This window comes from Exiguobacterium sp. s122 (assembly GCF_018618475.1).
GTDB classification, from domain to species: Bacteria; Bacillota; Bacilli; order Exiguobacteriales; family Exiguobacteriaceae; genus Exiguobacterium; species Exiguobacterium himgiriensis.
On record NZ_JACSMD010000001.1, the window covers coordinates 1,145,691 to 1,202,055 of the forward strand.

The 56,365-nt window shown below is 47.6% G+C and carries 62 protein-coding genes, 1 tRNA gene and 3 pseudogenes (2 of these 66 only partly in view); 34 read left to right on the plus strand and 32 right to left on the minus strand.

Annotated elements, in window-relative coordinates:
* The 9 genes from KNP92_RS05860 to KNP92_RS05900 all read left to right on the plus strand — a co-directional run.
* Positions 1-1,141, plus strand: the 3' portion of a protein-coding gene (locus KNP92_RS05860; RefSeq protein ID WP_214838510.1) for a BCCT family transporter. It extends 425 nt beyond the left edge of the window; the window shows 1,141 of its 1,566 coding nt (coding positions 426-1,566); its start codon lies off the left edge, out of view; it ends in the stop codon at positions 1,139-1,141.
* Positions 1,142-1,244: 103 nt separating this feature from the next.
* Entirely contained in the window at positions 1,245-1,928 is a 684-nt protein-coding gene (locus tag KNP92_RS05865) for a hypothetical protein (RefSeq protein ID WP_214838512.1), read from the plus strand.
* A 57-nt stretch (positions 1,929-1,985) separates the two neighbouring features.
* Positions 1,986-4,247 (plus strand): AAA family ATPase, encoded by a 2,262-nt coding sequence (locus KNP92_RS05870; RefSeq protein WP_214838514.1) that lies wholly within the window; start codon positions 1,986-1,988, stop codon positions 4,245-4,247.
* Positions 4,248-4,278: 31 nt separating this feature from the next.
* A complete protein-coding gene (locus KNP92_RS05875; protein WP_214838516.1) occupies positions 4,279-4,698 on the plus strand; it encodes an acyl-CoA thioesterase in 420 nt (139 codons plus the stop codon).
* Positions 4,699-4,774: 76 nt separating this feature from the next.
* Positions 4,775-5,665 (plus strand): M15 family metallopeptidase, encoded by an 891-nt coding sequence (locus KNP92_RS05880; protein ID WP_214838518.1) that lies wholly within the window; start codon positions 4,775-4,777, stop codon positions 5,663-5,665.
* 11 nt (positions 5,666-5,676) lie between these two features.
* Positions 5,677-6,291, plus strand: coding sequence for a glycerol-3-phosphate 1-O-acyltransferase PlsY (plsY, locus tag KNP92_RS05885; RefSeq protein WP_214838520.1), 615 nt, complete (start codon positions 5,677-5,679; stop codon positions 6,289-6,291).
* A 223-nt stretch (positions 6,292-6,514) separates the two neighbouring features.
* Complete coding sequence (locus KNP92_RS05890; RefSeq protein ID WP_214838522.1) at positions 6,515-7,285, plus strand: DeoR/GlpR family DNA-binding transcription regulator; 771 nt, start codon at positions 6,515-6,517, stop codon at positions 7,283-7,285.
* Between the two features lie 17 nt (positions 7,286-7,302).
* Positions 7,303-7,965 carry a copper homeostasis protein CutC gene (locus KNP92_RS05895; protein ID WP_214838524.1) on the plus strand — a complete coding sequence of 221 codons (663 nt, stop codon included), beginning with the start codon at positions 7,303-7,305 and terminating at the stop codon, positions 7,963-7,965.
* 60 nt (positions 7,966-8,025) lie between these two features.
* On the plus strand, positions 8,026-8,679 hold the full coding sequence (locus KNP92_RS05900) for a DUF975 family protein (RefSeq protein ID WP_214838525.1): 654 nt from the start codon (positions 8,026-8,028) through the stop codon (positions 8,677-8,679).
* A 21-nt stretch (positions 8,680-8,700) separates the two neighbouring features.
* On the opposite strand, the gene KNP92_RS05905 is transcribed toward KNP92_RS05900, so the two are convergent.
* Genes KNP92_RS05905 through KNP92_RS05915 form a run of 3 tightly spaced genes read right to left on the minus strand, consistent with a single transcriptional unit; the run spans position 8,701 to position 11,582 of the window.
* On the minus strand, positions 8,701-8,934 hold the full coding sequence (locus tag KNP92_RS05905; protein ID WP_211779379.1) for a DUF2188 domain-containing protein: 234 nt from the start codon (positions 8,932-8,934) through the stop codon (positions 8,701-8,703).
* A 45-nt stretch (positions 8,935-8,979) separates the two neighbouring features.
* Positions 8,980-9,852 (minus strand): NAD(P)-dependent oxidoreductase, encoded by an 873-nt coding sequence (locus KNP92_RS05910; RefSeq protein ID WP_214838527.1) that lies wholly within the window; start codon positions 9,850-9,852, stop codon positions 8,980-8,982.
* A complete protein-coding gene (locus KNP92_RS05915; RefSeq protein ID WP_214838529.1) occupies positions 9,849-11,582 on the minus strand; it encodes an ABC transporter ATP-binding protein in 1,734 nt (577 codons plus the stop codon). The genes KNP92_RS05910 and KNP92_RS05915 overlap by 4 nt, the downstream gene beginning before the upstream one ends.
* A 104-nt stretch (positions 11,583-11,686) precedes the next feature.
* Between KNP92_RS05915 and KNP92_RS05920 the strand changes: the two genes are divergently transcribed.
* The 6 genes from KNP92_RS05920 to KNP92_RS05945 all read left to right on the plus strand — a co-directional run bounded on the left by KNP92_RS05920 (position 11,687) and on the right by KNP92_RS05945 (position 18,889).
* Positions 11,687-12,793 carry an exonuclease SbcCD subunit D gene (locus tag KNP92_RS05920; protein ID WP_214838531.1) on the plus strand — a complete coding sequence of 369 codons (1,107 nt, stop codon included), beginning with the start codon at positions 11,687-11,689 and terminating at the stop codon, positions 12,791-12,793.
* Positions 12,790-15,801: an AAA family ATPase gene (locus tag KNP92_RS05925; RefSeq protein WP_214838533.1), complete on the plus strand. Its 3,012-nt coding sequence runs from the start codon at positions 12,790-12,792 to the stop codon at positions 15,799-15,801. The genes KNP92_RS05920 and KNP92_RS05925 overlap by 4 nt, the downstream gene beginning before the upstream one ends.
* A gap of 6 nt (positions 15,802-15,807) precedes the next feature.
* Positions 15,808-16,593, plus strand: coding sequence for an AAC(3) family N-acetyltransferase (locus KNP92_RS05930; RefSeq protein ID WP_214838535.1), 786 nt, complete (start codon positions 15,808-15,810; stop codon positions 16,591-16,593).
* Positions 16,594-16,613: 20 nt separating this feature from the next.
* Entirely contained in the window at positions 16,614-17,501 is an 888-nt protein-coding gene (locus tag KNP92_RS05935) for an alpha/beta hydrolase (protein ID WP_214838538.1), read from the plus strand.
* Positions 17,502-17,605: 104 nt separating this feature from the next.
* Positions 17,606-17,962 (plus strand): transposase, encoded by a 357-nt coding sequence (locus KNP92_RS05940; RefSeq protein WP_214838540.1) that lies wholly within the window; start codon positions 17,606-17,608, stop codon positions 17,960-17,962.
* 84 nt (positions 17,963-18,046) lie between these two features.
* Positions 18,047-18,889: a sulfite exporter TauE/SafE family protein gene (locus KNP92_RS05945; RefSeq protein ID WP_214838541.1), complete on the plus strand. Its 843-nt coding sequence runs from the start codon at positions 18,047-18,049 to the stop codon at positions 18,887-18,889.
* Between the two features lie 32 nt (positions 18,890-18,921).
* On the opposite strand, the gene KNP92_RS05950 is transcribed toward KNP92_RS05945, so the two are convergent.
* The 7 genes from KNP92_RS05950 to KNP92_RS05980 form a co-directional block, all read right to left on the minus strand.
* Positions 18,922-19,116, minus strand: a complete 195-nt coding sequence (locus KNP92_RS05950) for a hypothetical protein (protein WP_214838543.1) — start codon at positions 19,114-19,116, stop codon at positions 18,922-18,924.
* 64 nt (positions 19,117-19,180) lie between these two features.
* Positions 19,181-19,711, minus strand: coding sequence for a biotin transporter BioY (locus KNP92_RS05955; protein WP_214838545.1), 531 nt, complete (start codon positions 19,709-19,711; stop codon positions 19,181-19,183).
* A 110-nt stretch (positions 19,712-19,821) separates the two neighbouring features.
* Complete coding sequence (argH, locus tag KNP92_RS05960; protein WP_214838547.1) at positions 19,822-21,204, minus strand: argininosuccinate lyase; 1,383 nt, start codon at positions 21,202-21,204, stop codon at positions 19,822-19,824.
* On the minus strand, positions 21,197-22,411 hold the full coding sequence (locus KNP92_RS05965) for an argininosuccinate synthase (RefSeq protein WP_214838549.1): 1,215 nt from the start codon (positions 22,409-22,411) through the stop codon (positions 21,197-21,199). Before KNP92_RS05965 ends, argH begins: the two co-directional genes overlap by 8 nt.
* 129 nt (positions 22,412-22,540) lie before the next feature.
* Positions 22,541-23,656 (minus strand): CapA family protein, encoded by a 1,116-nt coding sequence (locus KNP92_RS05970; protein WP_260564123.1) that lies wholly within the window; start codon positions 23,654-23,656, stop codon positions 22,541-22,543.
* 166 nt (positions 23,657-23,822) lie between these two features.
* Positions 23,823-25,310 (minus strand): sodium/proline symporter PutP, encoded by a 1,488-nt coding sequence (putP, locus tag KNP92_RS05975; RefSeq protein WP_214838550.1) that lies wholly within the window; start codon positions 25,308-25,310, stop codon positions 23,823-23,825.
* 130 nt (positions 25,311-25,440) lie between these two features.
* Complete coding sequence (locus KNP92_RS05980; protein ID WP_214838552.1) at positions 25,441-25,998, minus strand: DNA-3-methyladenine glycosylase I; 558 nt, start codon at positions 25,996-25,998, stop codon at positions 25,441-25,443.
* Positions 25,999-26,091: 93 nt separating this feature from the next.
* Between KNP92_RS05980 and KNP92_RS05985 the strand changes: the two genes are divergently transcribed.
* Positions 26,092-26,721, plus strand: a complete 630-nt coding sequence (locus tag KNP92_RS05985) for a DedA family protein (protein WP_214838554.1) — start codon at positions 26,092-26,094, stop codon at positions 26,719-26,721.
* Positions 26,722-26,756: 35 nt separating this feature from the next.
* Here the strand turns inward: KNP92_RS05985 and KNP92_RS05990 are convergent, their stop codons facing one another.
* Genes KNP92_RS05990 through KNP92_RS05995 form a run of 3 tightly spaced genes read right to left on the minus strand, consistent with a single transcriptional unit; the run spans position 26,757 to position 28,386 of the window.
* Complete coding sequence (locus KNP92_RS05990) at positions 26,757-27,776, minus strand: cation:proton antiporter (RefSeq protein ID WP_353047936.1); 1,020 nt, start codon at positions 27,774-27,776, stop codon at positions 26,757-26,759.
* The gene (locus KNP92_RS15870; protein ID WP_353047937.1) at positions 27,757-27,936 is read right to left on the minus strand and encodes a hypothetical protein; all 180 of its coding nucleotides are present in this window, start codon (positions 27,934-27,936) and stop codon (positions 27,757-27,759) included. The genes KNP92_RS05990 and KNP92_RS15870 overlap by 20 nt, the downstream gene beginning before the upstream one ends.
* Before the next feature lie 30 nt (positions 27,937-27,966).
* Positions 27,967-28,386, minus strand: a complete 420-nt coding sequence (locus tag KNP92_RS05995; RefSeq protein ID WP_214838556.1) for a GNAT family N-acetyltransferase — start codon at positions 28,384-28,386, stop codon at positions 27,967-27,969.
* Between the two features lie 120 nt (positions 28,387-28,506).
* On the opposite strand from KNP92_RS05995, the gene KNP92_RS06000 reads away from it, so the two are divergent.
* The 5 genes from KNP92_RS06000 (at position 28,507) to KNP92_RS06020 (ending at position 33,055) form a co-directional block, all read left to right on the plus strand.
* Positions 28,507-29,067 (plus strand): glycerol-3-phosphate responsive antiterminator, encoded by a 561-nt coding sequence (locus tag KNP92_RS06000; protein WP_214838558.1) that lies wholly within the window; start codon positions 28,507-28,509, stop codon positions 29,065-29,067.
* Between the two features lie 37 nt (positions 29,068-29,104).
* Positions 29,105-29,809 carry an SDR family NAD(P)-dependent oxidoreductase gene (locus KNP92_RS06005; protein WP_214838560.1) on the plus strand — a complete coding sequence of 235 codons (705 nt, stop codon included), beginning with the start codon at positions 29,105-29,107 and terminating at the stop codon, positions 29,807-29,809.
* A 105-nt stretch (positions 29,810-29,914) separates the two neighbouring features.
* Positions 29,915-30,703 (plus strand): HD domain-containing protein, encoded by a 789-nt coding sequence (locus KNP92_RS06010; protein ID WP_214838562.1) that lies wholly within the window; start codon positions 29,915-29,917, stop codon positions 30,701-30,703.
* Positions 30,704-30,914: 211 nt separating this feature from the next.
* The gene (locus KNP92_RS06015) at positions 30,915-31,907 is read left to right on the plus strand and encodes a sodium:calcium antiporter (RefSeq protein ID WP_214838564.1); all 993 of its coding nucleotides are present in this window, start codon (positions 30,915-30,917) and stop codon (positions 31,905-31,907) included.
* Between the two features lie 86 nt (positions 31,908-31,993).
* Positions 31,994-33,055: a bifunctional glycosyltransferase family 2/GtrA family protein gene (locus KNP92_RS06020; protein ID WP_214838566.1), complete on the plus strand. Its 1,062-nt coding sequence runs from the start codon at positions 31,994-31,996 to the stop codon at positions 33,053-33,055.
* 25 nt (positions 33,056-33,080) lie between these two features.
* On the opposite strand, the gene KNP92_RS06025 is transcribed toward KNP92_RS06020, so the two are convergent.
* The 3 genes from KNP92_RS06025 to KNP92_RS06035 all read right to left on the minus strand — a co-directional run bounded on the left by KNP92_RS06025 (position 33,081) and on the right by KNP92_RS06035 (position 34,237).
* Entirely contained in the window at positions 33,081-33,647 is a 567-nt protein-coding gene (locus KNP92_RS06025; RefSeq protein ID WP_214838568.1) for a 3'-5' exonuclease, read from the minus strand.
* Positions 33,648-33,716: 69 nt separating this feature from the next.
* Positions 33,717-34,049 (minus strand): four-helix bundle copper-binding protein, encoded by a 333-nt coding sequence (locus KNP92_RS06030; RefSeq protein WP_214838570.1) that lies wholly within the window; start codon positions 34,047-34,049, stop codon positions 33,717-33,719.
* Positions 34,050-34,164: 115 nt separating this feature from the next.
* Positions 34,165-34,237 (minus strand) — tRNA-Ala (locus tag KNP92_RS06035).
* Between the two features lie 132 nt (positions 34,238-34,369).
* On the opposite strand from KNP92_RS06035, the gene KNP92_RS06040 reads away from it, so the two are divergent.
* On the plus strand, positions 34,370-35,233 hold the full coding sequence (locus KNP92_RS06040; protein WP_214838571.1) for a GRP family sugar transporter: 864 nt from the start codon (positions 34,370-34,372) through the stop codon (positions 35,231-35,233).
* A 276-nt stretch (positions 35,234-35,509) separates the two neighbouring features.
* Here KNP92_RS06040 and KNP92_RS06045 read toward each other — a convergent pair whose 3' ends face one another.
* From KNP92_RS06045 to KNP92_RS06055, 3 genes are all read right to left on the minus strand, one after another.
* Positions 35,510-35,734: a hypothetical protein gene (locus KNP92_RS06045; protein WP_214838573.1), complete on the minus strand. Its 225-nt coding sequence runs from the start codon at positions 35,732-35,734 to the stop codon at positions 35,510-35,512.
* 12 nt (positions 35,735-35,746) lie between these two features.
* Positions 35,747-35,926 (minus strand): hypothetical protein, encoded by a 180-nt coding sequence (locus KNP92_RS06050; protein WP_214838575.1) that lies wholly within the window; start codon positions 35,924-35,926, stop codon positions 35,747-35,749.
* 298 nt (positions 35,927-36,224) lie between these two features.
* The gene (locus KNP92_RS06055) at positions 36,225-36,713 is read right to left on the minus strand and encodes a helix-turn-helix domain-containing protein (protein ID WP_214838595.1); all 489 of its coding nucleotides are present in this window, start codon (positions 36,711-36,713) and stop codon (positions 36,225-36,227) included.
* 347 nt (positions 36,714-37,060) lie between these two features.
* Between KNP92_RS06055 and KNP92_RS06060 the strand changes: the two genes are divergently transcribed.
* Positions 37,061-37,273, plus strand: a complete 213-nt coding sequence (locus tag KNP92_RS06060) for a hypothetical protein (protein ID WP_214838597.1) — start codon at positions 37,061-37,063, stop codon at positions 37,271-37,273.
* Between the two features lie 91 nt (positions 37,274-37,364).
* Positions 37,365-38,583, plus strand: a pseudogene (locus KNP92_RS06065) (IS3 family transposase).
* A gap of 181 nt (positions 38,584-38,764) precedes the next feature.
* Here KNP92_RS06065 and KNP92_RS06070 read toward each other — a convergent pair.
* Both KNP92_RS06070 and KNP92_RS06075 read right to left on the minus strand, forming a co-directional pair.
* Positions 38,765-39,181 carry a hypothetical protein gene (locus tag KNP92_RS06070; RefSeq protein WP_214840338.1) on the minus strand — a complete coding sequence of 139 codons (417 nt, stop codon included), beginning with the start codon at positions 39,179-39,181 and terminating at the stop codon, positions 38,765-38,767.
* A pseudogene (locus KNP92_RS06075) lies at positions 39,153-39,410 on the minus strand (ATP-binding protein); the annotation flags it as partial. The pseudogene KNP92_RS06075 and the gene KNP92_RS06070, both read right to left, overlap by 29 nt.
* 214 nt (positions 39,411-39,624) lie before the next feature.
* Between KNP92_RS06075 and KNP92_RS06080 the strand changes: the two are divergent.
* The 3 genes from KNP92_RS06080 to KNP92_RS06090 all read left to right on the plus strand — a co-directional run bounded on the left by KNP92_RS06080 (position 39,625) and on the right by KNP92_RS06090 (position 42,801).
* Positions 39,625-40,392: a hypothetical protein gene (locus tag KNP92_RS06080; protein ID WP_214838601.1), complete on the plus strand. Its 768-nt coding sequence runs from the start codon at positions 39,625-39,627 to the stop codon at positions 40,390-40,392.
* A 101-nt stretch (positions 40,393-40,493) separates the two neighbouring features.
* Positions 40,494-42,128, plus strand: coding sequence for a hypothetical protein (locus KNP92_RS06085; RefSeq protein ID WP_214838603.1), 1,635 nt, complete (start codon positions 40,494-40,496; stop codon positions 42,126-42,128).
* 19 nt (positions 42,129-42,147) lie between these two features.
* Positions 42,148-42,801, plus strand: a complete 654-nt coding sequence (locus KNP92_RS06090) for a hypothetical protein (protein WP_214838605.1) — start codon at positions 42,148-42,150, stop codon at positions 42,799-42,801.
* 65 nt (positions 42,802-42,866) lie between these two features.
* On the opposite strand, the gene KNP92_RS06095 is transcribed toward KNP92_RS06090, so the two are convergent.
* Together KNP92_RS06095 and KNP92_RS06100 are read right to left on the minus strand one after the other, a co-directional pair.
* Complete coding sequence (locus KNP92_RS06095) at positions 42,867-43,340, minus strand: hypothetical protein (RefSeq protein WP_214838607.1); 474 nt, start codon at positions 43,338-43,340, stop codon at positions 42,867-42,869.
* Positions 43,341-43,376: 36 nt separating this feature from the next.
* Positions 43,377-43,613, minus strand: a complete 237-nt coding sequence (locus tag KNP92_RS06100) for a hypothetical protein (RefSeq protein WP_214838609.1) — start codon at positions 43,611-43,613, stop codon at positions 43,377-43,379.
* Positions 43,614-44,575: 962 nt separating this feature from the next.
* Between KNP92_RS06100 and KNP92_RS06105 the strand changes: the two genes are divergently transcribed.
* Positions 44,576-45,262, plus strand: coding sequence for an ABC transporter ATP-binding protein (locus KNP92_RS06105; RefSeq protein ID WP_214838611.1), 687 nt, complete (start codon positions 44,576-44,578; stop codon positions 45,260-45,262).
* Positions 45,263-45,277: 15 nt separating this feature from the next.
* Entirely contained in the window at positions 45,278-46,021 is a 744-nt protein-coding gene (locus KNP92_RS06110; RefSeq protein WP_214838612.1) for an ABC transporter permease, read from the plus strand.
* A 198-nt stretch (positions 46,022-46,219) separates the two neighbouring features.
* On the opposite strand, the gene KNP92_RS06115 is transcribed toward KNP92_RS06110, so the two are convergent.
* From KNP92_RS06115 to KNP92_RS06125, 3 genes are all read right to left on the minus strand, one after another.
* Positions 46,220-46,381, minus strand: coding sequence for a hypothetical protein (locus KNP92_RS06115; RefSeq protein WP_214832872.1), 162 nt, complete (start codon positions 46,379-46,381; stop codon positions 46,220-46,222).
* A 102-nt stretch (positions 46,382-46,483) separates the two neighbouring features.
* Positions 46,484-46,654, minus strand: a complete 171-nt coding sequence (locus KNP92_RS06120) for a hypothetical protein (protein ID WP_251136409.1) — start codon at positions 46,652-46,654, stop codon at positions 46,484-46,486.
* Between the two features lie 111 nt (positions 46,655-46,765).
* Entirely contained in the window at positions 46,766-47,149 is a 384-nt protein-coding gene (locus KNP92_RS06125) for a RidA family protein (RefSeq protein WP_214838615.1), read from the minus strand.
* Between the two features lie 105 nt (positions 47,150-47,254).
* Here KNP92_RS06125 and KNP92_RS06130 point away from each other — a divergent pair, with 105 nt between their 5' ends.
* A complete protein-coding gene (locus tag KNP92_RS06130) occupies positions 47,255-47,608 on the plus strand; it encodes a winged helix-turn-helix transcriptional regulator (protein ID WP_214840243.1) in 354 nt (117 codons plus the stop codon).
* Positions 47,609-47,773: 165 nt separating this feature from the next.
* On the opposite strand, the gene KNP92_RS06135 is transcribed toward KNP92_RS06130, so the two are convergent.
* A complete protein-coding gene (locus tag KNP92_RS06135) occupies positions 47,774-48,496 on the minus strand; it encodes a hypothetical protein (protein WP_214838616.1) in 723 nt (240 codons plus the stop codon).
* Positions 48,497-48,723: 227 nt separating this feature from the next.
* Between KNP92_RS06135 and istA the strand changes: the two genes are divergently transcribed.
* Together istA and KNP92_RS15760 are read left to right on the plus strand one after the other, a co-directional pair.
* The gene (gene istA, locus KNP92_RS06140) at positions 48,724-49,590 is read left to right on the plus strand and encodes an IS21 family transposase (RefSeq protein ID WP_214838618.1); all 867 of its coding nucleotides are present in this window, start codon (positions 48,724-48,726) and stop codon (positions 49,588-49,590) included.
* Positions 49,538-49,657, plus strand: a pseudogene (locus KNP92_RS15760) (ATP-binding protein); the annotation flags it as partial. The gene istA and the pseudogene KNP92_RS15760, both read left to right, overlap by 53 nt.
* Before the next feature lie 676 nt (positions 49,658-50,333).
* On the opposite strand, the gene KNP92_RS06145 reads toward KNP92_RS15760, so the two are convergent.
* The 5 genes from KNP92_RS06145 to KNP92_RS06165 form a co-directional block, all read right to left on the minus strand.
* Positions 50,334-50,687: a hypothetical protein gene (locus KNP92_RS06145; protein ID WP_251136410.1), complete on the minus strand. Its 354-nt coding sequence runs from the start codon at positions 50,685-50,687 to the stop codon at positions 50,334-50,336.
* Between the two features lie 88 nt (positions 50,688-50,775).
* Entirely contained in the window at positions 50,776-52,641 is a 1,866-nt protein-coding gene (locus KNP92_RS06150; RefSeq protein WP_214838620.1) for an ABC transporter permease, read from the minus strand.
* The gene (locus KNP92_RS06155; protein ID WP_214838622.1) at positions 52,616-53,380 is read right to left on the minus strand and encodes an ABC transporter ATP-binding protein; all 765 of its coding nucleotides are present in this window, start codon (positions 53,378-53,380) and stop codon (positions 52,616-52,618) included. The genes KNP92_RS06150 and KNP92_RS06155 overlap by 26 nt, the downstream gene beginning before the upstream one ends.
* An 86-nt stretch (positions 53,381-53,466) precedes the next feature.
* Positions 53,467-54,465, minus strand: a complete 999-nt coding sequence (locus KNP92_RS06160; RefSeq protein ID WP_214838624.1) for a sensor histidine kinase — start codon at positions 54,463-54,465, stop codon at positions 53,467-53,469.
* Positions 54,462-55,169, minus strand: a complete 708-nt coding sequence (locus KNP92_RS06165) for a response regulator transcription factor (protein WP_214838626.1) — start codon at positions 55,167-55,169, stop codon at positions 54,462-54,464. Before KNP92_RS06165 ends, KNP92_RS06160 begins: the two co-directional genes overlap by 4 nt.
* A 168-nt stretch (positions 55,170-55,337) precedes the next feature.
* Here KNP92_RS06165 and KNP92_RS06170 point away from each other — a divergent pair, with 168 nt between their 5' ends.
* Both KNP92_RS06170 and KNP92_RS06175 read left to right on the plus strand, forming a co-directional pair.
* Positions 55,338-55,688 (plus strand): YxeA family protein, encoded by a 351-nt coding sequence (locus KNP92_RS06170; RefSeq protein ID WP_214838628.1) that lies wholly within the window; start codon positions 55,338-55,340, stop codon positions 55,686-55,688.
* A gap of 672 nt (positions 55,689-56,360) precedes the next feature.
* Positions 56,361-56,365 carry the 5' portion of a transposase gene (locus tag KNP92_RS06175; RefSeq protein WP_214838630.1) on the plus strand. Its footprint extends 451 nt past the window's final position, so 5 of the gene's 456 nt are visible here — the first part of the coding sequence; it begins with the start codon at positions 56,361-56,363; the stop codon falls past the right edge of the window.

The following is a 56,365-nucleotide window of genomic DNA, read 5'->3' on the forward strand; positions in this document are numbered from 1 at the left end:
CCACTGGGGTTTCCATCCGTGGGCGATTTATGCAATGATCGCGCTCGCCATCGCTTACTCGACGTTCCGTAAAGGAAGACCGGCAACGATCGGTGAAACGATTGGCTCAATCGTCAATGACCGCTATGAACAACCTGTGAAACAGACGGTCGACATTCTTGCCGTCATTGCGACCGCATTCGGTGTGGCGACGTCGCTCGGTTTTGGGGCACAACAAATTGCAGGCGGGTTACATTACTTGATACCGAGCGTACCGAACGCCTTCTCGACACAACTCATCATCATCGCCGTCGTCACCGTCCTCTATATGATCAGTGCCTCGACTGGCCTTGAAAAAGGGATTCGAATTTTAAGTAATACGAACATCTTTCTTGCCGTTGTCTTGCTCGTCGCGACACTTATTGCGGGTCCGAGCGCATTCATTCTCGATTTGTTCACCCAGACGATTGGAACGTATCTTCAACAGTTACCGTCGATGAGTTTCCGGACGGCCGCGCTTGAACCGGTCGAACGAGAGTGGATTAACGGATGGACGATTTTTTATTGGGCATGGTGGATTTCATGGTCACCGTTCGTCGGAACCTTCATCGCCCGTGTCTCAAAAGGACGGACGATTCGCGAGTTCATTATCGGGATTTTACTCGTACCGACGTCATTCGGGTTGCTTTGGTTCTCTGTGTTCGGCGGGTCAGCCATCTGGGCAGACTTATTCGGTGGACAGAACTTGATTACGGCCGTCAATGAGATTGGAACGGAAGTCGGATTGTTCGCCTTGTTTGAAACGTTCGGCGGATTCGGTACGGTGCTCAGCATCATCGCCATCTTCCTCATCTCGACGTTCTTCATCACCTCTGCCGATTCGGCCACATACGTACTCGGGATGTTGACGACGAACGGAAAGTTGATTCCTCCGATGCGTATCAAATTGACGTGGGGCTTCATCCAGTCATCTATCGCAGCCGTGCTTCTATATGCCGGTGGACTAAGCGCCTTACAAGCAGTCGCGATTCTCGTCGCGTTCCCGTTCATTTTCGTACTGATCTTCATGATCATCGCATTGTTCAAAGATTTGTCAGATGAACCGGATGAACGTGACAAATGGATCGATGCATATAAAAAAGAAGAAGATAAACTGAGTTGATGCAACAGGGGTCTCGAATGAGGCCCTTTTTTGGTCGTAAATATTTTGCATGACCTCCACGCTAGTGTAGGATAGTAAGTGAAGCATAATGGGAGGGCATGAGATGAAACAACAAATGAAAAAACGTCTGAGCTGGGTGATTGGAGCCGGGATTCTCATCATCGGTGCCTTGCTCATCTACAACCTTTATTCATTATTCAACTTTACGGATGACGAAGGCAGAGAGAACCGCACGGAGCCATTCTACACGTCAGTCATCATCGGCTATGAAGAGAAAAAGCTACCGACTGAAGGCGAGACACTAGAGGTACGCGACTACCTCGTCACATATGATGAAAACGGACACTTCGTTTCGGAAGTCGTCTCAGGTCCGAACGTCGGAGCGAAGGCGGAATGGGACGGCTTGATCTACCGCGAGTTGAACCCAGAAGGGGAAGAGACGATTCGTCAAGAGACGACGTCAGGCGCGGTCGCGCCACATCCGTTCCTGTCACGGGCGACGAACGAACAGATCCGGCGATGGCTCGATGACGGCTCACTCGGTTCGAGTGAAGGCGATGTCGAGATAATCGGGCGTACCGCGCAAGCGTTCGTGAAGACGCAAACGGCGGAATCCGTGCCGGCTGAGTGGATCGAGAAGTACCCTTCCATCTTCAGCGAAGAAGAGAACGAGGAAGCGGTCACGTATTACATCGATGCGAACGAACGAATCTTACTCGCCGCAGAATCTCGAAATAACGGTAACTTGTTCCACTCGATTCGCATGACGTCTTTTGAATCACGATAAATCGGCTAGGAGCAGACTCATACGTCCGCTCCTTTGTCGTCTGAAAGGAAGAATAGAATGAAACAAATCAACTTGGACCAGGTACAAGCGGACTTATCGCGTTGGGAGACTGGCGAAACCGTCGACGAGGCCGCTTTATTATCTTACGCCCATTGGTCGCGGGCCACTGGACAACGTGACGAGTTGGTTCGTACGTTGACGCTCCTCGCGACGAGACGATTTCGGGAGACGGAGACGATGGACCCGCTCCTTAACCGTTGGATGAAAGAACTAGAATCGATGCACGCGTTGCCTGCAGAGCTCCGTGTCAGTCAATTGAATGAAAAGTTACGTCGTTTCCGGCAAACGCTCCAAATCGAGTGGCCGACACTTCGTGAGGCGGATTACGCCTCCATGAAAGTGCAAATCTTGACGGACTATGAAGCGAAAACAACGAGTCTACTTGAACAGCTAGATCAACTCCACGAAGAAATCGAACGGGCAAAGTCGGACTTGCGCGATTCAGAGTTCAAGCATCAGCTCGAGCAATTGTCCGACGCTGTCGTCGACGCGACACAGGAAGTCGCAGCGCTCGAGGACGATACGGCATCGCTTCTCGCTTCGATGCAAGGCAACTATTTCAGTCGCGAGGCGTTCCGTCGCTTCAATGAGCGCGTCACGACCGTAAAGTCGAGAATCGGGACGATTGTCGGGCTATTGCCGGAACAAAAGCGTGAAACGAAGTCGAGCGGGATTGAGAAGTTAGAGACGATGATCGGCTTAACCGACATTAAAGCCCGGGTCAAATCGTGGTATCGCTTTTTACTGTTTCAACAGGAGCGAGAAAAAGCCGGCTTCTCATCGGTTCATCAACCGTCGCTCCATCTCGTCTTCACCGGGAATCCAGGGACGGGCAAGACGACGCTCGCTCGGTTGATGGCTGAGATTTACTTTGAACTCGGACTTCTCAGCCGTCCTGACGTGATTGAAGCCGATCGCTCGAGCCTTGTCGGTGCGTTCGTCGGCCAGACGGAAGAACAAGTCATGAATAAAGTGAAAGAAGCGGAAGGGGGCGTCTTATTCATCGATGAGGCATACGCACTGAAGCGACAAGATGCGAGCGGGAGCGACTATGGACAAGCCGCAATCGATACACTTGTCGCCGCGATGACGAGTGGCGAATATGCCGGGAAATTTGTCGTTATCCTCGCCGGGTATCCGGAAGAGATGCGTCACTTCCTCCTCGCCAACCCTGGCCTCCGGTCCCGGTTTCCAGAGTCGAACCATTACGAGCTACCGAACTATTCCGACGAAGAGCTTATCGCGATCGGTGAAAAAGTGGCTGATGAGAACAATTACGTCCTTACGGCCGAAGCAAAACGGGCGCTGCTTGCGAGACTAGATCGACAGCGTGTCGATGCGACGTTCGGGAACGCGCGCACGGTTCATAACATCTTGCTCGATGCGATGTTCCAAAAAGGATCTCGCTTCGGTGCGAACGCACCACTTGATGAGATGGCGATATTGACCGAACTTGATTTCGTTGAGCCTCAGTCTGAAGAGGACCGTGCGCTTTCTGTTGATGACCTTGTCGGCATGGCGGAAGCAAAACGACAGCTTCAGGAAATCGAGGCGCTCATCACCGTTCAAAAACGCCGACGTGAGCTCGGACTGAAGACGGCGCCAGTCGAACTTCACGCGACACTCGTCGGCAACAGCGGGACCGGAAAGACGACGTTCGCCCATTTATACGCGCAGTTGCTGAAGAAAGCGGGCTATCTGAAGCGTGGTCATTTGAAAGTCGTCAGCCGAGCCGACCTCGTCAGTGGGTACGTCGGTCAGACGGCTCAGAAGACGAAAGCCGCAATTCGTGACGCGCTCGGTGGTGTGTTGCTCATCGATGAGGCGTATAGTTTAAGTGGGGGCCCGAACGATTATGGCAAAGAGGCGATTGACACGCTCGTGGACGAGATGCCGAAACACGGGGAGAACTTGGTCGTCGTGCTAGCCGGTTATGAGGCACCGATGCGTCGATTGATTGAGTCGAACCCGGGCCTTAGCAGTCGGATTAAACGGAGCATTCACTTCGAGGACTATTCGATTGCCGAGCTTGTCGAGATTGCAATCCGCTACGCTGAGAAGTTCGGCTATGTGTTGGACGAGGAGGCACGTCGAGAAATCGAGAACCGAATTACACAAATGGACCGCCCGAACGCCCGAATGGCGTTATCACTGATTGACGAGGCCATTGCCAGACAGTCGTATCGACTCATTGCTCAAGACGTGGCAGAAAGTGACTTCAATCAATTATTAGCAGTAGATATTAGTACCAAGTTATAATACAATGGAATGGAAAGCGAGGACGATACTGATGCATACGATTCAAATTCCGGTTCGTTACCAAGAGACTGACATGATGGGAATCGTTTATCATGCGAACTATCTCGTCTATTTAGAGATAGCAAGAACCGAGCTCCTGCGAGAACTTGGTGTCGAATATAAAGACATGGAACAGGCAGGATTTGTCTCACCGGTCACGAACGTATCGGTCGATTACAAGAAGAGCGTGACGTTCGGCGACACGGTCCACGTCCGAGTGTGGGTCGACACGTACTCTAAAATTCGTACCGTTTACGGCTATGAATTAACAGATCAGGACGGTCATTTGGTCGGGACTGCGAAAACGACACATGTCGTCGTCAAACAAGGCGATTTTAAACCGGTCCGCCTTGACCGAGAGTTTCCAGAATGGCATGAGATGTATATGCGTGTCATGAGCCCCGTCTCATAACAGTGCTTCTTTTGTACCGTCAGTATGGTATCATATCTTGACGGTATTTTTTTGTATATAGAAAGGGGAAGATCGCATGCGAAAACCATCGCAATGGATGGTGTGCTGCGCCTTGACGCTCACGTTGGTGGGCTGTAATCCGAATGAACAACCTCCAACGAATGAACCGACGGAACAACCGGTCGTGACGGAGGAAGAACCAATGACGCCTCCAGTAGAAGCACCGGAGTCGAACGATGAAGAATCTGATACACCAGATACAGAAGTGACAGAAGAGCCGCCTACCGAAGAGGAACCGCCAGCGGAAACACCAGAAACGACGCCTGAAGAAGAGGCACCTCCGGTTGAACTCGTACCGAAAGAGCCGCTGCAAACGAACGGTCAGGCAAATTTGGCCCTCGATACCCTCATTCTCGTGAATAAACAAATCGCGCTCCCGAGTAACTATAAACCGCAAGACCTCGTGACCCCGAACATCGACTTCGTCGATTCGGCCACAGGGGACCGACGCATGCTCCGTCAAGAGGCGGCGTCTGGCATCGAGGCACTCATGACTGCCGCGAAAACGGCAGGGATTGATTTAAGAGGTACGAGCGCCTTTCGTTCTTACGACTATCAAGTTCAGCTCTTTAATGCATACGTCGCGCGCGATGGAAAAGAACAAGCGATGAAGTATTCAGCGCCGCCGGGTCATTCGGAACATCAGACCGGACTCGCGATTGATGTGTCGAGCGCCTCGGTCGGTTATCAATTGACGCAAGGGCTCGAACAGACAAAAGAAGGCAAGTGGCTGGCCGATAACGCCCACAAATTCGGATTCATCGTCCGTTATCAACGGGCATTTGAAGATGAGACGGGTTATATGTATGAGCCGTGGCATTTACGTTACATTGGGGTAGAGCATGCGACGAACGTCAAACAGATGAACGTCCCGTTCGAAGAATACCTCAAGCAATTAATGGACTAAGGGGATTTGCGATGCCTTATTTAACAGAGATTTTCATTGTATTGATTAGCTATTTACTCGGGGCTGTCCCGTTCGCGCTCATCATCGGCAAACTCGGATACCGGGTCGATGTCCGTGAGCATGGAAGTGGCAACTTGGGCACGACGAACACGTTCCGTGTGCTCGGCAAACGGGCCGGAACGCTCGTCTTGCTCGGGGATATGGGGAAAGGGCTCCTCGCCGCATTGCTCCCGCTTCTGTTCGGAAGTGACATGAGCTTGCTTTTAGCCGGAATCCCGGCCATCATCGGCCATTCGTACCCGATCTTTGCGAAATTCAAAGGTGGCAAGTCGGTTGCGACGAGCGCTGGCGTCTTGCTAGCGGCGTTCCCATGGTTTTTCCTCGTTGTCGTCGCGACGTTCCTATTGACGCTTATGATTTCAAAGATGGTCTCACTCTCGTCGATGGCGGCATCCGCAGTCGGACTCGTGACCGTGACCGTATATGGATTGATGACGAGAGACTGGTTACCGCTCGTCGTCATCGTTCCGCTCGCCTTGTTCATCATCATTAAACATCGCGCAAACTGGCAACGCATCCGTTCTGGGACCGAGCCGAAAGTGCCATTGTTTCAAAAGCGAAAATAATGCGAATACGGAGATGGATCGTTCAATGACCTCCATCTCTCGCGTCCTCGATTCTTAGAGCCAAGCTTAACAAGCTTGGCTTTTTTGTGGATTTCTGTTGATTTTAACGAAAATTCACGAAAAACATGTTGGATTTGCCCGTTCTTTACTTTCCGTTTACGTTAAATTTACATCCGTTCGCTACACTAAGAAAGGAAACGAATATTGCGGAGGAGGCAGGCTTGTGTCTTTAATAGGAGAAGAGCGTAAACAAAAGATTGTCGAATGGATTGAACGGGAAGGAAAAGTGAAGACGAGTGAACTGATTGAACGATTGAACGTCTCGGGGGAGTCGATTCGTCGTTATTTGGAGGAGCTCGAGAAAGAGCATCGGATTAAACGGGTCTACGGTGGCGCCGTTTTGCATCAAAGCGTCTCGTTCCAGCCGATGATGATCTCCAACATGGATGGGATTCGTCGCATCGCCTATACGGCGTTCCAACTTGTGGAGGATGACGCCCTTCTCTATATCGGTCACGGGGTTGCACCGGAGCAAGTCGCGGCGCGGATGCGAGGACGGAACTTGACGGTCGTCACGCCATCGCTCACGGTCGCGAAAGCACTGTTCGAACAGCGGGCAAAAGGCGTCTTCACAGGAGACATCCAACTGCTCGGCGGCACCATCGATACGAAGCATCTCGTTGCGGTCGGGGAACAAGTGTTACAACAGCTGAAGGCGTATGTGTTCGATGCGGCCTTCCTCTCCGTCGAAGGGGTCGACCCTACGCTCGGGTTGACGTGTGACGCCCACGGTCTCGCGACAGTGTCACAAGCGGTCATGCAACAGAGCCGCACGTGTTACTTGCTCGTCGACCATACCCAGTTCAATCAACAGAAACGGTACCGGGTCTCGGACTTTTCAAAGGTGACGACTGTCATCTCCGACTTCCCGGAACCGACGGATTGGAAGCGCGACCTCGCCATCCATGAGGTCGATTGGCGCTTTGCTCCATAATAAAAGGAGGCGTTTGAATGATTGAAGTGATTGCCACTACACTACAGGAAGCAAAACAAGCAGAACGTTTTGGGGCGGATCGGCTCGAATTGATTGCCGATATGCCTTCTGGCGGGACGACACCGAGCTTTGGGACGATTCGAAACGTGATCGAGCATGTAGCGATCCCTGTTCATGTCATGATTCGTCCGCATGCAAACTCGTTCGTCTACAACGAGGACGATGAGGAGACGTTACTTGCGGACGTCGGGCTTTGTCGGGAACTCGGAGCTGCAGGTATCGTCTTCGGTGCGTTGACCGTTGACGGAAAAATCGATGAACGGCTTCTCGGTGAAGTCATTAAACATAAAGGCGACATGGCGCTCACGTTCCATCGTGCCATCGATGAGGTAAGAGACATCATCGCCGCCGTCGAGGTATTAAACGATTTTCCTGAAGTCGATCACGTGCTGACGTCTGGAGGAGCCGCGACGGCACGAGAAGGAATCGATTTGCTCAAGGCGATGCGCGAGGTAGCGGAGATGAACATCTTACCCGGAGCCGGCATCGATGCTGACAACGTACGCGAATTGATGGACACACTAGACGTCACGTACGTCCATGTCGGGTTAGGGGTCCGGACGGATGGTGCGCTAGATGAATCAAAGTTCCAGCGATTCCATGAACAGACGAAGCGATAAAACAGTCGATTGACTGTTTTTTTGCTATAATGAAAAAAACGAAACAATGTAGGTGACGTTATGCAAGCTTCCGTTTATAAACAATTTGCTCTTCGGATGCTCTCTGGAAACTGGGGCATCGCCATCTTTGCCGCCATCGCGACGATGCTCGTGCAGACTGTCGTCACGTCGCAACTCAACTTGTCTACTGATGCACCGACTGACGTGTTGTTCATATCGATTCTATTATTGTACAGTTCGCTCGTCCTGCTCGCTCCGCTCGAACTGGGTCGGAATTGGATTTACCTCGATATCGCGAAGGAAGATAAACCGACACTCGGTCTCCTCTTCGATTCGTTCGGGTCGCTCAAACAGTATGTGAAGGCCGTCTTCTATTATGGGCTGTTCTATCTCGGTTTAAACGCCCTCATGTTACTTTTGATCGTTCCAGGTGTATGGTTTTATTTGACGTTTCGAATGGTGCCGTTCATTTTACGCGACCAGCCCGACCTATCCGTTCTCGCCGCCATGAAAGCGAGCAAGCGGCTCATGGATGGTAAAAAGCTTGTCCTGCTCAAACTGCTCGCAAGTTTTATCGGCTGGTACGTGCTCGTCTTAGTGACAGGCGGGCTTGCCTTAATTTTCGTCCAACCTTATCTTGAGACAGCACTTGCAGGACTCTATTTAGAAATCAAGGCAGAAAAAGAGGCGGAGCACGTAAAAACAGTCAGCTGAGCATACTCAGCTGACTGTTTTTCATGTGTCATGACGATCTGATTTTTGGGGGTCAGGTGCCTCATCGAACGCTTTCCGCTCTTCGCTCGATGCTTCCGCATGCCACTTTTTCGCTTGTTCTGTGGCGATTGGAATGGCTTTTTTCGGAGAGTACCCTTGAGCGAGCAAGGCGTTGGCGATATCGATGGCTTTCTTTTTGACGAGTGGGTCAAAGTTTTTCAACGATTGCGGATAGTCCTTCATGTTCCATGGCATGGACAATCGCCTCCTTCCTTCACCTAATTCCACGCACGACTAGTTTCAAACTTCTTGATGTAAATAGTACTCAATCAACGCTTGCGTCCCATTGTCGCCGTACCCATTCTCTTGAAGAATCGTATAGAGCTTCGAGGCGAGTTCAAGGCTTGGTAGCTTCACGTTCAGTTGTTCGGCACTCTCTAAAGCGAGACCCATGTCTTTAATGAAATGCTTGATGAAGAACCCAGGCGAGTAATCCTCCTGAATCATCCGAGGGACGAGGTTCTCAAGCGTCCAACTGCCGGCCGCACCGCCGCGAATCGTCTGACGCAACTGCTCGGCGTCCAGACCGGCCCGTTTCGCAAAGGCGAGCATCTCCGCATTGCCCATCATGATGCCGGCAATGGCGATTTGGTTTGCAAGTTTCGCATATTGACCGCTACCGGCATAACCCATCCGCTCGATGGCTTGGCCCATCGCTTCAAACAAAGGACGCGCTTTCGTGAACGCAAATTCTCCGCCGCCGACGAGGATCGAGAGCGTCCCATTTTTTGCGCCGACGTCACCACCCGTGACCGGCGCATCAAGCGGAAGCAAGCTCCGGTCGATGGCCGCTTCAGCGATGCGTTCAGCGAGGATAGGAGAAGACGTCGTCATATCGATGACAATCGTACCAGGATCGGCGGATTGGAGGATCATGCCGTCACCGAAATAAATCTGCTCGACGTCAGACGGATATCCGACAATCGTGATGACAGCATCGGCCCCGGCACAAACATCAGCGATGGTGTCACACCACGTGACGCCCTCATGGAGTAAGTCGATTGCTTTCTCTTTTGTTCGCGTGTGGGCTTGAACGTGGAATCCGGCTTTCATTAAATTCCTGACCATCGATTGCCCCATGACACCGAGTCCGATAAATCCGATTGTCTTCATATTGATTGACCTCCTAATTGTTGTTGCGTGACCAGTTTTTCATATAGTTCGTTTTCATGTAACAGTTGCTGATGCGTCCCGCGTCCGCTAATCGCCCCGTCCTCGAGGACGATAATCTGTTCGGCATGTTGCACCGTCGAGAGGCGATGGGCGATGACGAGCGTCGTTCGACCGCGCATAAGCCGATCGAGCGCTTCTTGAACGAGACGTTCCGATTCAGAATCAAGGCTTGACGTAGCTTCGTCAAGAAGCAAGATTTGCGGATCGCGGAGAAGGGCGCGGGCGATGGCGAGTCGTTGGCGTTGCCCGCCCGACAGACGGACACCGCGCTCTCCGATTTCAGTATCGAGCCCATCCGCCATCCCCTCGATAAATTGTCTGGCGTTTGCCATCTCACACGCCGCCAAAATCTCATCTTCTGTCGCATCACGCTTCAAGCCGTACAAAATGTTGTCGCGGACCGTGCCGGACAAGACGGGTGAGTCTTGCGCCACATAGCCGATGATTTGGCGCCACGCGTTTCTGCCGTACGTATGGATGTCTCGGTCGCCATAGAGGATTTTCCCTGACGTCGGGCGATAGAACTGTTCGACGAGCGCGAAGAGCGTCGTCTTCCCAGCTCCACTCGGCCCGACGATGGCCGTTGTGGCTCCGAACGGTACCGTCATCGACAACTGCTTAATCACAGGTGCCTCACCATATTGGAACGTCACCTCTTCGAATGAAAGAGAAGCTTGTTGAATCGGCTCGGATGCGTCTTCATACGGTTCTGTTTCAACAAGAAGCAGCTCAGAAATACGTTCGGTCGCGCCACGGGCTTTTTGAAGACGTGTCAAAAATTCGGACATCGTAATGAGTGGCGTGATGATTTGAAACAAGTACAGCATGAACGCGAGCAGAGACCCCGTCGAGAGAGCACCGGTCGAGACGCGGTACGCTCCGAAGCCTAGGATAGCGATGAGCATCGCCGTCAGCGTCACGTTCAGGAGCGGAATCAATAGCGCTTGGATGCGTCCTTCCCGCACACCGTAGTCGAATAACCGTTCAATCCGACGTTTTCCTTCGGTCACTTCCTCGGGTTCGGTCGCTTGCGACTTCACGAGTCGAATCTCGCCGAGTAGTTCCGCAAAGAATCCGGACAAAGCACCGAGCTCGTGTTGTGTCTTTTTGGCGATGACGCGCAACCGGCGACCGAGCGGGATGACGATCAATAGTGTCGTCGGTACCGAAAACAAGATGACGAGCGTCATCTGCCAATCGAGCGTGAACAAAATGCCGACCGCCCCGATGATTGAGACGACAGACGTCAACAAGCGGACGCTCTGCTCGGACAACAGTTGTTGGAGTGTCGTCGTATCATTATTGAGGCGTGAGACGAGCTCACCCGATTTGATCCCGTCATAAAACGGGATCGGGAGCGCGACGAGCCGTTCCCATAACGTCGTCCTTAAGTTCGCGACGACGCGCTGGCCAACGATATGTAGCCAATAGATTGAAATCGCGCTCGAGATAACTTGGACTAAAAACGCCACGATGAAAATGGTGATGAGCCGTGCGTCGAGCATGGCGACGCTCCAGTTGTCCACGACTCGTTGCAAGATGAGTGGGATGGCAAGCGAAGCCACCGCCTGAATGAGTGAGATGAGGATTGCCCCGATAAATAACGCTTTCGGAGGCTTGGCGATTCGAAACAGTTGAATGAATGATCGCCATGTGGTCGTAGCTTCCATCACACGACCCCCTTTCCATTTAACTTTCGCTGTTTCGAAATGAAGTGTCAAGACGTCGAACTAGTTTGCAGAATAATGATAGAATGAAGATGAGGTGAAGTGACATGAAATGGATACATACGGCCGATTGGCATTTAGGAAAGATTGTCCACGGTCGCCATATGACAGAAGATCAACGAATCGTCTTGTTCGATTCGTTTTTAAACATCGTTGATGAAGAGAAACCGGACGCCATCATCGTCGCAGGTGACTTGTACGATCGTGCCGTCCCACCGGTCGAGGCCGTCGATTTACTCGACGAGATGTGGAAAGCGCTCGTTTTAGAGCGGAACATCCCGGTCGTCGCCATTGCCGGTAACCATGACTCGGCAGAACGATTGCAGTATAGCTCGAAACTGTTGACGAAAGTCGGGCTCCATATCGTCGGGAAGCTTGAGCCGGACGCAGGACCGCTTGAAATCGGCGGCGTCCCGTTTTATTTAATGCCGTTCCTAGAACCGGCGCGGGTTCGTTACGCTTTTCATGACGACTCGATTCGGACGCACCACGATGCACTCGCTGCGGTCGTCGACGCTTACGGCGCCATCGATTCGAACGCGGTCGCAGTCGGGCATAGTTTTGTCGCAGGTGGGCTTGAGACCGATTCAGAGCGTCAGTTATCTGTCGGGACGGCCGGACAAGTCGCGAAAGGGTTGTACGCCCCGTTCGGCTATACGGCACTCGGTCATTTACACAACCGGGACGCGATTCAAGATGAACGCATCGCATACAGCGGATCACTCATGAAATATTCTTTTTCTGAGGCGAACCATGTGAAATCGGTCGACATCATGGAGTGGGACGGGACGTGGACACGCCGACGTCGCCCGCTCGAGGCGCGCCGCGACTTACGTATTTTAACCGGGACGTTAGACGAGCTGCTCGACCCGTCATTTTATCAAGACGAGGCTGTGGAGGATTATTTGAAGATTGTGTTGACGGATGAGCGCGCCTTGTTCGACCCGATGGCGAAGCTGCGCACGGTTTATCCGAACATTCTCCATCTCGAGCTCGAGCTGTTACGACGTCAAGAAGAGACGTCACGAGTCGAACGGGAGCAGCTCGACCGTCGCTCAATCGAAGACGTCTACCTTGATTTCTTTAAAGCGGTTCATGGGAAAGATGCCGACGCGTATGTCCAGGAACTCATCGAAGGAGGTGACGTGAAGTGAGACCTGTCAACTTGACCATCACTGCCTTCGGTCCCTACGCCGAGACCGAGACGATTGACTTCACGAAACTCGAAGGACGCTCGATGTTCGTCATCAGCGGACGCACAGGCGCCGGCAAGACGACCATCTTTGATGCGATGACGTTCGCCCTGTACGGCCGAGCGAGCGGCTTGCTTCGAAACGCGAGCGATTTTAGGAGTCAGTATGCAGAACCGGAGCGGAAGACCGAAATCGACTTCTCGTTCACGATTCGAGACGAGCGGTACCGCATCGTCCGTCAGCCGCAACAACCGCATCCGAAAAACAAGACACCGATTCCACACGAGGCGGTACTCTATGAGTGGAAAGACACGTGGAAGCCAATCGCGACGAAAGTGAACGACGTCGAACAGACAATCGAGTCGTTGCTCCAGCTCAATTACGAACAGTTCAGTCAAATCTTACTGCTCCCTCAAAATCAGTTCCGTCAATTACTCGATTCGGATTCTGTCAAGAAACAACAGATTTTACAGTCGATTTTCAAGACAGAAGCGTATCGGGCGTTCCAAGAGGATTGGGTCGAGAAACATGGGAAATATCGTAAGCGCGTCGAGTGGGCCATCGAGACGACGCGGTTGAAACTGTTGGAACTCGAAGACGAGGAAATCGAAACGGTCGCGACACGGAACGTACCGGACATTGTCACTTGGCTTGAGGATAGAGAAGAACGTCTGGTACAAACGAAAGACACGGTGCAGCTAGAGAAACGGGCGGCCGAGATTCGACTCGAAGAGGCACGGGTGCACTTGAATGAGGCGACGGCACTACTTGCGTTAATGGAAGAGCGGGATACGTACCGTAATGCGCTCAACACGTTCCAAGATGCGGAAGAGGATCGCGTGAGACGACGTGCCTTGATTGAGCGGCTCGAGAAAGTCGTGACCATCCAACCGCACTATGAACGGTTCGAGACGCTACGGCACGATACCGAGCGCATCAAAAAAGACCGCATCGAATCTCAAAAGCGTGACGAGATGTATGCGGCACAGCTTGAGACGTTACATGAACAGTCCGACAAGATGACAGAGCTCCGTCAAGAAGCCGAACGGACGAATAACCGATTGAATGAGATTGCTGAATGGCTTCCATATGTCGAGGAATGGCAGCAAGCGACAGAGAAACGGACGGTGTTGAAGCGCCAAGTCGATGAACTTGCTGTGTTTCCGGAAGAGGCCCGTTTAGTGGAGCTCCGTGACATCGAACAGACACTCGCGAAACAACTTGAAGACAAGCCCGCGACTGAAGAACTCGTCGAAGCGGAGCGCCGCTACAGTCAGCTCGAGCATCATAGCCGGCTCGTCGAAAAAATCGAGCGTGTCGCTGGCGAACTCGCCGCTTGTGAGCGAAACGGAAAAGACGTGCAACGTCAACATGCGGCCCAGGCCATACGTGTCGAGCGTTTCGTTGAAGCCGAGCATGCGCTCATGGCGGACACGCTCCGAGACCGGCTCAAGGCGGGCGACCCGTGCCCGGTTTGTGGATCGCGAACACATGAACGGGTCGAACGTTCTACCGGTCAGGCGAATGAAAGTGAGCATCAATTAGCCATCGAAACGCTTCGGCGGCTCGACACCGCGCTCCATGAGGCCCGCGCCGACTATCGGGCGCTCAAGCGTCAATATGATGAACTCGTCGCAGAGCGCGACGTCGCTACGAAATCGTTACAACTCGTCGGTCCGGCGAGCGAGGCGCTCCATCAACAGGCGTCGCTCGTCCAAACACTCCGAAACGACGTCGAAGAGCGAAAACGTGTCGAGGCGACATTTCGGACGACCACGCAGGCGGTTAGGAAACTTGAGACCGCCAAGCGGGAACAGGCGGAGAAGCGGCAATCCTTATTCGAAGCGTTGCAGGCGATTCAAGAAACGTTACAGACGATGCGACAAGTCGATGGGATGACACGCAGCACGTTGACGACAGAACGTGACCAGCTGACGTTACGACTCCAAACCATTATGCGCGAGGTCACGGAATATGAGCGGCGAACGGAAGAAGTCAACCGTCTGAAGTGGGGGGAGGCTGAACGGTTCCGACTGCTCACGGAACAGCTCGAATTCGAGGAACGCCGGTTAAACGAAGCGCGAGCGCAACTCGACGAGGCACTTCAGAAAATCGAGTTGACAGAAGATGCATTCTTACAGGACCGGACGCTTGTCGATACGTTGCCGACGTTAAAAGAACGTCTCGCCAAAGAGCTTGAAGAAGCAGGGCGAATCGAGCACGCTCTTCAAACAGTTGAAGCGAAAATCGGAGGACGACCTCGTCCTGAAGTCGAAGCGCTTAAAGAACGACTCCAAGTGGCACAGGAGGAGAGCGAGTCGCTCTCCGAACGTCTCGTCACCGCTGACGTCCACTTAAAGCGTCACCGCCAGACGGTCCGCGAGTGGCATGCGCTTCGTGAAAAAACGGATGCCGACGTCAGACGGCTCGAGACAATCAAGTTGATTGCCGATACAGGTCGCGGCGTGAACCCGCAGAAACTGACGTTTGAGACGTACGTGCAAACGGCGTTCTTCGATCAAATCTTACATGCGGCGAATATCCATCTCGATCAAATGACGAGCGGGCAGTTCCAACTTGAACGAAAAATCGAGACGGCGAAAGGAAATGCGAAGTCCGGTCTCGAATTATTAGTCTTTGACGCCTATACGGGTCAATCCCGACGCGTGCAAAACTTATCCGGCGGTGAAGGATTCAAAGCTTCCTTGTCACTCGCACTCGGCTTAGCTGAAGTCGTACAGCAACTGAGTGGTGGTGTCAGCCTCGAGACGATGCTCATTGACGAAGGGTTCGGGACGCTTGATGCGGAATCGCTCGACCAGGCAATCGAGTTACTCATGTCGCTCCAATCGAGCGGTCGGCTCGTCGGTGTAATCAGTCACGTGCAAGAGTTGAAAGACCGCGTCGATGCCCGGATTGAAGTGAAGAAAACAAGGAGCGGGTCGACGATCCAGCTCGTCGTGGAGTGAGAGATGATGAAACATATCGAAACAAAGACAAGTTTAATAAGCCAGTTGCAAGAAAACGGAATTCAACGAGGGGACGCCCTGTTCGTCCATACGTCACTCTCGAAGCTTGGATGGGTATGCGGTGGAGCCCAGACTATCATTGAGGCGTTACAAGAGACGGTCGGACCGGAAGGGCTACTCATGATGGCGACTCAGACAGGGGACAACTCGGACCCGGCAGGCTGGGAAGCGCCACCGGTTCCGGTCGAATGGTGGGAGACAATCCGGGAGACGATGCCGCCGTACGACCCTGAAAAGACGGCGACCCGTGGAATGGGTCGTGTTCCAGAACTATTCAGGTCGTATCCGGGTGTGTATCGCAGCCAACATCCGATGTGGTCGGTCGCGGCTTGGGGGAAAGACGCCGAACAGGTCGTTGCCAATCATACGCTCAAAGTGGGGTTCGGACCGGGCTCGCCGATTGAGAAGATGATTGAGCGGAACGCAAAAGTTCTCCACCTCGGCTCACCACTTGATGCGACGACCCTTTGGCATTATGCCGAGTATGGGATTGACGGTCCGATGAAGCCGTTCGGTTGTGCGATGGTCGAGTCGGGGGAACGGGTATGGAAGACGTTCGAACATGTCGACGTCAACAGTGACCCGTTCGGTCCAATTGGCGAGAATATCGTCAAACGAAAAGACGTCAAGACGTTCACGATTCACGAGGCGACATGCTACGTCATCCCTTCGGAGACGTGGGAACCTGTCCAACACGCACTCGTCGCGTTGCGCAGCTGGCTATCTGACTAACAATGAAGAGGGGAAATTGGATGAATCGTTTTGTGAAATTTACAGGAATCGCGCTTGCCGTCATCGTGCTCGTCGCGTTTCTCGCAGTCGTCGGCATCTCGGCTCATATCGGCGATCAGTTGACGTCACCGGTCCGGGAGACGTTGACGTTCACCCCGAAAGCGCTCGACATCAAATATGAGAACGTGACGATTCAAGCAGAGGATGGTAGCGACTTATACGGCTGGTGGATTCCGCACCCGACGCCGCGCGCGACGATCGTGTTCGCCCACGGGTACGGGAAAAACCGGGAACAGTCGGATTTGCCATTGAAAGAACTGATTCCAGAGTTCCATAAACAAGGCTATCAGTTCTTGACGTTCGATTTTCGAGCGTCAGGCATCTCCGAAGGCGATCGTGTGACGGTCGGGGCGAAAGAACAGTCCGATTTGCAAGCGGCCATCGCCTTCGCGAAGGAGCGGACAGATGGACCAATCGTGTTATACGGTGTCTCGATGGGAGCGGCGACGGCGCTCTCGACGGCAGATGAGACAGAAGTCGCTGCCGTCATCGCCGACAGCCCGTTCAGCGATTTACGTGCTTACCTCGAGACGAACTTGCCGGTATGGAGCGATTTACCGAACTTCCCGTTCACTCCGGTCATCATGACGGTGACGCCATGGTTTACCGGCCTTGATGCGGATCTCGTCAAACCGATTGACGACGTCGAAAACATCGATGCACCGATTCTGTTGATTCACGGAAGAGGAGACGACGCCATCCCGGTGTCAGAGAGCGAACAGCTCGCCGAACGAAACAACCAAATCGAGTTGTGGGTGACCGAAAACAACGGTCACGTCGCCTCCCATAAGACGTTCCAAGCTGAATACCGGCAGCAACTGTTCGACTTTTTAGAGCGGGTGCTCTGAACGTGGAGTCTAGGGTAGCCTAGACTCTTTTCGGTGAACTAGCCGTCTACGTATTGTAGCAATGAACGTTTTGGGCATCGATAGAATGGAAGGGAGGACAATAGATGAGTGAGAAGATCGATATATTCGTGAAGGCTATGTATGAGACTGTCGTACAGGAAGGGCTTCAAACATATAAAGAAATGTACGAAGAAGAACGCTCTTCTTCAGAGGTTGACTCATACAGTCAAGCGATTCATATGTATCAGCAGATGAATCCGGAGCAACAAAAGTTGATGATGCATCTGATTGAAGTCGTCATGGTGGACACCGTGTCCCATGTGTTCGGCGCGCTTGATGGGACGTCTTCTTTGACGAATTCTGAGATTGAAGCGACGGTATGGCTTGACGGGACCGACACAGAAATGGAACTGCAAGATACTTTCCTTGGCTATTTGCAAGACGAAGACTTGTATCCGTAATATTTCGTCAGAGGCGCAGGATGCGTCTCTTTTTGTTATGATTGCTAACGAGAAGGAAAGAAAGAAGGGACCCAAATGGACATCATGGCATTACTCTCGTTTCTACTGCTCGGGACGCTCATCGGGATATTGAGCGGATTCTTCGGCATCGGGGGCGGAATCTTACTCACGCCGCTTTTGCTCGTCTTCGGCTACGAGGCGAGTGCGGCCATCGCGCTCAGTCTCATGCTCACGCTCGGATCGACGACAGCGGGGACGATTTCGCACATCAAACTGAAGAACGTCAACCGAAAGCACGCGCTCTTGATTGGCGGATTCGGGGTCATCGGGACGTGGGTGGCGACGCCGCTCGTCTTCTACTTAGAGACGCTCGACGGGGCGAAACCGGTCATTTCGCTCGCCTATATCGCGCTCTTGACGTATTTCGCGATTTCGTTTTTCCGTTCGAAACAACACGTCGAAGGGAGTGTCGGCTCCGAGTCGGTACCTCGTATCGGATTCATCGGACTGTTCGGCGGCTTCATCTCGTCCCTTATGGGTGTTAGTGGTGGCTTCGTCTTGACTCCGCTCCAAGTGAAACTGCTCAACACGGAGATGAAGCGGGCTGTTGGTACAAGTATCGCGGCGGCACTTTTCATCGTCGTGTCCGGTGTCGTCAGTTACGCAATTGCCGGAGCCGATACAAACTATTGGCACGGCCTCGCGCTCATCGTCGGCGCGATGATCGGGTCACCGATTGGGGCGAAGCAGCTGCAACGGTTCAGCTCGCAACTCGTGAAAAAAGCGCTCGGCGGCTTTTATGTTGCCGTCGCGCTCAGTGTGGCGTTGAACTTGCTCGGTTTCAATGACATCTCGCTCGGGCTGCTCGTCGTCCTCGCAATCACGTTTATCGTGGCGCTATTCATTCGACCGAAAAAGAGAGACTAACGTAAAGAAAAACCCCGTCAACCGACGGGGTTTTATCGTCTAGAAATATGGTCGATGTTTTCTTGAATCTGGCCGACCTTACTCTTCGCTTCGCGCAATCGGCGTTCAAACGCATCCGTATCTCGTTTCTCGTGCTGTCGCGCTTCTTTCCCACGACGTTGTCCTTCGCTCGAGCGATGGAGATGGGTCGCTTTCATCAACCGCTTCTTAAACGATGAATCGCTCATAAGGACACCCCCTTCCATAGTAATATGTTCCACCAAGGAAAGGGGGTGAAACGCCAGGATATGCTTATGAGGCGAGGGAGCGTTGCACCTGTTTGTTGGCAGTCACCTTAACGGCAAGGAATGCCGCGAGCAGCGCTTTTAACGTATCTCCGATAATAAACGGAATATTCACGGTCAAGGCGTCTAGGAAGGACAACCCGAGCATAACTTGCAACCCGAAACTACCGAGCAGATAGACGAGGCCAAGACCGAAGACCAAGTTGTACGTGACGAGCGATGGGAAGGAGCGGTGTTTCTCGGAGAAATAGCCAATCAAATAGGCCGCGATCGGGAACGAGAGTAAATAACCGACCGTCGGGCCGACGAACGGGGCGAGGCCGCCTGAGCCGCTCAACACCGGAAGGCCGATCATGCCGAGCAGCAAATAGACGATAACGGCGAGCGACCCTTTTCTCGCGCCAAGGATGGAGGCGACGGTCATGATGCCAAGCATTTGAAGCGTGATGGGTACCGGACCGATCGGAATGGCGATTGAACCGATGCTCGCAAGCAGGGCCGCCCCGATGGCGATTTGTGTAATGTCTTTAATTTTCATATGTAAACCCCTTTTCTGTTAACGTTGACTAAAATCAGGTTAACACGGTTTTTGGAGTTGGACAAGCAAAAAATGAAGACCAGGTCATAAATGATCTGGTCTTCATTGAATTAGGCGTGTGTCGGTAATTTTTGTTTCGCTTCGTCTAGTTGCGTTCGAACCGCATCGAAGCCAGTGCCACCATAGCTGTTTCGGCGGGCGACGGCCGTCACAGGGGACAGGGCCTCATATAAATCTTCTGTGATCAGTGCGCTATGGGCTTGATACGTCTCAAGCGGAAGCTCGGACAAGTAGAGCCGCTCTTCGATACAGTGACGGACGAGCGTGCCTGTCACTTCATGGGCTTCACGGAACGGCATTCCTTTCGCTGACAAGTAATCGGCAAGCTCGGTCGCATTGGAGAAGTCACGTTCCGTTGCTTGTTTCATCGTCTCTGCGTGGAACGTCATATGCTGAATCATTCCGGCCATGATGCTGAGGCTGCCTTGAACCGTCTTGACGGTGTCGAACATGCCTTCTTTGTCTTCTTGCAAATCCTTATTATAGGCAAGTGGAAGTCCTTTCATGATCGTGAGAAGTCCCATCAAGTTACCGATGACCCGTCCTGATTTGCCACGTACGAGTTCGGCCATGTCCGGGTTCTTCTTCTGCGGCATCATGCTCGAACCAGTCGAGAACACGTCCGAGATCGTGATGAACTTAAACTCTTCACTGCTCCATAAGATTAACTCTTCGCAGAAACGCGACAAGTGCATCATGAGGAGCGACGCGTTCGACAAATATTCGAGGATGAAATCCCGATCACTGACGGCGTCGAGGCTGTTCGGATAGACACGGCTAAAGCCGAGCAGTTCCGCTGAACGGTGGCGGTCGATTGGGAACGTCGTCCCGGCAAGCGCCCCGGCGCCGAGCGGACTCATGTCGATTCGTTTTAAACTGTCATGGAAACGCTCCTTGTCACGCTCGAGCATCCAAAAGTAAGCAAGCAAATGATGGGCGAGCGAGACCGGTTGGGCCCGTTGTAAATGTGTATAGCCTGGCATGACCGTCTCGACGTTTATAGACGCGTGTGAGACGAGTGCTTGCTGCACCGATTCGATGCCCGCAATCGTCTCGGTGACGCGGTTTTTTAAATATAAGTGCATGTCGGTCGCGACTTGGTCGTTTCGACTCCGGGCCGTATGCATCTTACCGGCGACGGGACCGATTTCTTCATGAAGAAGTGCCTCAAGGTTCATATGAATGTCTTCATGAAAGACGTTGAACGTCAGGGCATCCTGTTTCGCTTTTTTTGCGAGCGTATGGAGGCCACCGACGATTTGATCGACTTCAGTTGAAGACAAAATCCCTTGTTCCCCGAGCATCGTCACATGAGCGATGCTCCCTTCGATGTCTTCGAGGACGAGCGCTTGGTCGAAGTGAATCGATGCCCCGAACTCGTCGACCCATTCGCTGGCCGTCTGTTCGAACCGACCACCCCATAGTTTACTCATGCACCATCGTTCCTTTCTCTGCGAGCACTTCTGCTTGTACTTTTGTCGGCAGTCCCCATAACTTGATGAAACCGACGGCAGCCTGTTGGTCGAACGTGTCGGCCGACGTATACGTCGCGAGTTCTTCATCGTAAAGCGAGATGGGTGATTTCCGTCCGTCGACGATCGCTTGTCCTTTAAAGAGCTTCATCCGTACGGTTCCGGTCACCGTTTGTTGTGTTTCATCGATGAAGGCGAGAAGCGCCTTCGTGAGCGGTGAGAACCAGAGACCGTTGTAAATCGTTTCTGTCAATTTTTGCTCGACGATTGGTTTGAAGTGGGCGACTTCGCGAACAAGCGTCAACGCCTCAAGCGCTTGGTGAGCAGTGATGAGCGTCATCGCACCTGGTGCCTCATATACTTCACGTGATTTGATTCCGACGACCCGGTTCTCGATATGGTCGATTTTTCCGATGCCGTGGGCGCCAGCGACAATGTTCAACTCTTCTAAAATCGATGTGAACGAGGCCGACTTGCCGTCGATGGCGACCGGGACTCCTTGCTTGAATTCGATTTCGACGAGAGTCGGTTCGTTCGGCGTGTCTTCAAGTTGAGCCGTCAGTTCGTATGCGCTTGCCGGAGGAGCCGCCCAAGGGTCTTCGAGGATGCCACACTCGACGGCACGTCCCCAGATGTTTTGGTCGATCGAGAACGGCTCTTCTTGAACGATTGGAATCGGAATCCCATGCTCTGCTGCGTAGGCGATCTCTTCTTCACGAGACCATTTCCATTCCCGGACTGGAGCCATGATTTCAAGTGACGGGTCGAGCGCATGAATCGAAACTTCGAACCGGACTTGGTCGTTTCCTTTCCCTGTGCAGCCGTGTGCGACCGCGACCGCACCTTCTGCTTGGGCCACCTCGACTAATTTTTTCGAAATGAGCGGGCGTGACAGTGCTGAGACGAGCGGGTAAACACCTTCATACATCGTATGGGCTTGCATCGAGTACCGGGCGAAGTCGTTCACGAATTCATCGACCGCGTCGATGACGACTGATTTCACAGCGCCGACCTTTAGCGCTTTCTGTTGAATTTGATCCAAGTTCTTTCCTTCGCCGACGTTCAAGCAACAGGCGATGACGTCATAACCTTGTTCATCTAACCATTTAATTGCAACCGATGTATCCAAACCACCAGAGTATGCGAGTACGAGTTTTTGTTTCATCATCTATACACCCCTTATACATAATTATTCATCTTTATTTATAAATATACGAATTACTTTAACGGATGCTTTCACGGAAAGCAACCCTTTTTCCATAAAAAAAAGAATCACTTGAAAAAGTGACTCTTCTTTTCATTGCATAATGTCGAGTTCCCCCATCCATTGTGAGACATGTTCGCTCGTCGACGTGAACAGTTCTGGCTTTGCTTGCTTCAACGGGACGACTTCGAAATGACCTTCGCTTGAGCGACGGGTGAACGTCGGATAAAACATCGGATTGGCGAGTTCGAACGTCGTCTCGTCGTCGAGCGTCGTCTTGACGACCTCAATCCCGACAATGCCACCGATATTCCGTTCATCGCCTTGTTGCCCTGATAAGAAGTTGCCGAGCGAGTAGGCGACGAACGTCCGGTTGCCGTTCACCCCGTCCACCCAGGTGACCGGTTGCAACACGTGCGGGTGATGGCCGATGATGATGTCGACGCCGAGGTCGGCCAATTCTTGGACGAGCGATTCTTGTGACGCGTTCGGGAGCGGCTCGTACTCGTTACCGAAATGGAGCGAGACGACGGTCATGTCGGCAACGCTTTCCGCTTTCTCGACGTCTGAGCGAATCAAGTCTAGATCGATGTAGTTGACATGGTACGGCTGTTTCGGAACGACGCCGTTCGTCCCATACGTATAGGCGAGGAAGGCGAAAGAGATCTCATTCTCCGTCAACGTCCGAATATTTGCTTTATCTTCTTCGGAGATGAAGGAACCGGTATACGGCATCCCGATCGTGTTCCAATGGTTGATCGAGTTCTCAATCGCCTTTACGCCACGGTCGAGCGTATGGTTGTTCGCCGTCGTCACAAGGTCGATCCCAGCTTCTTGTAACGCGTCGCCAATTTCGTACGGGCTGTTGAACGCGGGATAACTCGACAGACCGATCTCACTGCCCCCGATCATGCTCTCTTGGTTGGCGATGGCAATGTCCGCCCGTTGAAGGATCGGGGCGACCTCCTCGAATCCGGGATTGAAGTCGAACCCATCATCGGTCGCGGCGGCGTTATATACCGAGTCGTGTAATAAAATATCGCCAATCGCATACAAGGAGGCGGTCGACATGACCGGCTCCGGCTCAGCCGGCGGGGCCGGTTCTGGCGGCTGTTCGGTCTCGACCGGCGGCGTCTCGGCTTGGTCCCCGACGCTAGGTTCGACCTCGGCTGTGGCACAGCCGGCTAATAGAAAGATCGATAATGGCACGACGAGCCTCAAAGAAATAGGGATTCGTTTCAACTGACAAGTCACGTCCTTTCGATAGGTTCCACGAAGATGCAATATTTTATTTCTTCTTTTCGACGGGAATGTCACGAATTCCTCGTCACGACGTAAAAAAATGTACCAGGCGTAAAGCACCTGGTACATCGCGTTATACTTGCTCACGTTTTAAAATATGTTCCATTTCCTCGAACTCGCTCGTAATCGTCTGACTCGGCGGTGGTGTCATCAAGCTGACGACATAAATCGCAAGAGCCGACAAGAAGAACGCCGGAATCATTTCATAAAGCTCACCGATGGTCCCGAACCAATCGGCGGCGTAGTTCTTCCAGACGATGACGATGATGGCACCGGTCAACATACCGGCGAGAGCGCCTTGACGCGTCGTCCGTTTCCAGAACAAGCTGAACAAGATGAGCGGGCCGAACGATGAACCGAAGCCGGCCCATGCGTACCCGACGAGGTTAAGAATCGAATCGTCCGCACCGAGTGCGAGCCAAATCGAGACGGCCGAGACGAGGATGACCGTGATTCGCCCGACCATGACGAGCTCGCGGTCACCCGCACCTTTCCGGAAGAACTTTTGATAGAAGTCCGTCGTCGCGGCACTCGATGATACGAGAAGCTGCGACGAGATTGTCGACATGATCGCCGCAAGGAGGGCCGCTAACAAGACACCGGTGACCAAGTCGACGAACAATAAGTCCGACAAGTTGATGAAGATATTCTCCGGGTTGTCGATCTCTAACCCTTGTTGCGTGTAGTAAGCAAGGCCGAACAATCCGGTCGCCATCGCTCCGACGACGGTGAACACCATCCAAGAGATGCCGATGCGGCGTGCCGTTTTAATGTCTTTTAACTTTTCAATCGCCATGAAGCGAACGATGATATGCGGCTGCCCGAAGTAGCCGAGACCCCAAGCGAACAAGGAGACGATTCCGATCAACGATTGTCCTGTCCATGGGTCAAGGAGTGCCGGATCGATGTCGCCAATCGTTTGGAACGCGTTCGAGACGCCGTCCGTTGCCGTGATGGCGATTGCTGGAACGAAGATGAGTGCGAACAACATGATGAGTCCTTGGACAAAATCGGTCCAACTGACGGCCAAAAAGCCGCCGATAAACGTATAAATGATAATGATGGAAGCTAAAATTAAGACGCCGGTGACAAACTCGATTCCAAAGACGGCGTTGAACAAGCGGCCGCCGGCGACGAACCCGCTCGTCGCATACAGCGTGAAGAAGACGAGGGTGACCGCAGCAGAGAACGTACGCAGTGTCCCTCGCGTGTCTTTAAATCGCTTCTCGAAGTAGTCTGGAATCGTGATCGCATCTTCCGCTAAATACGAATACGTCCGAAGACGAGGAGCGACGAGCAACCAGTTCAAGTACGCGCCAATCGTCAACCCGATGACGATCCACCCGCTTGAAAGTCCTGATGCGAACATCGCACCAGGCAGCCCCATTAAGAGCCATCCGCTCATGTCCGAGGCACCGGCTGACAAGGCCGCCACACCCGGTCCGAGCGCCCGCCCGCCGAGCATGTAATCGCCGATGCTACTCGTTCGGCGATAGGCGACGATGCCGATAAGCACCATGAGCGCCATGTAAATCGTGATTGAAATTAAAATACCGTTCATTCTCTTTCCCCCTACTGTTCATTAATTGAAAACGCTTACAAACTATATATATCATGTCTTGACAAAATTTTGTCACAAAAATGAATAGCTTGCACGTCTTACTTTCATGATTGACCAAAAAAATAAAAAATTATTTAGCGGAACATGTTGAGAGATGGTCGTTAACGAGGCCGGTCGCCTGCAGATGGGCATAGACGGTCGTCGGGCCGAGAAACTTGAAACCGCGACGTTTCAAGTCTTTACTGAGGCGCTCGGATCGTTCGGTCACAGCCGGGATTTCTTCGGCCGATCGCCATTCATTGCGGATGACTTGCCCATCGACGAATGACCAAATGTACGAATCGAACGAACCGAACTCGGCTTGGATTTCAAGGAAGCGCTTGGCGTTATTGATGGACGCTTCGATTTTACGCCGATTTTTAACGATGCCAGCGTCTCGCATCAATCGTTCGACATCGTCCGGCGTGAACGCGGCAACCCGCTTGACGTCAAAATCCACATAGGCCGCACGATAGTGCTCGCGCTTTCGCAAGATGGTCAGCCAACTTAGGCCGGCTTGAGCGCTCTCGAGCGTCAAACATTCAAAATGTTTCTTGTCGTCATGGACCGGTTTTCCCCATTCTTCGTCATGGTACCGGACGTAGAGCGGGTCAGTCCCACACCACGGGCAGCGTGTCGTTTCATTCATTCGGCTCAGTCCTTTTTTCACTTATTGTAACACGTCAAGCTGGTTTTCGAATTAAACAGCAGGGTATACTAGCGAAGAGTGGAGGTTGATCACATGCGTGATTGGATGATTGGTATCATTGAACAGTTCGGCTACATCGGCATCGCGTTCATGATTTTTATCGAGAACGTGTTTCCGCCGATTCCATCAGAAGTCGTGCTCTTATTCGGAGGATTCTTCGCCGTGAAGACCGACTTGATGATTTGGCTCGTCATTGTCGCTGCGACGGCCGGGGCGATTGCTGGTGCCGTCCTCTTATATGCAATCGGACTTTATTTGGATGTCGAGCAGATTGAGAAGTGGACAAAAAAGTACGGGAAATGGATTCGTCTCGATCTCGATGACGTGCATAAGGCGGATGCCTGGTTCGACCGTTACGGGGGCTGGATGGTCTTTTTCGGCCGACTCATGCCTGTCGTCCGCAGTTTAATTTCGCTTCCGGCGGGCATGTCGAACATGCCGTTCGTTAAATTCTTATTGCTCAGTACGGCCGGGACGCTCATCTGGAACTCCATTCTCATCTTCATCGGGATTCGAGTTGGAGAGAATTGGGAGTCGATTCTTCGTTATTTGGATGTGTATTCATATGTCATCTATGCGCTACTCGCTGTCGCCTTGATTGTATATGTCATTTGGCGAAAGCGGCGGAAGCAAAAGAAATCGAAACGAGCCTCTTCCTTTTGAAGACTAAAAAGACGACTAAGCCGGACGATTCCGGTTTAGTCGTCTTTCTTTTGATTCGGCCTCATCTTATCAAGCGTCTGTTCGGTCTTTTCCGCTAACCGCTCAGAAAAACGGAATAAGACGATGCCGATGATGGCCGAGACAAAGATATAGAGACCAACAAATAAATTGATGGCACCGTTTGATAGCGTCGTGAACAAAATCGAGAATTCCCCGCGTGGCGCTAGCGAGAATCCGGCCTCGTTCGCTTTGACCCGACTCAGTCCATACATGCGGCCGCCAATCCGTCCGACGATCCACTTCGACAAAACTCCACAGACGATCAAGACGAAGAACAAGGCGTTGATAATCACACCTTGATCGAGATTGATAGAAATCCCAAACGAGATGAAGAAAATCGGTAAAAACAAGTCTCGAACCGGCACGGTCAATCGTTTCAGTGGACGAATGTCGTGGATGCCTGCAAGCATAATGCCAGCGATGAACGCTCCGAGAATCTCGGATAAGCCGAACACCATCCCGATTCCGGCAAAGAAGAGAATCAACCCGATCAGTCCAATGCTCGCATCATCTTGCCGCAACAAATGTTTGACGGCACGAGGATTGCGTGTGACGAACTTGATGCCTATAAACAAGAGGACACCAAAGACGAGAAAGCCGACGAACACTTTTCCGATATCACTAAATGCAACGGGTTCATCTTGAATGATGAACGGCGCAATCGTCAATAAGAGCGGGGCAAAGATATCTTCAAAAATAAGTAATGCCAGAACGAACTCTTTAATGTTCTCATGCTTATACTGATGGCGCTCGAGTAGCCGCGCGGAAATCGATGAACTCGTCGCATATAGCACCGCACCAATCAGAAACGACTGGGTTACATCAAGACCGAATGCGAGCGCAATCAACATCGACACCCCGAAGGCGAGCACGATATCAAGCACACCGGCCTTCCACACTTGCCGCATCCGTTTGGTCAACTCGTTAATTGGGAATTTTAAGCCGAGTAAGAAAAAGAGCAGAACAATCCCGATCTCACCCGCGATTTTGAACACTTCGTTGCCGTCCCAAAAAAAAACCGACGATGACGCCGATTGCGATGAACGCGAGAATACTTGGGAAGAAGAGGCGCTCAATCAATAGACTGACAATCGAGATGAGGGCAAGGGCCCCCCGAGAAAAATGATAATATTGATGTCTAAATTCATGCGCCACCTCCTTCAAGGGAGAACAGAAGAGTCCGGTTTACTTGTCTGGCCATTGATATTCCATCCCGACCGATTCCGGGCGCGAATAGTCGAAACCGAAATGACGATACAAGCCATCGGCCGGGATATCCGCAATCAAACTGATGATGGCGGTCTCATCGGCTTCTCGTAAAATCCATTCCATCAGATGCTCCATAATGAGTTTACCGAGTCCGAGTCCTTGGCAGTCGGGGTCGACGACGATATCGACGAGGTGAAACACCATCCCGCCATCGCCAACGACACGTCCCATGCCTACAATCTCGTCGTTTACATAAAGACATACGCCGAACAATGTATTGGCGAGGCCTTTTTCTGTCGAATTGTCCGATCGTTTGGGCATACCGGCTTTGACCCGCAAACGCTGATGTTCTTTTGGAGACGGCGTCTCGTGCTTGACGTTGACTTCATTGACCATAGTTAAATCCCCTTCCACACTAGTTGAAAATATTTTCCCGATATATTGACTTGATAAACCTTGATTTGTGAAGGAATACATCTTCATAATGAGACCGTATGGTACTGAAGGAGGGGTACAATGTTAGAGCGACAATCGATACTACCCGCAATTCGAGATATGCGTGATTTAGAAGTGTTTTTGACGAGCGAGTTTGCGATCGGCGTTTTACTTGAAATTCACATCGCAAGACTCGACGCCGTCTTTCGACTTTTGTCCGAGCACGACAAGAACGTCTTCATCCACTTGGATTTGATTCAAGGCTTGAAGGCGGATGAATATGCGACCGAGTACGTCTGCCAGACGTATCGTCCGTACGGCATCATCTCGACGAAAGGAAGCGTCATCGTGAAAGCGAAACAAAAACAAGTGAAGACGGTACAGCGACTGTTTCTCATTGATTCGAGCTCGCTCGAGCGAAGCTACCGGATGATCGAGCGGACTCGCCCTGATTACATCGAAGTGCTACCTGGACTCGTTCCAAAGTACATTCAGGAGGTAAAGGCGCGCACCGGTATCCCGGTGTTCGCCGGAGGCTTGATTTCGACTCCTGACGAGGTTGAGTCGGCTCTCGAAGCCGGTGCATCTGTCATCACGACGTCAAATCGCACACTTTGGGATGCACGATACGTCTCAAAATGAATCTGACGGGTATAGACAGGGGAAGGAGGGGACGAACATGAAAGAGACGATGATCATTACAGGTGTCAGTCAAGGGATTGGGGAAGTTTTAGCGCGTGCGTTTTCAAAAACGTATCGCGTGGTTGGACTGGATGTGAAAGAGGATCCGAAACTGGATGGTGTGACGTACATGCAATTGGATTTAGGGGATCATGAGGCGGTAGCGGAGACGTTCGATTTGATCGGTGAACAGTTCGGGACAGCCCACGTTTTGATTAACAACGGAGGGGTGTCCTCGCTTGAGAAACCGATGACCGAGCTCGATGTGGAGACATTTAAACATGTGATTGATGTGAATCTCGTCGGGACGTTCGCTTGCGCCAAAGCCTTTTTGGCGCTGAACGAGAATGCCGAATATGGACGCATCGTCAACGTCGCCTCGACTCGGGCGCTTCAGAACGAACCGGATTGGGAGGCGTACGGGGCCTCAAAAGGTGGTATCGTCGCGCTCACACACTCGATGGCCGTCTCGCTCGCGGAACGTCCCATCACGGTGAATGCGGTCAGTCCCGGGTGGATTCACACGTCGGAAGAGGCGCTACGTGACATCGACCACCGTCAGCATCCGTCCGGCCGGGTCGGCAAGCCGACGGATATCGTCCGAGCCGTCACGTATTTGATTGACCGTGATAACGATTTCGTGAACGGACATAACTTGATCGTCGACGGGGGCATGACAAAAAAGATGATTTACGAACCATAAATAACTAGGACTATTACCCTAACTTTTAAAGCGCGACATGCGTGAATGTACCTAACGACGGGTACATTACGGATGAAGCGCTTTTTATCATAAGGAGGGGTCCTGATGCATCGATTGGTTGAGGAAGCACTCAGATTCGCGGCTACGCGCCATGACGGGCAATTTCGTAAAGGATCACGCATTCCATATGTCACGCACCCGGTCGCGGTGGCGATGATCTTGACGGAAGACCATCAGCCGGTGCCGGTCGTCGCGGCAGGACTGTTACATGATGTGCTCGAAGACACGTTCACGACGAAGGAAGAACTGGTTGAAGCGTTCGGACCTGAAGTTGCCCGTCTCGTTGAAGCCGTTTCTGAGCCGGATAAGAGCTTGTCTTGGGAGGAACGAAAGCAGACGATGCTCACCCGCATCCCTTCCCTCGAATACGATGAGATTGCGTTGCTCGTAGCGGACAAGCTTCATAATCTCCGCTCGATTCGGCTTGATATCGAGCAAGTGGGGAAAGGGGTCTGGTCGCGATTCCGCCGACCGCTCCGCGATCAGTCATGGTACTACCACGAGCTGCTCGAAGCACTCCAGCCATTTCGATCGACGTCCGGTCTGATTGAGGTGTTTGAACAGGAACTGAATCGATTGTTCTATGGGACAGAGGTTGACCGCGAGCATAAGCTTCAAAAACTGTCCACCGTCGTCACGGTCGGCTTTCAAGAAGAGGACTGGGTGCAAGAGGCGCCGACACTCTATCAGACCGCATGCGAGTTGGACGAGACGATGAGGGCGAACGATCGTAACGGTACAGGTGGCCGAAATGAATCCGTCTTAATCGGGTTGACCGAGTTGTCTTATCGGACAGCGCTCACGAGTGACGACGTCTTGAGTTTAATGAAGTGAAACGATTGTCATCTCGAACGAACCGTGCTATAGTCGGGTTGAGCATAAGAAGGGGAGTAGCGACCACGTTCGTGGTCGGTGGGTCGTCATTACAGTGCATTGCACTCGGTCCATCGAGCTTCTTTTAGTCCGCAAGACCTTTTTATGGATGCTTCTTTGGCGTCCGTAAAAAGGTCTTTTTTGACGTTTAAAAACGAGGGGAGATTGATTTATGGTATTCATTTATTTTTTACTCGCAGCCGCCATTACGGTATATGCAGCGATCAAACTGTCGACATATGCTGACGTCATCAGTGAAAAGTCATCGATGGGGGGCGTCCTTGTCGGAACGATTCTACTCGCAGGCGCGACGTCGCTCCCAGAAGTGACGACGAGTATCTCCGCGGTCATGATCAACAACCCGGATATTGCCATCGGCAACATGCTCGGCTCAAATTTGTTCAATATTTTCATCTTGGCGATGTTCGACCTGTATTTCCGGCAAAAACGCCTATTCAATGAGGCGAGCCGGGATCACTTGTATACGGCCGGGCTCGGTCTCTTATTGACGGTGCTCACCATGGTCGCCCTCGTCGTCCGTGTCGATTTGACATTCCTCGGTATCGGGGTCGACGCGTTACTAATCGCGGCATTGTATGGAATCGGGATTTACTATATCGGGAAACGTCCAAAAGAGCCGACCACGACATCGGAAGTCGAGAAAGAAGTCGTCGTCAGCACGACCGAGTCGATGACCGTGAAACGAGCCGTCATCGGTTTCGCCGTCGCCGCCCTCGTCATCATGGCAGCCGGAACGGCACTTTCTGTCTCGGGTGACCGGATTGCCGTCGTGACGGGTCTTGGATCAAGCTTTGTCGGAAGTTTCTTGATTGCCGCTTCAACTTCGCTACCGGAAGCGGTGGCCGTGTTCGTTGCCTTGAAACTTCGGAACGTGAACTTGGCGTTCGGGTCGATTTTAGGAAGTAATATCTTCAACATGGTGATCATCGCCATGTCGGACATCTTCTATCAGAACGGGTCGATTTTGGCAGACGTCTCGGCGTCTCACTTAGTCACGGCCGTCGGCATCACCATCTTGTCGGTGCTTGTCATGTATAGTGTGTTACGAAAAGACGTCACATCGAAGGTGCGTTATATCGTCCCGTCTATGCTCGTCGTTCTCGTGTACTTTGTTTCGTCTTACTTGATTTTCATCGGTTCATGACACGATCGCCTTCGCGGTCGTGTTTTTTTCATTCAGGCGTGACCGTGCTTTCCTATGGGTATAGTAGGAGGGAAGGAGGGGTGACGATGCAAATGCATTCCGTTGAGCGGTTGAGTGAGTACGTGCTATTGATTCCCGCCTATAATCCCGATCAAGCGTTAATCGAATTGGTCCAATCGTTAAAACAGGAAGGATTCCTCCATATCGTCGTCGTCAATGATGGGAGTGCCGATACGAGTCGTCCGGTATTTGAGGCGATTGAGCCGCACGTGTCGAAACTTCTCGTCCACGAGAAGAACGCTGGGAAGGGGGCCGCTTTGAAAACCGGATTGCGTTATATCGTGGACCGCTATCCGGAGACGTTAGGCGCGATTACGGTCGACGCCGATGGCCAGCATTTATCGGCAGACGTGCATCACGTCTATAGCCAAGGTGTCATTTGGCCGCATCATCTCATCATGGGTTGTCGTGATTTCTCAGGAGAGGCGATTCCGTTTCGAAGCCGGTTCGGCAATCAAGTGACGCGTCTCGTCATGACGATTGGTAGCGGGCTCCGATTAAAAGACACACAGACGGGTTTACGCGCGATCCCGGTCCGCTATGCGAGACAGTTGCTCGATGTGCCGGGCAACCGCTACGAGTTCGAGATGAACATGTTGACGTTCACGAAGCGGATGCACGTGCCGATTCATCAGACGCCGATTCAAACCGTCTATGTGGATGAGAACGCCTCGTCACATTTCCGCCCTGTCATCGACTCGATTTTGATTTATCGCATGTTTCTGGCTTATTCGTTATCATCCGTCGCATCCTTTTTAATGGATATCGGCGTATACGCCCTCTTAATCTTCTTATTGAATCCTTGGTTCGATACGGCACACGTCATCGTGGCCACGGTCCTCGCCCGTGTCGTCTCGTCGCTGTTCAACTATTTCATCAACCGGAAAATCGTTTTCAAGTCGAAGGCGAGACGGGCACTAATCAAATATTTTGGTCTCGTTGTGGCCCAAATGGCGCTCTCGGCGGCGCTCGTCTATGCGCTCTTCTTTCTTTTACGCGACGGTGAGGTCGTCTTGAAAGTCGCTGTAGATAGCTTCTTGTTCATCGTCAGTTACTACGTTCAAAAACGCTGGATTTTTAAACGATAAAGGCCCGACAGGTGTCGGGCCTTTATCAATAGGCGAGCTTGCCGATTTTTACGGACGTGAAGCGATGTAACTCGCGCGGGTCCGCGATGCCGGTCTTGATCATCATGTCACGCATGAGGAGCGCACACACCCGTGCGTCTTCTGCGGCGTTGTGGTGGATAAATGGCTCGTTCAAGTACTCGGCCATCGTGTTTAGCTTATGGTTCGAGAGCTGAGGGTACAACTTACGGGACAACTTGACCGTACAGCCATACTCGAGGCTCGGGAATGTATACAGGTCATATTTGGCGATCGCTTTTTTTAGCGCACACATGTCGAACGAGGCGTTATGGGCCATGACAAGGTCGACCGTCTGGAGCGTCGGGTAGAGGTGCTCAAGCACTTCAGGCAATGTCGGCGCATCCCACACATCGCTCGGTCGAATCCCATGGACGCGAATGTTGCCTTGATCGAAGTCTTCTTCCGGATTGACGAGCAGTTGATTCGTCTCGACGATCTCCCCGGCGTGTAAGAGACTCCAGCCAACCGAGCAAATGCTTCGGCTGTCCCGATTCGCCGTCTCGACATCGATCGCTAATATTGAATGTGACATAATCGTTCCTTTCTTATTACGTATTGAATCCATAAAAAAAGTCTAACATAACGTTAGACTAAAAAGCGATTAGGCCGCTGCCAAGTTCCGACACGCTTCGGCGCAGCGGAGACACGCCTCGGCACAACGTTGGCAATGTTCCATTTGATGACGCCCACATTCGACGGCGCACGTGTCGCACACTTGCGCACAAAGGGCGCCGATCGGTTTCGCGAACGCTGAATCGGTTTCAAGTGCGTTCAAGGCGAGGGCACAGACGTCGGCGCATTCCCGCGTCAAACGGATGCACTCTTTTACTAGCAACACGTCTTCTTCTTGAAGGCTTTTTGAAAAACAATGATTGCTCGCCCGCATGCAGTCGATAATCGCTGAAATTGTCTCTTCGATTGATTCCCGGTCCATCGGAAGTCCCCCTTAGCAAAATAATGTATCTTCCAATCATTACCCGATACCGTATCGCTTAAACCGCGCCGAGACGACAAAAAAGCCACTTCACATGAGTGAAGTGACCAAGTAATGGAGCATAGCGGGCTCGAACCGCTGACCTCCACGCTGCCAGCGTGGCGCTCTCCCAGCTGAGCTAATGCCCCGTTCGAAAATTATTATATCATCCAAGTAAAACGTTTGGCAATGGCCTTTTTTGAAAAAAGTTCAAAAGTTTAAATCGTTGTCGCAATGGGAAAATCAACGGTGATGTTATATTACGAAAGCAGGTGAATCGTATGGGTATGATTTTATTGGCATTACTTCCTGCACTTATGTGGGGAAGTATCCCGCTCATCGCAACGAAAGTCGGTGGGAAGCCGATTCAACAGCTGATTGGGACGACGATGGGGGCGATGGTCATGGCGCTCGTCATCTTCCTCGTCTTTAATCCAGAATTTACGACCGTCGCGGTCGTGACCGGTTTCATCTCCGGAATCTTTTGGGCGCTCGGACAATATCTTCAGTTCCAGTCGTTCCAAATCTTGAGCGTCTCGAAAGCGATGCCGATCAGTACCGGGATGCAACTCGTCGGGACGTCGCTCTTCGGGGTCATCGTGCTCGGGGACTGGCAGACGTCGACCGAGCTCTGGCTCGGTTTCTCGGCGCTCGTCTTGATTATCGTCGGGGCGACGATGACGTCGTATCAACAAAAGAAAGACTCGGATAGCGCTGGGGCGTTAAAGAAAGGATTGCTCGTTCTCCTCGTCTCGAGTATCGGGTACGTGACGTACGCCGTATTGACGAACTACTTCGAAGTCGACGGCATCACGGCGATCGTCCCGCAATCGGTCGGGATGTTCATCGCGGCACTACTCTTCAGTCTTCGAGAGAAAGACGTGAAACGGTTCGATCCGAAGACGTTCAAGAACATCTTGGCCGGGATTGCCTGGGGCATCGGGAACTTCGGGCTTTTCGTCTCAAGTGGAGAGGTCGGGGTCGCCACGTCATTCGCCTTATCGCAACTGAACGTCGTCGTCGCGACGCTCGGCGGGATTTATCTATTGAAAGAAGAGAAGACGTCGAAAGAGCGCGTCTTCGTCTTCATGGGCATCGGGCTCATCGTCGTCGCCGGCTTCATGCTCGGGATTGCAAAGAGTTAAAGAAATTTGATTGAGACGGACCAAGTTGCTTGATGCGACTTGGTTCTTTTTAATTGCATTGGAATACAGATTGTAATCTAGCATGAGACAATAACGTGTCAAAAGGGTTTAATATTTCAGATACTATTACTAACAATCTGTTAAAAATATAAATGTTAGTCTATGAATATACATCCTATCTGACAATTTGCATGATAGATTTAACAGCATCTCGTTCCTCCTCTCGTTTCAAGCAACAAAAAAAGCCTTCCGATTGGAACGCTTTGTGCCTGTGCATTAGAATTTGATGTTCTGGTCGACCATCTCGGCGAGCGTGAACGCGCCCATGACGATGATCAGACCGACGGCGCCCCCAACGAGCCAGCCGACCGCCTTCGAGCGGCCCCGATTCCCGCCGAAGATGAAGTAGAAGCCTCCGATCGCGAAGGCGATGTCCGCGGCGATGACGGCGAGTCCCTGGAAGAACTGAAGCAAGCTGAGCTCTGTCTCATTGAGTCCCATGTCATTCCCTCCTTAGTCCTGGTGCGCTTGTGATTTGAAGCTGAGCTTCGCCTCGAGCGCCTCCAAAATCAGTTCCTGGTTGTTTTGGATGACCTGTTGATGCTGTTCGAGCCACTCCTCATAGTCCTTCCCACGGATGCGTAAGAGCTTCTCGGCGAAGCTACGGTTCTGTTTCTGTTTTTTTGATGCCACTGTACACACTTCCTTTACTCGGTCTCTTGATGTGCAGCAGCACATCATTAAGGACAGTCAGATTCGGTGCGGTGGGTTTCTAGCTGTTCCCCCACGAACTCTATTCCTCATGAATCTAAGGAACTGTAAAGGGTTTTTCAATGACTCAAAACGATGCGGTGACCTTGTGTCGAGTTTTAGGCGACTCTCGCCGAACCATCTATGCGTAGATCCCGCCCACCCGGTCACTGGTGAGGGACACGCCGGTATGTGATTGGAGGAGACCATCCTTAAGGATGTGCTGCTGAGTCGATGTCGGTTACTGGCGGACTCTTTTCCGTTTCTTGACGTGGATGAGTTCGTCATCCGGGTTCTTACGCTTGGCGAGGACTTGGGCGTCACAGACGACCGTGCGAATCCGATAGTAGAGTTGCGTCAGCTGGACCGCTTCGCCGCTCGCCTTCTCGATGCCGATGAAGCCGCGCAGTTCATACGTCTTCCCATCGAACGTGCGGACCGAGTCGGCCTGTGGTAACTCCTTCAAGTCGAACCGGCGGCGCTCGAGCTTAGTGACGGAACGTTTTGCCCCGTATCCGGAGTCGATGGCGTCCCACGGCACCGAAGCGAGCGTATGTCCGAACGCTCGGGCCAGGTGATCAATATCGGCAATCGACGGCACCGAACGGTTCTGTTCGTACTGACTGATGGCGGGCTGTGAAATCTCCCCGAATGTCTTCTCGGATAGTTCGACCTGTGACCAGCCTGAGAGCCGGCGGTTCTCCTTCAACCACTCCCCGAATCGATACATAAGCCTTCCCCTTTCTGTAAACCAGAGCGGTGACCAAACAGATGTTTCCTTTTGTTGGTTATAATATAACAGGATTAAATTTAAAAATCCTCAGTTTTCTGATATGTCATAAATTTTACAATTGACGATTCTTGTCAAATCCGTTCTACACAAGGGATATCTAGCAACAGTAACTCAATATTTTTGAATTTGTCGCACAAATGTTAAAAATAAATATTTATGGCGATTACAGGATGTTGATTCAAAAAAAACGTTATAATTTTAAAACAATGATAATTCTTGAGAAGATTTTTAATTTTCTAAAATTCTAGAAAAGTAACTTAAATTTATAAGAGAAGGTGTGTAAAATGAGTTCGAAATTTACTGAGTATGATGAAATAGGTCCCAAAGTAAAGATTAAAAGATTATTTACTTTACTCTTTCTGATTATTGGTGTAGTAGTAATTTTAGCGTTTATTAATAATGGGATTTCAACTATTTCTTTTATTTTTATTGGCATATCTATTTTAAGCTTTGGCTATGCGATACTAGTTGAGTTTAAGAAGTTGAATGGAAATTAATAAGTAAAGAGACCACCCAAAAAGTGATATGCTCCCCAATAGGTAGACAGAGGAAATAACAAATCTGTTTATCTGTTGGGGAGTGTTTTTTATGGCGAGAAGTCGGCACTCAATCGAACAAAAACTGAGTGCACTACATATGATGGAAGAAGAAACATATACGTGGAAGGAAATCAAGGAATCCCATCACGTCTCTGAGAATACCCTCCGGTTGCGGAAAGTGAAATTCGAGACCGGCGGAATCGACGCCTTGAAGGAGTTGAGGATATGGAAACTGTACACAAAAGAACAGAAAATCTCGGCCGTACGTAACTATCTCGACGGGTTCACCATAGTGAAGTCCTCTCCAGACATCAAATCAGTAGTCATTCGGTTCTATATTGATGGATCAAGAGGTATACTGGTCATAGCGAGTTAACAGATTCGAGAAAAGGGAGAAAGACTACATTCGAGGAACGCATGGAGATTGTCAGGTATTACCTGGACAACGGACAGAACTATCAAAGGACGGACGAAGCAAAAGAAAAACTACTGACCAACGAGCGCCTGTGTGAGATTGCGCAGGTCTCACGGGCCGCCTACTACAAATAGTTGAATCGGTACGAGAGGAGAAAAACCTAAGCCTATCGGAAGACATCCGCCTTCTCTATGACCAGGTGAACGGGACCCAAGGCTATCGACGGATCACCTTGACGGTCAACCGGAGAAGGCGCCAGAAAGTCCGGCCGGCATACAACGAGAAGCGCCTCTACCGTCTCATGCGCATCCATAAGATCCGTTCGGTCATCCGCCAGAAGCGAAAACGTTACAAAAAGTCCTCACCGCAGCCTGTGGCGGAGAACTTGATGAACCGGCGTCACCGAGTTCAAATATGGCGCCGGGAAGAAGGCGTATCTGAGCGCAATCATCGACCTGTATGACGGCTCGATTGTCGCCTATCGCATCGGGAAGTCCAACAACGGGCTCGTCTTCCAGATAATGAAGCCCGCAATCGACGTGCTCTGCAGAGGAGCGGGTCCGATGATCCACATCGACCGAGGGTTCCAATGTACCTCGACAGGGTTTAAACGCATGGTGGAAGATGAGGAGTTGACCTATAGCATGTAACGGGTCGGACGTTGCATCGACAACACCCCAATCGAGAGCTTTTGGGTACCCTGAAAGTCGAGATGTACTACCTGCATGAGTTTCAAGACCAGAATGAACTCACATCGGCCATCGAGGCCTACATATTGTTCTACAACCACAATCGTCTCCAGAAGCGACTAAACGGCTTAAGTCCTGTCGAATACAGGGCTCAAGCCGCCTAGTCCAGTTTTCATTATTTGCCCTGTCTACTTGACGGGGGGATTTCAAAGTGAACGGATAGTCTCTTTACTTATTTTTTAATTCTTAAATACCGAATCTGTTTCGTAGTTACGATAAACAGGGTGTAAACTCCTACAATTTGTAGTGTAAACTATACCGGATAAATATTTAATCTTTAAGTTTTTATAGACCGTTCTTTGCAATGTTAATTCTTTTTAGTTTGTATGTTTTTCCAGTAGACAGATCTTTTACATAATGATCAACATAACCTGCGAGAGTTGACGTAGGTTTTTTTAAATAGTAACGATATTCTGTAACTTGAAAACGCAAAGGCATGGCTATATTTCGATTAGGTGGTAAGGAAGCGATTGAGATACCGCCACTTATCCATCCAGCTACTGCTGCAACTGACTTTCCTACTTGTGCTGTTATAAAAGATAAACCTAATACTGAAACTGCCAACGCAGCAAGGTATTGGTTTTGCTCTTTTTGAATCTGTTGAGGACTGTATTTTGCAATACAAATGCGCACAATTATGCAACGAAAAGTACAGAACTTTGCCAGCTGAGTTTTAGTGTTTCGATAATGCATGTGTGACACGATAACTGTCACCTGTGAAATTGAGTATGTGAGCGTGGTGTATGACTCGATCGACGAGTGCCGCCGTTAGGCGCGCATCACCAAAAATGCGATTCCACTGGCTGAACTCAAGGTTGGATGTGATAATCAAGCTCTTTCGCTCGTACCAGTCGGTGATTAGATGGAACAGAAGTTCCGCAGATTCCTTTGTGAGAGGGATATATCCCATCTCATCTAAAATGATTAGGTCTGCCGATTCGAGACGAGAGTGAAAGAGTATCGAGTTTTAATGAACTAAAGCGAAAATGTCTTTGTATTATGAATTGATTTATTAAGGTATTGCTCAGTATTTTTGAACCGAAAACAAACTCCAAAATCACAAAAATAATCATGATTTTATATTAATCAATAATATAAACGATAATTATTAGTTAACCAGGAAGTTTGGTGAAACATAAGGGACTGTGGCCCCTAATAAAAATGTAATAAAGTACAAAAATACCAAAAATGTAAAATCATTAAAAAACACAATCATGAATAGGGATATTATGTTAGATTTGGATTGTAAGAATAAATTTAAAGGAGAAAATAAAATGAAAAACTCTAAAACACAGTTACTAGCAATGTCTGTTCTTGCATTAGGTCTAACCACATTAAACGGTTTGCCAGTTTTTGCTGAAGAAGATAGTTACATAGAAGATGGAACTATAGCAGCAGAAGAAAATTCTCAACCAACCCTATTTCCCAAACATGGAACTGAAGGATCAGGACTGTCTACTGGTTATGAACCACTGGCAAGTAACAAACGGAGTATTAAATCTTACACAGGGGGCACGTTGACTAGTAATACTTGGTTGAGTAGTTTTCATTCGAATGGATTGATTGACTATCAAGTTTCTGCAAATTATACGAAAACCGATCATCAGTATATTCAAACAAAATGGTTTGCAACTATTGAAGCAGTAAGTACAAGTAAGACTGCCAAAGTCACGCTTTCTACTACTGGAGGATCTGTCGAAGCTTCTACAACTTCAACGGATACAATAAAGAGTACAAAATCAAAATATTATCAAAATACTAAGTCGCAAAAAGATGCTTCATACAGATCAAATGTTGCTGTTCAAGGAAGTTGGAAAAAAGTAACATTAACAAATGAAGCTTCAGTATGGGGAAACAAAGTTGTTAAAAAAGCAGCTGTTAATAGCCAAGTTTCCGTTTCTAATTCTAAATAAGATTGAAAAGAGAAATTTGTAGATGCTATAAGTTATTGACTTATGGCATCTATCTTTAAAAAATAGTAACGATTTTACTTAATCAGATATGAGGATACAAAATGAATTTTCAAAAAAAAGGATACATTCTAATTGTTAGTTTGATAGTTTTTATGCTTATTACGTTGGGAATTTTTCAAATGTCTTATAGCACTCATCCTCTTATGCCTCTTGAATCAGACGTAATTGAAGTTAGTGAACATATATCCACTCAAAGTTCATCTCAGGAAAAAAAGTTACATACTTTTCTTGAAGGGATGTCGACGTCCTCAGGATTTATATCTACGCGTATAGACACTTCGAATGAGAGTATAGATCAAACATATTATTATTTTAAAATTTTAAATTTATTAAACCCTTCTAAAAATGATGATTTAAATAATGATTTCGTACAAGCACTATACAAAGAGGTTATAGACAATCCTCTATATTATGTCTATCTTGATATTTTAAAAACAGATCAAACAGTCTTCACTAATAAAATTAATCATAAGATTGATATAGATTTGCAAAAGCAGTTCGCCTGTATAGATTGTTTAGAAGAAGCAAGCCCTTACATAATATATTACGGTACACTGAGTAACAATGAACCTGTCAGTGATATAGCCACTAAAATTATAGGGGATTTCATCTTAGAAGAAAGTGATTCAGAGACTTTAGTATTTTATTTAAAGTGGTATTTTGATTTGATTGAAATGGGTGGCCCCATACATACTAGTCATTCAAAGATTGAAGAGGTTGGATTAAATTTACTGAATGAACTTAACGTTGATCGCATTTTTGATGTAGAAACACTTTATAATGCATTTTCTCTCAGTATGACTTTGGAGAAACCTTTTAAAATGGAGTCAATAATAAATAAGATAAAAACTCGAGGCGTAGACTATTCATTTGACCTACGTGCTATATACTATAACTTAAAACTTATGGAGCTAGCTGATGGTAGAATAGATAAAGAATTTAAACAGTCCTATATGGACTATCTACAAGAAACTCAAAAAACTTCTACTAATTTCTACCCTCTAGTAGCTTATGAGGAAAATAACATAATTGAAATGTTTCAGTGGGAAATTCTTATGTCATCTCACAATAGACAAAAAAGAGCGAAAACAAATAACCTAAGTGATATTTTGGAAGACTACATAAAAAATGGAGATTTAACTGATTCTCAGGTAGAGATCTTTTATCAAACACTTTATGCAAATGAAAATAACATCGAAATTCCCAAATCTAAGTCCTTAGAGATAATTGAAAAAGTGAATGGGGAAACTAAAATAATAGAAAACTATTATTTATTTCAAGCTGCATATTTTCAAGGATATCAACTAAGACCAAATCAAAAAGAGCTATTAAGAGAGGAGATTAGTAAGGCTTTTCTAAAAAATGATTTTTGGTCCATCTTAGTTGGGATAGATTTAGATTATATTTTTAACGATAATGAAGCTAATCAGAGAAAATTGTGGCAACAAGTACGTATAGAAAGTGACAATCTTCAAACAGACATGTCATCCGGAGAATTTTTCATGTATCAAATTTTGAAGCATAGGAATGGAGATACTGTGGGAGAAGATGAACTAAATACGTACTATGACATGCATGAAATTGAAGACGTAGTTTTATTAAAAGGAGACCACACCATTTTGAGTGTTGAAACAATTTATCAATATCTTTTACTCTTACAACTTACTAAAGTATAGAAGGGAGACTCAAAAACATATGAATAGCTCAACGCTACAAAAATCTACTGACGAGATTTCTTTTTTTAGCCAATTCAAGAGTTATATCTTGTTAGGCTTACTAGGAATTTTCTTGGGATGCTTAGATCAATATGCGAGTAGTTCGTCTTGGATTGATTTTGATACTACACTTGAGTTTTGGCTATTCCTAGTGACATTAGTAGCCGTTTTTAGCAAGTCGCGATTAAACGCTTCAATTCATTCGATTATTTTGCTAGTTTCCACAGTTTTTGCTTATTACCTAATGTACTATTTGAACTTAGGGTTCTTACCTTATCAATTATTTGGAATATGGTTAATTATCGCAGTTTTATCGTGTGTATATGCGTTAATAATTTGGAATGCCAGCCAAAATGGGATAGGAGCTGCTATTCTAGGCTCCATACCAACGGCATTTCTTTTAAAGCAAGGCTATTACTTTCTTCCAGACCTTTTGTTTAATCCTGAAGCAGCGCAAATACGTATTAATTACTTTGGAATTGATATTCAAAGTGGATTTAATTTTGTGGCTGCGGTTGTTCTTTATTCAATATTTTTTAAAACAACAGACCGCCGGATAATTTTAACTATTTCTACGATTATAATATTCTTCATTTTTAAAGAAACTAGCATCCTCTCATTTCTTCCCTTTTAAATATACAAAAGAAAAAGTACCTACTTCATTCGTGTCGAAATGAAGTAGGTACTTTCTGTATTGATTCAAGAATTATTTGGCTGAGGGTTTCGTTCGCGAAGGACAGCAAGTTCAATCTGTTCTTTCATGCGATTTTCGAATGCTTCTTTCTCAAGACGTAAAAGTTGAACCTCAAGGTGCAGCTTTTGATTTTCTTCTTCCAACTGATCTGAACGACGCGTTCGTCCTTTTAAATCGTCGACCACGTCCATCAAGCTTTGATTTTGACGATTAAGTTGAGTACGTTCATCTTCGAGCTGCTTCACTTTACCTTCCAGATCAAAAATCAATTTCTTATGTACCTTCAATTCTTCTTTGAAAGCATTTTGTTCTGAATCTAATGTGGATTGAAGGAGTGTCTTTTCCTCGGAAAGTTGTGTTATTTGATTTTCAAGCTCGGCCCGTTCCTCATGAAGTAACACGACTTTCTTGTCGTACTCCATTTTAAGGTCGTCACTCTCATCGACGACGCTTTGTTCGAGCTCACGGATCGTCTCCATATATTTAGAATTGATTCGTCGGGCTTCTGATTGTTGTCACTCGAGTCGAGTCGCACGCTCGTTGAAGAGGGCGACGATTTGATTCAACGTCGACTCTAAAACGCTATTCTCCTCATCAATTAAAGGATCTGGGGCTTGTTTATTGGCTAATTGAATGAATTCTTCGAACAACTGGTTAGTAGTGAGCTGTCGTTCCTCCATTAGACGTTGAATATGTTCGGTCACTTCTTGTGAGACACGGAATGATGTCACTTTGATTTCGTTTGATTGCATCAATATCACCACTTTACGTTTTATGTATACAAGAATTATAGATCATTAGTCAATCTTCTATCATTTTCCCGTACGTTCAAGGTAAACACAAGCTAGGCGGAAGGAAGTGATTTGATTGTGTATACATTTCGGCGTTGAAATGTATACACTTATCCGAACTATCAATTGCATGCTGATATCATCACGTTTCAGATTGTAGAATGGAAAATTGACATTCCTAATTAGCAGATATGTTAATTTTGATATTTATCTGAATATGGAGGGAAGACAAACTAAAATCGTTGAAACGTTTGACGCAGAATCGATCAATCCTATTGAGTTACCATGTATAGGGTGGCAAGCTATATTCGTGATTTTATTCAGTATGTGAAGGCCAATCATTCAGCATAATTGAAAAATAACTCTTAATCTGTTTCCACATGTATACAAATCGATTTTGATTGTACATGCATGGTCGCTTTTTATTATGGTGCGTAGGCTTGGCTCTTTGGTAGTTGGTAGGCGTTATATAGAAATCTTGTGAGCTAACAAGCCGTAGTAACATTGAGTAGACCAACAGGAATTATCAAGTATGTAGATAGTTATATATTGTAAATCTATAACAATATAAAATGTTACGAAATATCATAGTGACTTTTGGTGTGAAAACAAAATAACATGTGCCTTTTCTCCTAAATTAAATGATTGATTTTCTAAGGTGTAACAGTACCTAAGGTTTAGATTTTGTAATACACACATCAAACGCTTGAAATGACTTTTTTAGAATGAAACAATGACATTAATTACATAAAAGGTATATCTATCCATTAGTGAAATTTTTTAGGCGTATATACCTGTGATGATTATTCTTCTAACCACTGTCAACCTTTTACTAGAGCAGTGATTTGCTTTAGCGTTGCTAATTTTGTTTGATTGCCGAGACGAAACAATGAGTTGATGACATGAAAAAGCGAGGTGCAACAATGTTGATGCTACAGATTGAAAATGTAAAAAAGAATTATGGGAAAAAAGAAGTGCTGAAAGGTGTTTCCTTCGAAGTAGAAAAAGGGGATTTTCTGGCCATCATCGGGAAGAACGGGGCCGGCAAGACCACACTCACCAACATCATTTGTAAACTGGTGAAACAAGATAGCGGGACCATTAAATACGCGTTTAATGAACGGGATATTTATTCTCACATCGGAGTCCAAACGCAATCAGGTGATTTTGATGATCGTCTCAAGGTCGAGGATATGTGCACATTGTGGCGGAAGATCTATAAAGTCGACCAGGCAGTAGTCGAGGGCTACCTTGAACGCTTCGATTTAACAGAAGTGCGGAAACAGTACATAAAGACACTATCCGGTGGTCAAAAACAAAAATTAAATATCCTATTGAGCCTATTGAATGACCCGGATCTACTCATTCTAGATGAGCTCACCACGTCTCTCGATGCGACGAGTCGTCACGAGATGCGAAAATATCTAAAGGAACTCAATGCCCAGGGGAAGACCATCATCATGGTGAGTCATTATATGGACGAGGTCGAAGCACTGTGCAACAAGGTGGTCGTCATCAAAAATGGAGAAGTCGAACAATCGACTACACCTCAGGAATTGATGGGGACTGACTATAACAGTTTGCAAGATTATTTTGTCGAATCTATGTAAATCGAGGAGGAACTCATGAATACAGTCACCGCACTATTTCAGCTAGAGGCAAAGAAGTTATTAAGGACGTGGATCATCCTAGGGTTTGGAGTGGCTGCACCGCTCTTCTTCTTGATCATGCAGACAGAAGTCAGCAACAACAGTCTTGAACTTTATGGGATGGAAATCGCCCCGATTGATTTCACGTTTCCGATGTTTGCTTTCTTAAGCGTCGTGGTGCTCGCCATTGGTAATGTCGGGATCGGCTTCGCCTACATGAGAAGCATCTATTTTTTCAGGAGACTTCGTTTGGCCTCGGTCAAAAGCACACAATTTATCACTGCCAACTTCTTGGTACAGTTGCTGTGTGCCATATTTACGATCATCCTCTTATTCGCCGTCGCGACGACCCAGTACTCGATGAGTCTCGATGGAAAGAACCTCTTCATCTTTGGATCAATACTGTTCCTGTCATTCATGATGTGCTATTTCATTGGCGTGTTCATTGGGAATTTGACGACAGATCCGAAGACCTCACAAACCCTGTCGATGGGGGTTTACTTCGTCATTATCTTTTTAGGCGGTGTCACGTTCCCGACTGAACTGATGCCTGACTTTATGCATAGCGTCGCGAACGTCTTACCGACGACCCATGCGGTGAAAATCCTCCAGATTTCTTGGAACGGTGGAGACATCTGGGAATCCTATCATCTTATCTACGTCATGGCGACGACGGCAATCGTAGCTCTCCTAAGTTTCCGTTTCTTCAAATACGACTAATGACATATCAAAACGAATCTGTTATTAGGAGTTGTTGTGATGAATGTGAAGTTACCGCTCTTCTTAGTTAGACAGAACAGCGTGCCTTATGTGCATGAATTACAATTCGGTTCCAACGAGTTACGAGATTTAATGCAACAATATCCTACATCCATCCAATTTTTAAAATCAAAAGAAGACCAGGCATCTGCCTTGGTCTTAGCGTGTCTGCGGTATATATTTTCTAGTACGGCGGTTTGTCGAGCGCGGTGCGACGAGGAAGAAGATTCCTAACATCACGCCGACTCCAAGTCCCCAAAGACTGTTGAACAAAAGCATCAACACGATCCCGAAGACGAGTCCAATACTCACATCACCCATACGGTCAAACATTTGTAACCACCTTTTCTGTGTTTGCTAGACTAAAGGTTTACCCACAATTGAGAAGTGATACACCTGGGAGGCTAGCACGTCTCCCTTTTGTTATACGTGATTTTTCTGACCAGGTTTCGTTTTATAGAAACTATAGACGACACTAATCAAGATGACGAGGACGATGGTTCCGAGCGACATCCAGATTGGCATCTTGTACACGTCGCCGAAAATCATCTTCGCTCCGATGAAGACGAGCATGAAGCTGAGCCCGTGCTTCAAGAAATTTCTTTAGTACAAAATGAGGAAAACCTATAGAAAACCCGTCAACTGCACTCACCAGTTCGACGGGTTTTATTTGTGCGTTTTTCTGTAGGAGTATTGCAACACTAGTTAGTTTTTATAGGCGACTGCACGCATTTCAACTAGTTGTTCTGGAAAAGCTAAGTAGGTCACACCGATACTACTTCCGGCTGGACGATGTTCTCCAATGTATTCTTTAAATAACCCGATGACTGTTTCAAAATGTTCTTGAGGATTCGTTAAGTAGAGCTCTACATACGAAAGATTGGCTTTTATGACCCCAAATCCTTCTAAAACACAATCTAAATTCTCGAGTGTCTGACGCGTTTGTAATTCGATGTCTCCTTCACCGATGAACGCACCTTCCTCGGTGTGTGAAAATTGACCGGAAATATAAATGGTGTCATCGACACTATATCCTTGGGCAATCCCATGATCCCAAAGGTCATGGTTAAAGGTTTTAATTGTTGGCATTTTTTTCTCTCCTTTATTTGGAATTAAAGTAAGTATAGAATGGAAAAGAAGAGAAAAATAGTACGCACAATTTTGAGAGTAACTATCAGAAAGGATAGTGTTCGCATGAGTATGAACGATTACAAGGAAAAAGGAAACATCCTCGAAACCCCATTTGCCCAAACGTTATCGGTCATTGGAGGGAAATGGAAGATGTTAATTCTTTACCTTCTGGCTGAAGAACAACCCGTACGCTTTAATGAGATGAAAAGACAGATTGGTATGATTACTTTCAAAACTTTGAGTTCATCTTTAAAAGAATTAGAGGCAGACGGTATGGTGAGTCGAAGAGAGTATTCGCAAATTCCGCCTAAAGTCGAGTACAGTTTGACAGAAAAGGCCCACACACTCATGCCTATCATGGAACAATTGTGTGAATGGGGAAAACAAAATGTACAAAAAGAGAACGTGGAGTTGTGACCTTTTAAAGTGAAGCTTTAGATTATGTAGTTTTTTGAAAATGTGCTTGTTGGATAGGTATGGTGTAAACTGTGAAAGCGAAAATGACCAGACATATGACATATACAAAAAAATGGGCTGCCAAGAAAGTTTTTTCTTTCTCGGCAACCCGTTTTTTATAAAGTATCAAAAAAATTTTAAAGCATACACCACAAAAGTGATTCCTAATAACACAGGCATGAACTGCCGTGGCAACAGCAGTTCGATTTTGTTTCTCAATACAAAAGCCGCAATAAAGAGAGCGATGATCAAATATAACAAATAGCCGCCCTCTTCGACAACAGGCGTTGCAGGTGCAAGAAATAAAACGGTAAAAGCCATTAAGAAAAATACAAGACGTCCTACAATCAGAGTTACATGAAGAGATCTTTTTGTAGCAAATATTAGAAACGGCATTGAAATGACGATGCCGCCGATGACTCCACCGGGAATAATAGTGTGATCAAATTGCATCGCAATATATAGTGTAACGACTAGAAGTCCCGCCATTAATCCATCTAGCAGCATCCGATTTGCGGAATAAACATAAATGCAGGTGAGTAGACAAAGCAACATGGCCATCATAACCGATACAATAGGCGTCGTTTGCATAAATAAAATATCCCCAATTATTAATGACGTATCCCACGTGATCACAACGAATAGCCATTTATGAAACGTCTGAAACGTTGTTTGCTGCACTAACTTTGTCCATCCGATTGTGAAGATGATATAAATTAATCCTGCTATAGCCGCGAGATAAACCTCCGGTATGATATATTCTTCTGAACTAAACGTTGCAAACGTCACGTATATCGAAAAAAGAATAATTAATAGGTATGTAAGCATCAATAATATTTTTATCTTCATCTTTAATTCTCCTTTTTAAGTCTACTCTAAAGTATAATTAAATTGAGCTGGAGATATGTCTCGATTGATTACGGCCATTGAAATGTACCAGTCTTGCAATCTTATTTACCAAAGAGTGACAAACAATTTACCGGGTGATGCCAAAGTCCCGACCATCCTTCATATCGCCTCCCTATTATTAAGGTGCACACCCAATGGTGTGACATCGTTACATGGGAGGTTTTTTTATGCTTCGCTATTCGGCTATCCTAAAACTTAAAGAGCAAGGACTCAGCCTGAGAAGCATCGCAGCTAGCACCGACAACTCACGTCAAAAAGTGACGGAGGTGATCGACCGGGCGACAGAAAAAGGCTTGATGGGGCCGTTCGATGATGACATGACCGATAAGTGGATTGAAGAGTTCTTGTTTCCTGAGAGAACGCTTGAGTCGTCCGGTAGACACCCGATCGACTTTGACTATGTACACAGGGAATTGGCAAAGCCGAACGTCACCTTGTCTCTCCTACATCATGAGTACGAGCTTGAGTGCCGTACGAACAAACGAATCCCTTACTCCTATCGGAGTTTCGTGCGACATTATAGCGCCTATGCGAATAAGCACAAGGCCACACTCCGGATTCGACGAAAGCCAGGAGAGGTGATGGAAGTCGACTGGGCCGGTTCAACCACGTTCATCATCGACCGGGACACAGGAGAAAAAGTAAAAGTATACATATTCGTAGCGACATTGCCCTGTAGCCAATTGTCTTATGCCGAAGCGAGCCTCTCGATGGACTTGTCGGCATGGATCACGTGCCATAACCATGCCTACAGCTATTTCGGTGGGAGTACCCAGATTCTCATCCCTGACAATCTGAAGACCGGTGTCACGAGAAACACGTCACGTGAACTCATCCTCAACCCGACATACCGAGAGATGGCTGAACATTATGGGACGGTCGTCATGCCCGCGCGTGTGAGCGCACCCAAGGACAAACCGAGTGTCGAGGGTTCCGTCGGTGTCATCTCCACTTGGATCATCGCCGCCTTGAGGAACTCCCAGATTAGGAAACGAGACCATCGCAGAGGCGATCCTCGACCGGATCATCCATGACTCTTATCAAATCATGATCGACGGTGAAATATCGATGAGGGAACGCCATGGCATATCAGCACGCTGACCGTCCGAGCCATCCAAGTGATGGCTCTTTTCTTCGCACTAGGTGGCTCAGTCGTCCGCAATCCCTTGTCCAACGGACTTTGAGTCACATGATGGTCGACATATGTCACTGAGTGGTACCAAACATGGCATTTGGTGGTAAATAAAATGGCAGAGGCGGTAAAAACTCGTGGCTGTAATCATCGACAGCCCGAGTGTGTAAATGATAGCTTTAGAAAGTCTATTTCAAAACTACATAACAGCTATAAATGATTGATGCATTCTAGACACTTTTCGTCAAAAGGTGTGCACGTTTCAGTTGATTTGTCGGTCACTACTATTTTCTTTTGTAAAAAACAGATAGATTCGAAGCTGTCGAAAAGAAGTGCTAGCTAACAGAGTGTGAAACGGAAATCTGGTTTAATAGAAGATTCGACTGAAAATCGAACTGACGATTTACTTTTCGATTGAGAGGATTCGCTTGGATAAAGTGGGCGGTAGGCAGTGATGGATAAAAGACAGACAAGGCGTGTTCTCCTAATGAATGGAGGACGCCTTGTAATATACGTTTACTTATTTCCACAGGCTACCAACGATCTGGTGATTTCATTACCAGATGTACACGGGTAGAGCGGACAACCTTTATTCTTCGATTTAATCACCCGTTGGTGAAAACATGACTCTTGCCCATCCCTACTTTAAATATTTTCTTTAGATTTTTTTGAGACAACGCTCCAGCCGTTTGCTTTGAGTCTCTCGATATAGGTCTTTGTCTTGATTTCAAATGTATCTACCTTGAGGGGGCTTAATGAGACCCAACATTCATTCAACTCATAATTCACAGTCACCTTCACAACTTCATATCCGTTATGATATCCCGGATGGAATCCGGGATCCTCTATAATGTCCCCGTTCACAGGACGAATGGTAGATTCGACTGTTTTTATGAACGGTTCAGCGATAGTGTCTCCCTCCTGCTCATTCACAGATGCTACAAAAAGGATTAGATTTATTTTCATCATCATTCTCTCCTCTATAGTGAGTGTATTCATGCAACTGCCTTCCTGTAATACAGATAGCATTGGTTCAACCATTGAGCTGAGCTGCTTCGTCAGTTAAAAAGACCATCTCCCATAGGGATCAAAGTACTTCTGTTTTGACCTGTTTGGTATACAAATGACGCACGATGAAAAAGTACAGCACTTGGATGATGAAGAAGACAGAAAGCACGGTAACCGATTCCTTCAGAAGGTTATACTCAGACAAATGGGATAGGGCGGTGAGTGCGACTGCACCATGAACGATGGCAACTGTGATAGGGGCGAAGAACAGAATCATTGTTTGTCTGGTAAGGATTTTCTCTAATTCTTTTTCCGTTAATCCCATCTTGGCGATTGATTTGAATTTATGTTTATCTTCTTCTAAATCCATATATAAACGGAAATATAAGAAGCTGCCGGCTGATACGAAGAAAACAATTCCGATGAATAATCCGACAAACATAACAGAGGCATACTGCTTTTCTTTCACGTAGACACTGTAAGCAGTGGGTTTGAACTGGTAATCGTTCAATTGTGGATAGAGCTCTGCTGAAACATCAAAAACTTTTTCTTGCCCGTCTGTTACTTGCCAAGCATAAAAGCTCATCTCATCAATTGGCTTCGGAAGGTTTTTGTAGTCTTCATCCGAAACTACATAATAAGAATACTGATTAGGTAAGGCTTTCGAGACAACAACTTCTTCTAGTTGCAAGCTATCGCCTGATTTCAGTTCCACACGTTGCTTTTGTAGTTCTTTTGTATTGTTAAGAGATGAGCCTGGATACTCAACTATTATTAATTCTCCGTTTTTAACCGCGATTTGATCCTCCCCAATAAGCTTAGCAAAGCGGTTGTAATCGGATTCTTTCGTGATTAAGGTCCATCCTGTTGCCATCTCATGGGAAGTCCACATCATATGTTCAGAGTCAGCTGTGACCTTTTCTTTTTGTAATGTTTGATTAATGAGTTGAACATCATTCTCTTCATTTTCTCCGTAAGACTCATAAGAAAACGTAAATGGATTTGTGTTTGAGGCTTCTTTTATAAAAGCAGATTGAAATCCGTACAACGTACCGATTGCACAAAAAGCGACCGTCGAGACCATTGCGACCATAAAGAAAGTACGTGCGTTATCCTTCATTCGAAATGAAAGATCCGAAAAGAGAATCATATTGGTGTTTTTCCAGAAAAACTTTTTCTTCGTTTTGAGTCGACTAATTATAAATACACTTAATTGTGTAAAAAACAGATACGTGCCGATCGACACGACTAGGATGACCGGTATCATAACGTTAATCACCATATCGCTTTCTGCCAAAATTGCAGTAGCGTAACCACCTATCAATAATATAGCGGCTAGAAGGGTTAAGAAGATATTTGCTTTAGGTTCCCCTTTGGACATTCTGTTCCCTTTAATTAAAGTAATGAGTTTATGGCTCCGTAAGATATACGAGACAAACAAAGAAATAAAGAAAAACAGAGCGATGAAAGCGACGAATGTTAAAAGAATGGCTTGTAATGGAAAGTAGAAATTCAGTTTCCCTTCAATTATGAGCATATTTTCGCCTAATAAAAGAATCGCTTTAGCAAAAACGAGTCCGAGTAAAATCCCACTTATAGTGGCAAATAGTCCAATCACCATATTCTCTAGAAATACCATGGAACGAATTTGCTTCATGGACATCCCCTGCATCATTAGCAGTCCGAACTCTTTCTTTCGCGACTGTAAGAAAGAACTTATGGAGTAAAGAATAAAGAAGAATGAAAAAACAAAAATGATGATTGACGATACTTGCATCCCGATATAGGCGCTTGTGCTCATTCCATCACCAGCTAAGGACGGGTGGAATGAAAAGATAGAAAAAGTGAAAAAGACCATTACCATAAACATACTGCTCAATAAGTACGCTGCATATAAACGTATATTACGAATTACGTTATTAAATGCGAATTTGCGAAAGGTCATGGCCATCTCCTCCCAGTAAAGAAAGCGTATCGAGAATCTTTTGGAAAAAGGCTTGCCGATTATCCCCGCGATGAATTTCTGAATAAAATTTCCCATCCCGAATAAAGACAACACGATTACAGTAGCTAGCTGCTTGGGGATCATGCGTCACCAACATCATCGTTGTTTGCTTTTCAAGATTGATTTCTTGCAACATCTGCATGACGTCTTTTGAAGACTTCGAATCAAGATTTCCTGTCGGCTCATCCGCAAGCAGAAGCATCGGAGAATGGATTATGGCTCTGGCGACAGAAGCTCTTTGCGCTTGTCCACCTGAAATTTCATAGGTTCTTTTATTCAGAATCGCAGTGATTCCAAGTGTTTCAGCAATTTCTTTCACTTTCGTTTTCATCTCAGATACTGCTTTCCCATCCAATGTGAGGGGGAGAACGATATTCTCTTCTACGGTTAAAGTGTGTAGCAGGTTAAAGTCTTGAAAGACAAAACCTAATTCACGGCGACGGAATTCTGCTAATCTATCTTTTTTCAGACTGTGTGGGTTCTCCCCATTGATTAATATTTCGCCTGTTGTCGGGTCATCGATAGTGGCGATCATATTTAATAAGGTGGTCTTGCCACTACCTGAAGGCCCCATGATTCCGACAAATTCGCCTGCTTCAATAGTTAAATTAATATCTGTCAATGCTCGGTGGGCCACTTTGCCCTCATAAATTTTACTCACTTGCTTTACGCTTAGCATCACAAGATCTCCTTTCAGTGCTTTGATCTGTGATTAGTATATCCTGACCTTCACAAACGAAAAAATCGATTAATCTTTCACTTTTCTTACGGGGCTGTAAGGTTTTGAGATTCAGAGAAAATGATACGAAACGAGGTCCCTTTACCAACTATGGAATCAAACTCTATACGATGACCGAGATGCTCAGCCGCTTCCTTTGTTAAATAGAGCCCCATCCCCGTAGACTCTCTAAATTTCCGCCCGTTTTCTCCGGTGTAAAAGGGGGTGAAGACCCGCTTTAAATCCGTTTTAGGGATGCCGACACCGTAGTCTGTCACTTCTAATACTGCTTCATTTTCTTTTTCATAGAGAGACAGGAGAAGGTGATTGCTTTTTCCTGCTGAATATTTAACAGCATTATTGATTAATTGGGTGAGCATGAAGAAGATCCATTTCTCATCGGATTCAACCGTGAGCTCTTTTTCTAATCGAAGCTTCGGATATACTTTGTTTCTTATATAAAAGCGTTTATATTCTCCGTTGACCTCATGGATGATTTTCGATAAGCGTACAGGTTTGATGTGAAAATCTTGTTCGATAGAACGGAGACGCGCCATATAAAGAATTGTATTCAGACCAGCTTTCATTCGGTCTGATTCTTCACGAATGTTAGAAGAATCAGGTTCATCTAAATTTTGAGCAGAAAGTTCAATGACCGATAGGGGGGTCTTCATTTGATGAACCCAATGATCCATGAACTTCAGATGTTCTCCTTGAGCCGACTCCAATTTTTTAATTTGTCTTTGATAGTACTTATATTGTTCTTTTAATAATGTTTTGAGTGCTCTAGATACAGGAGTTTGCTCTGTTCCTTGAACTGACTCGTCTAACGACTCAAGAGGTTGACTAAGACGTCTATAAAATTGGCGATGACTGTAATATTGGTAGAACAGGTAGCCACCTAAAACAAAAAAGTCAAGAAATACCCCATACAAAGCAGGTTTTAATTGGCGATATCCATCCAGCCAATAGATAGAAAACATAAGGGTAAACTGAATAAACTGTACTAAGATTAATAAAAGATGCTCTTTAAGAAATAATTTCATTGTTCGTTCGCATCCTGCCATGTGACGTTGAGTCGATATCCAGCACCTCTTACTGTCTCAATGGTGCCTTTTAGATCTAACGATTCGAATTTTTTTCTGACGCGGGTCATATTGACATTCAATGTATTCTCATCGACGTAGGCTTGCTCATCCCAAAGCTTTTCGAGTAGACCTTCGCGGCCTGCGACACGGGGATGACGATCCATCAAGTATTCGATAATATCGGCTTCATTCTTTGATAAGGAAATGATTTGATTATTTAAATGTAGTTCTAGCCTCTCAGGAAACAATTGAAGTCCTTTTATTTCTAACACGCGCTCAGCTGATTGATTAGCATATTCTCCGTAAGCACGGCGAAGCTGACTACGTACCTTGGCCATGACAATTTCGGGATGGAAGGGTTTCATAATAAAATCATCGCCACCATTTTCTAATGCCATCACTTGGTCCATCTCACCGATTCGAGCAGAGATAAAGATGACGGGACAAATGGATTCTTTACGGATCTGTCTGCACCAGTAATAGCCGTCAAAGCTAGGTAGGTTAATATCTAAAAGAACAAGGTCTGGTTTTTGTTCATGAAAGGTTTCCATAACCTTCTCGAAATTACTTGCTTTACTAGTTAGATAACCGTATCGATTGATATAGGATTCTAGATGCTCTGCAATCTTTGGGTCGTCTTCAACAATCATGATCTTTTGCATAATTACTCTCCTTTACTTAAAGATAGTATGACATAGATTAGCAAACATCATTCTTACAATGCTGTAAGGAAATTGTAAGTGAAATCAATTTCTACTACACCTTCGATTTCATAAAATGGAAGTAAGCATTAATTTAATTGAGAAGGTGGGATATCATTGAAAAAGAGGATGAAAATTATCGTTTGTACTTTGATTTTAGGTGTTGTATGCAGTGTTTACTTTGAAAATACAACTAGTGGTCTTAAGCCAACGATCTCAGGATTACTGGAGAGCGAATATAAACCGCATTATGTTAAGACTGAAACAAATAATTATAAAGAGCTTTGGAATGGCGAGTATCGGTATACATTTACGGGCTACGCTGAAGATGGAAAGAAACAAGAAATCGTCAGAGTAATCGATAAAAAATTACGTCCAAATGCTTATTTGAGAATCTACGCAGAAGGCAGTCTGGGAAAATACTGGGAAGAAGTTCGAGAGGAAGAAATATCAAAAAAGGCTTTATCCAATCTCAAATAATGCAATTATTTACCCTATTGAAAAGGTACAGAAAGGGACAGTATGAGTTGATAGAATCTGTCCGTGAAAATATGCTGCTTCTTTAAGAGGTGGGGAGCCTTGTAGATACACGCATGTAGCGTTTTTGGCCGGAGGGATTGCTGGAAAGACTTTTCTGGATAAGGTGAGGAAGAAAGATAAATAAATGATACGAGAAAGGCGTGTCCTCTGTTGATAAGAGGACGCGCCTTTAATAGTCGTACATACGCTGGTCGAATTAGATTCTCTACGACCTCGACTTCAGTTTCTATTCACATCATAGTGCCGTACTTGATTTAAATGGGAAAATTTCGATTTCTCGATAAATCAATTATCTTCTGTGTAGTGCAAAATAGGAGTGCAGAAGTGTGCAACGGAAACGTACACAACTCTGCACTCCTATTTTAGAAAAGAAAAAGGACTTGCCAGCAACCATAATCTCACCCTAACGTTTAAGTTGCGACACAAGAACGTTAGGAGATGGAAGGAATGCTAGCAATGTCCGATATCAATTGTATCAAATTTCTCAGAAACCACAAATCACATTCGATCAATCGAATCGCTAAAAATCTAGACCTCAATTGGAGGACGGTAAAGAAATACGCGGATTCAGCTCAATTGCCGAGTGAAACCATTCGCCCCAAGAGGGGCATGATGTA

What these genes read in the sequence shown, in the direction of transcription:
- KNP92_RS05865 (WP_214838512.1), top strand. Translation starts at nt 1,245, where the DNA reads ATGAAACAACAAATGAAAAAACGTCTGAGCTGGGTGATTGGAGCCGGG.
- KNP92_RS05870 (WP_214838514.1), top strand. Translation starts at nt 1,986, where the DNA reads ATGAAACAAATCAACTTGGACCAGGTACAAGCGGACTTATCGCGTTGG.
- KNP92_RS05875 (WP_214838516.1), top strand. Translation starts at nt 4,279, where the DNA reads ATGCATACGATTCAAATTCCGGTTCGTTACCAAGAGACTGACATGATG.
- KNP92_RS05880 (WP_214838518.1), top strand. Translation starts at nt 4,775, where the DNA reads ATGCGAAAACCATCGCAATGGATGGTGTGCTGCGCCTTGACGCTCACG.
- plsY (WP_214838520.1), top strand. Translation starts at nt 5,677, where the DNA reads ATGCCTTATTTAACAGAGATTTTCATTGTATTGATTAGCTATTTACTC.
- KNP92_RS05895 (WP_214838524.1), top strand. Translation starts at nt 7,303, where the DNA reads ATGATTGAAGTGATTGCCACTACACTACAGGAAGCAAAACAAGCAGAA.
- KNP92_RS05900 (WP_214838525.1), top strand. Translation starts at nt 8,026, where the DNA reads ATGCAAGCTTCCGTTTATAAACAATTTGCTCTTCGGATGCTCTCTGGA.
- KNP92_RS05905 (WP_211779379.1), bottom strand. Translation starts at nt 8,934, where the DNA reads ATGCCATGGAACATGAAGGACTATCCGCAATCGTTGAAAAACTTTGAC.
- KNP92_RS05910 (WP_214838527.1), bottom strand. Translation starts at nt 9,852, where the DNA reads ATGAAGACAATCGGATTTATCGGACTCGGTGTCATGGGGCAATCGATG.
- KNP92_RS05915 (WP_214838529.1), bottom strand. Translation starts at nt 11,582, where the DNA reads ATGGAAGCTACGACCACATGGCGATCATTCATTCAACTGTTTCGAATC.
- KNP92_RS05920 (WP_214838531.1), top strand. Translation starts at nt 11,687, where the DNA reads ATGAAATGGATACATACGGCCGATTGGCATTTAGGAAAGATTGTCCAC.
- KNP92_RS05930 (WP_214838535.1), top strand. Translation starts at nt 15,808, where the DNA reads ATGAAACATATCGAAACAAAGACAAGTTTAATAAGCCAGTTGCAAGAA.
- KNP92_RS05935 (WP_214838538.1), top strand. Translation starts at nt 16,614, where the DNA reads ATGAATCGTTTTGTGAAATTTACAGGAATCGCGCTTGCCGTCATCGTG.
- KNP92_RS05940 (WP_214838540.1), top strand. Translation starts at nt 17,606, where the DNA reads ATGAGTGAGAAGATCGATATATTCGTGAAGGCTATGTATGAGACTGTC.
- KNP92_RS05945 (WP_214838541.1), top strand. Translation starts at nt 18,047, where the DNA reads ATGGCATTACTCTCGTTTCTACTGCTCGGGACGCTCATCGGGATATTG.
- KNP92_RS05950 (WP_214838543.1), bottom strand. Translation starts at nt 19,116, where the DNA reads ATGAGCGATTCATCGTTTAAGAAGCGGTTGATGAAAGCGACCCATCTC.
- KNP92_RS05955 (WP_214838545.1), bottom strand. Translation starts at nt 19,711, where the DNA reads ATGAAAATTAAAGACATTACACAAATCGCCATCGGGGCGGCCCTGCTT.
- argH (WP_214838547.1), bottom strand. Translation starts at nt 21,204, where the DNA reads ATGAGTAAACTATGGGGTGGTCGGTTCGAACAGACGGCCAGCGAATGG.
- KNP92_RS05965 (WP_214838549.1), bottom strand. Translation starts at nt 22,411, where the DNA reads ATGATGAAACAAAAACTCGTACTCGCATACTCTGGTGGTTTGGATACA.
- putP (WP_214838550.1), bottom strand. Translation starts at nt 25,310, where the DNA reads ATGAACGGTATTTTAATTTCAATCACGATTTACATGGCGCTCATGGTG.
- KNP92_RS05980 (WP_214838552.1), bottom strand. Translation starts at nt 25,998, where the DNA reads ATGAATGAAACGACACGCTGCCCGTGGTGTGGGACTGACCCGCTCTAC.
- KNP92_RS05985 (WP_214838554.1), top strand. Translation starts at nt 26,092, where the DNA reads ATGCGTGATTGGATGATTGGTATCATTGAACAGTTCGGCTACATCGGC.
- KNP92_RS05995 (WP_214838556.1), bottom strand. Translation starts at nt 28,386, where the DNA reads ATGGTCAATGAAGTCAACGTCAAGCACGAGACGCCGTCTCCAAAAGAA.
- KNP92_RS06000 (WP_214838558.1), top strand. Translation starts at nt 28,507, where the DNA reads ATGTTAGAGCGACAATCGATACTACCCGCAATTCGAGATATGCGTGAT.
- KNP92_RS06005 (WP_214838560.1), top strand. Translation starts at nt 29,105, where the DNA reads ATGAAAGAGACGATGATCATTACAGGTGTCAGTCAAGGGATTGGGGAA.
- KNP92_RS06010 (WP_214838562.1), top strand. Translation starts at nt 29,915, where the DNA reads ATGCATCGATTGGTTGAGGAAGCACTCAGATTCGCGGCTACGCGCCAT.
- KNP92_RS06015 (WP_214838564.1), top strand. Translation starts at nt 30,915, where the DNA reads ATGGTATTCATTTATTTTTTACTCGCAGCCGCCATTACGGTATATGCA.
- KNP92_RS06020 (WP_214838566.1), top strand. Translation starts at nt 31,994, where the DNA reads ATGCAAATGCATTCCGTTGAGCGGTTGAGTGAGTACGTGCTATTGATT.
- KNP92_RS06025 (WP_214838568.1), bottom strand. Translation starts at nt 33,647, where the DNA reads ATGTCACATTCAATATTAGCGATCGATGTCGAGACGGCGAATCGGGAC.
- KNP92_RS06030 (WP_214838570.1), bottom strand. Translation starts at nt 34,049, where the DNA reads ATGGACCGGGAATCAATCGAAGAGACAATTTCAGCGATTATCGACTGC.
- KNP92_RS06040 (WP_214838571.1), top strand. Translation starts at nt 34,370, where the DNA reads ATGGGTATGATTTTATTGGCATTACTTCCTGCACTTATGTGGGGAAGT.
- KNP92_RS06045 (WP_214838573.1), bottom strand. Translation starts at nt 35,734, where the DNA reads ATGGGACTCAATGAGACAGAGCTCAGCTTGCTTCAGTTCTTCCAGGGA.
- KNP92_RS06055 (WP_214838595.1), bottom strand. Translation starts at nt 36,713, where the DNA reads ATGTATCGATTCGGGGAGTGGTTGAAGGAGAACCGCCGGCTCTCAGGC.
- KNP92_RS06060 (WP_214838597.1), top strand. Translation starts at nt 37,061, where the DNA reads ATGAGTTCGAAATTTACTGAGTATGATGAAATAGGTCCCAAAGTAAAG.
- KNP92_RS06085 (WP_214838603.1), top strand. Translation starts at nt 40,494, where the DNA reads ATGAATTTTCAAAAAAAAGGATACATTCTAATTGTTAGTTTGATAGTT.
- KNP92_RS06090 (WP_214838605.1), top strand. Translation starts at nt 42,148, where the DNA reads ATGAATAGCTCAACGCTACAAAAATCTACTGACGAGATTTCTTTTTTT.
- KNP92_RS06095 (WP_214838607.1), bottom strand. Translation starts at nt 43,340, where the DNA reads ATGGAGACGATCCGTGAGCTCGAACAAAGCGTCGTCGATGAGAGTGAC.
- KNP92_RS06100 (WP_214838609.1), bottom strand. Translation starts at nt 43,613, where the DNA reads ATGCAATCAAACGAAATCAAAGTGACATCATTCCGTGTCTCACAAGAA.
- KNP92_RS06105 (WP_214838611.1), top strand. Translation starts at nt 44,576, where the DNA reads ATGTTGATGCTACAGATTGAAAATGTAAAAAAGAATTATGGGAAAAAA.
- KNP92_RS06110 (WP_214838612.1), top strand. Translation starts at nt 45,278, where the DNA reads ATGAATACAGTCACCGCACTATTTCAGCTAGAGGCAAAGAAGTTATTA.
- KNP92_RS06115 (WP_214832872.1), bottom strand. Translation starts at nt 46,381, where the DNA reads ATGGGTGATGTGAGTATTGGACTCGTCTTCGGGATCGTGTTGATGCTT.
- KNP92_RS06125 (WP_214838615.1), bottom strand. Translation starts at nt 47,149, where the DNA reads ATGCCAACAATTAAAACCTTTAACCATGACCTTTGGGATCATGGGATT.
- KNP92_RS06130 (WP_214840243.1), top strand. Translation starts at nt 47,255, where the DNA reads ATGAGTATGAACGATTACAAGGAAAAAGGAAACATCCTCGAAACCCCA.
- KNP92_RS06135 (WP_214838616.1), bottom strand. Translation starts at nt 48,496, where the DNA reads ATGAAGATAAAAATATTATTGATGCTTACATACCTATTAATTATTCTT.
- istA (WP_214838618.1), top strand. Translation starts at nt 48,724, where the DNA reads ATGCTTCGCTATTCGGCTATCCTAAAACTTAAAGAGCAAGGACTCAGC.
- KNP92_RS06145 (WP_251136410.1), bottom strand. Translation starts at nt 50,687, where the DNA reads ATGAATACACTCACTATAGAGGAGAGAATGATGATGAAAATAAATCTA.
- KNP92_RS06150 (WP_214838620.1), bottom strand. Translation starts at nt 52,641, where the DNA reads ATGACCTTTCGCAAATTCGCATTTAATAACGTAATTCGTAATATACGT.
- KNP92_RS06155 (WP_214838622.1), bottom strand. Translation starts at nt 53,380, where the DNA reads ATGCTAAGCGTAAAGCAAGTGAGTAAAATTTATGAGGGCAAAGTGGCC.
- KNP92_RS06160 (WP_214838624.1), bottom strand. Translation starts at nt 54,465, where the DNA reads ATGAAATTATTTCTTAAAGAGCATCTTTTATTAATCTTAGTACAGTTT.
- KNP92_RS06165 (WP_214838626.1), bottom strand. Translation starts at nt 55,169, where the DNA reads ATGCAAAAGATCATGATTGTTGAAGACGACCCAAAGATTGCAGAGCAT.
- KNP92_RS06170 (WP_214838628.1), top strand. Translation starts at nt 55,338, where the DNA reads ATGAAAATTATCGTTTGTACTTTGATTTTAGGTGTTGTATGCAGTGTT.